The sequence below is a fragment of the Flagellimonas eckloniae genome, from assembly GCF_001413955.1.
GTDB classification, from domain to species: domain Bacteria; phylum Bacteroidota; class Bacteroidia; order Flavobacteriales; family Flavobacteriaceae; genus Flagellimonas; species Flagellimonas eckloniae.
The window spans coordinates 1,152,039-1,209,709 of record NZ_LCTZ01000002.1 but is presented as its reverse complement, the minus strand read 5'-3'; the positions used below and the strand labels follow the sequence as shown (position 1 = coordinate 1,209,709).

Annotated in this window: 50 protein-coding genes (2 of these 50 cut by a window edge); 23 read left to right on the top strand and 27 right to left on the bottom strand. The window is 37.1% G+C overall.

Annotation, left to right across the window (positions count from 1 at the left end):
- From AAY42_RS05265 to AAY42_RS05255, 3 genes are all read right to left on the bottom strand, one after another.
- On the bottom strand, positions 1-2,931 hold the 5' portion of the coding sequence (locus AAY42_RS05265; RefSeq protein ID WP_082433329.1) for a response regulator. 2,055 nt of this gene lie to the left of the window's left edge; 2,931 of the gene's 4,986 nt are visible here — the first part of the coding sequence; its start codon is at positions 2,929-2,931; its stop codon lies beyond the left edge, outside the window.
- A gap of 317 nt (positions 2,932-3,248) precedes the next feature.
- Entirely contained in the window at positions 3,249-4,937 is a 1,689-nt protein-coding gene (locus AAY42_RS05260) for a sodium:solute symporter family protein (protein WP_055393073.1), read from the bottom strand.
- Positions 4,938-4,941: 4 nt separating this feature from the next.
- Positions 4,942-5,190, bottom strand: a complete 249-nt coding sequence (locus AAY42_RS05255; protein ID WP_055393071.1) for a DUF4212 domain-containing protein — start codon at positions 5,188-5,190, stop codon at positions 4,942-4,944.
- Between the two features lie 89 nt (positions 5,191-5,279).
- Here AAY42_RS05255 and AAY42_RS05250 point away from each other — a divergent pair, with 89 nt between their 5' ends.
- Complete coding sequence (locus AAY42_RS05250; RefSeq protein ID WP_055397731.1) at positions 5,280-5,999, top strand: carboxylesterase family protein; 720 nt, start codon at positions 5,280-5,282, stop codon at positions 5,997-5,999.
- Positions 6,000-6,003: 4 nt separating this feature from the next.
- A complete protein-coding gene (locus AAY42_RS05245; RefSeq protein ID WP_055397730.1) occupies positions 6,004-6,714 on the top strand; it encodes a M15 family metallopeptidase in 711 nt (236 codons plus the stop codon).
- Here AAY42_RS05245 and AAY42_RS05240 read toward each other — a convergent pair.
- From AAY42_RS05240 to AAY42_RS05230, 3 genes are all read right to left on the bottom strand, one after another.
- Positions 6,711-7,823: a THUMP-like domain-containing protein gene (locus AAY42_RS05240; RefSeq protein WP_313777873.1), complete on the bottom strand. Its 1,113-nt coding sequence runs from the start codon at positions 7,821-7,823 to the stop codon at positions 6,711-6,713. The genes AAY42_RS05245 and AAY42_RS05240 overlap by 4 nt on opposite strands.
- Positions 7,824-7,896: 73 nt before the next feature.
- A complete protein-coding gene (locus tag AAY42_RS05235; RefSeq protein WP_055393068.1) occupies positions 7,897-8,997 on the bottom strand; it encodes an AI-2E family transporter in 1,101 nt (366 codons plus the stop codon).
- Between the two features lie 3 nt (positions 8,998-9,000).
- On the bottom strand, positions 9,001-9,651 hold the full coding sequence (locus AAY42_RS05230; RefSeq protein ID WP_055393067.1) for a DUF4159 domain-containing protein: 651 nt from the start codon (positions 9,649-9,651) through the stop codon (positions 9,001-9,003).
- Positions 9,652-9,690: 39 nt separating this feature from the next.
- On the opposite strand from AAY42_RS05230, the gene AAY42_RS05225 reads away from it, so the two are divergent.
- Entirely contained in the window at positions 9,691-10,473 is a 783-nt protein-coding gene (locus AAY42_RS05225; RefSeq protein WP_055393066.1) for a DUF1223 domain-containing protein, read from the top strand.
- Here the strand turns inward: AAY42_RS05225 and AAY42_RS05220 are convergent.
- The 3 genes from AAY42_RS05220 to tsaD are packed head-to-tail and all read right to left on the bottom strand — an operon-like array spanning position 10,470 to position 12,566.
- Complete coding sequence (locus AAY42_RS05220; RefSeq protein WP_055393065.1) at positions 10,470-11,174, bottom strand: 16S rRNA (uracil(1498)-N(3))-methyltransferase; 705 nt, start codon at positions 11,172-11,174, stop codon at positions 10,470-10,472. The genes AAY42_RS05225 and AAY42_RS05220 overlap by 4 nt on opposite strands.
- 3 nt (positions 11,175-11,177) lie before the next feature.
- Positions 11,178-11,504: a TfoX/Sxy family protein gene (locus AAY42_RS05215; protein ID WP_055393064.1), complete on the bottom strand. Its 327-nt coding sequence runs from the start codon at positions 11,502-11,504 to the stop codon at positions 11,178-11,180.
- A 33-nt stretch (positions 11,505-11,537) separates the two neighbouring features.
- Entirely contained in the window at positions 11,538-12,566 is a 1,029-nt protein-coding gene (tsaD, locus tag AAY42_RS05210) for a tRNA (adenosine(37)-N6)-threonylcarbamoyltransferase complex transferase subunit TsaD (protein WP_055393063.1), read from the bottom strand.
- A gap of 102 nt (positions 12,567-12,668) precedes the next feature.
- Between tsaD and AAY42_RS05205 the strand changes: the two genes are divergently transcribed.
- From AAY42_RS05205 to AAY42_RS05190, 4 genes are all read left to right on the top strand, one after another.
- Positions 12,669-17,090 (top strand): translocation/assembly module TamB domain-containing protein, encoded by a 4,422-nt coding sequence (locus tag AAY42_RS05205; protein WP_055393062.1) that lies wholly within the window; start codon positions 12,669-12,671, stop codon positions 17,088-17,090.
- Positions 17,091-17,220: 130 nt separating this feature from the next.
- On the top strand, positions 17,221-18,207 hold the full coding sequence (gene pfkA, locus AAY42_RS05200) for a 6-phosphofructokinase (protein ID WP_055393057.1): 987 nt from the start codon (positions 17,221-17,223) through the stop codon (positions 18,205-18,207).
- A 22-nt stretch (positions 18,208-18,229) separates the two neighbouring features.
- Entirely contained in the window at positions 18,230-19,231 is a 1,002-nt protein-coding gene (gene gap, locus AAY42_RS05195; RefSeq protein WP_055393048.1) for a type I glyceraldehyde-3-phosphate dehydrogenase, read from the top strand.
- Positions 19,232-19,307: 76 nt separating this feature from the next.
- Entirely contained in the window at positions 19,308-20,159 is an 852-nt protein-coding gene (locus tag AAY42_RS05190; RefSeq protein WP_055393046.1) for an N-acetylglucosamine kinase, read from the top strand.
- Here AAY42_RS05190 and AAY42_RS05185 read toward each other — a convergent pair.
- On the bottom strand, positions 20,152-20,532 hold the full coding sequence (locus AAY42_RS05185) for a RidA family protein (RefSeq protein ID WP_055393045.1): 381 nt from the start codon (positions 20,530-20,532) through the stop codon (positions 20,152-20,154). The genes AAY42_RS05190 and AAY42_RS05185 overlap by 8 nt on opposite strands.
- A 45-nt stretch (positions 20,533-20,577) precedes the next feature.
- Positions 20,578-23,265, bottom strand: a complete 2,688-nt coding sequence (locus AAY42_RS05180) for a putative LPS assembly protein LptD (protein ID WP_055393044.1) — start codon at positions 23,263-23,265, stop codon at positions 20,578-20,580.
- 130 nt (positions 23,266-23,395) lie between these two features.
- Between AAY42_RS05180 and AAY42_RS05175 the strand changes: the two genes are divergently transcribed.
- The 15 genes from AAY42_RS05175 to AAY42_RS05105 all read left to right on the top strand — a co-directional run bounded on the left by AAY42_RS05175 (position 23,396) and on the right by AAY42_RS05105 (position 39,276).
- The gene (locus AAY42_RS05175; protein ID WP_055397729.1) at positions 23,396-24,601 is read left to right on the top strand and encodes an N-acetylmuramoyl-L-alanine amidase family protein; all 1,206 of its coding nucleotides are present in this window, start codon (positions 23,396-23,398) and stop codon (positions 24,599-24,601) included.
- Between the two features lie 69 nt (positions 24,602-24,670).
- Positions 24,671-25,636: an MlaD family protein gene (locus AAY42_RS05170; RefSeq protein WP_055393043.1), complete on the top strand. Its 966-nt coding sequence runs from the start codon at positions 24,671-24,673 to the stop codon at positions 25,634-25,636.
- A gap of 3 nt (positions 25,637-25,639) precedes the next feature.
- Complete coding sequence (locus AAY42_RS05165) at positions 25,640-26,962, top strand: 4Fe-4S dicluster domain-containing protein (RefSeq protein ID WP_055393042.1); 1,323 nt, start codon at positions 25,640-25,642, stop codon at positions 26,960-26,962.
- 12 nt (positions 26,963-26,974) lie between these two features.
- A complete protein-coding gene (locus AAY42_RS05160) occupies positions 26,975-27,760 on the top strand; it encodes a (Fe-S)-binding protein (protein WP_055393040.1) in 786 nt (261 codons plus the stop codon).
- A 1-nt stretch (position 27,761) separates the two neighbouring features.
- On the top strand, positions 27,762-28,244 hold the full coding sequence (locus AAY42_RS05155; RefSeq protein ID WP_055393038.1) for a hypothetical protein: 483 nt from the start codon (positions 27,762-27,764) through the stop codon (positions 28,242-28,244).
- 187 nt (positions 28,245-28,431) lie between these two features.
- Entirely contained in the window at positions 28,432-28,881 is a 450-nt protein-coding gene (locus AAY42_RS05150) for a DUF4304 domain-containing protein (protein ID WP_055393036.1), read from the top strand.
- 400 nt (positions 28,882-29,281) lie between these two features.
- Positions 29,282-32,194 carry a glycoside hydrolase family 3 N-terminal domain-containing protein gene (locus AAY42_RS05145; RefSeq protein ID WP_055393034.1) on the top strand — a complete coding sequence of 971 codons (2,913 nt, stop codon included), beginning with the start codon at positions 29,282-29,284 and terminating at the stop codon, positions 32,192-32,194.
- Between the two features lie 29 nt (positions 32,195-32,223).
- Positions 32,224-33,366, top strand: a complete 1,143-nt coding sequence (gene bshA / locus AAY42_RS05140; RefSeq protein WP_055393033.1) for an N-acetyl-alpha-D-glucosaminyl L-malate synthase BshA — start codon at positions 32,224-32,226, stop codon at positions 33,364-33,366.
- Between the two features lie 3 nt (positions 33,367-33,369).
- Complete coding sequence (locus AAY42_RS05135) at positions 33,370-33,831, top strand: hypothetical protein (protein WP_139063651.1); 462 nt, start codon at positions 33,370-33,372, stop codon at positions 33,829-33,831.
- 120 nt (positions 33,832-33,951) lie between these two features.
- Positions 33,952-35,130, top strand: a complete 1,179-nt coding sequence (locus AAY42_RS05130) for an OmpA family protein (protein ID WP_055393021.1) — start codon at positions 33,952-33,954, stop codon at positions 35,128-35,130.
- Between the two features lie 46 nt (positions 35,131-35,176).
- Positions 35,177-35,980 carry a 3'(2'),5'-bisphosphate nucleotidase CysQ gene (gene cysQ, locus AAY42_RS05125; protein ID WP_055397728.1) on the top strand — a complete coding sequence of 268 codons (804 nt, stop codon included), beginning with the start codon at positions 35,177-35,179 and terminating at the stop codon, positions 35,978-35,980.
- Positions 35,980-36,492: a DUF2061 domain-containing protein gene (locus AAY42_RS05120; RefSeq protein WP_082433328.1), complete on the top strand. Its 513-nt coding sequence runs from the start codon at positions 35,980-35,982 to the stop codon at positions 36,490-36,492. The genes cysQ and AAY42_RS05120 overlap by 1 nt, the downstream gene beginning before the upstream one ends.
- 3 nt (positions 36,493-36,495) lie before the next feature.
- Complete coding sequence (gene cysC / locus AAY42_RS05115) at positions 36,496-37,086, top strand: adenylyl-sulfate kinase (protein WP_055393019.1); 591 nt, start codon at positions 36,496-36,498, stop codon at positions 37,084-37,086.
- Positions 37,087-37,089: 3 nt separating this feature from the next.
- Positions 37,090-38,001, top strand: a complete 912-nt coding sequence (gene cysD, locus AAY42_RS05110) for a sulfate adenylyltransferase subunit CysD (RefSeq protein ID WP_055393017.1) — start codon at positions 37,090-37,092, stop codon at positions 37,999-38,001.
- An 18-nt stretch (positions 38,002-38,019) separates the two neighbouring features.
- Positions 38,020-39,276: a sulfate adenylyltransferase subunit 1 gene (locus tag AAY42_RS05105; RefSeq protein ID WP_055393015.1), complete on the top strand. Its 1,257-nt coding sequence runs from the start codon at positions 38,020-38,022 to the stop codon at positions 39,274-39,276.
- A 55-nt stretch (positions 39,277-39,331) separates the two neighbouring features.
- Here AAY42_RS05105 and AAY42_RS05100 read toward each other — a convergent pair whose 3' ends face one another.
- From AAY42_RS05100 to AAY42_RS05090, 3 genes are all read right to left on the bottom strand, one after another.
- Positions 39,332-39,988: a NeuD/PglB/VioB family sugar acetyltransferase gene (locus tag AAY42_RS05100; RefSeq protein ID WP_055393013.1), complete on the bottom strand. Its 657-nt coding sequence runs from the start codon at positions 39,986-39,988 to the stop codon at positions 39,332-39,334.
- A 12-nt stretch (positions 39,989-40,000) separates the two neighbouring features.
- Entirely contained in the window at positions 40,001-40,606 is a 606-nt protein-coding gene (locus AAY42_RS05095) for a sugar transferase (protein WP_055393011.1), read from the bottom strand.
- Positions 40,607-40,707: 101 nt separating this feature from the next.
- Positions 40,708-41,904 (bottom strand): glycosyltransferase family 4 protein, encoded by a 1,197-nt coding sequence (locus AAY42_RS05090; protein WP_055393009.1) that lies wholly within the window; start codon positions 41,902-41,904, stop codon positions 40,708-40,710.
- A gap of 229 nt (positions 41,905-42,133) precedes the next feature.
- Here AAY42_RS05090 and AAY42_RS05085 point away from each other — a divergent pair, with 229 nt between their 5' ends.
- The gene (locus tag AAY42_RS05085) at positions 42,134-42,820 is read left to right on the top strand and encodes a sulfotransferase family 2 domain-containing protein (RefSeq protein ID WP_055393007.1); all 687 of its coding nucleotides are present in this window, start codon (positions 42,134-42,136) and stop codon (positions 42,818-42,820) included.
- A gap of 16 nt (positions 42,821-42,836) precedes the next feature.
- Here the strand turns inward: AAY42_RS05085 and AAY42_RS05080 are convergent, their stop codons facing one another.
- The 13 genes from AAY42_RS05080 to AAY42_RS05020 form a co-directional block, all read right to left on the bottom strand.
- On the bottom strand, positions 42,837-43,487 hold the full coding sequence (locus tag AAY42_RS05080) for a sulfotransferase family 2 domain-containing protein (protein WP_175288729.1): 651 nt from the start codon (positions 43,485-43,487) through the stop codon (positions 42,837-42,839).
- A 113-nt stretch (positions 43,488-43,600) separates the two neighbouring features.
- The gene (locus tag AAY42_RS05075; RefSeq protein WP_055393004.1) at positions 43,601-44,488 is read right to left on the bottom strand and encodes a glycosyltransferase family 2 protein; all 888 of its coding nucleotides are present in this window, start codon (positions 44,486-44,488) and stop codon (positions 43,601-43,603) included.
- Between the two features lie 7 nt (positions 44,489-44,495).
- Positions 44,496-45,752 carry an O-antigen ligase family protein gene (locus AAY42_RS05070; RefSeq protein WP_055393002.1) on the bottom strand — a complete coding sequence of 419 codons (1,257 nt, stop codon included), beginning with the start codon at positions 45,750-45,752 and terminating at the stop codon, positions 44,496-44,498.
- Between the two features lie 79 nt (positions 45,753-45,831).
- Positions 45,832-47,106 carry a glycosyltransferase family 4 protein gene (locus tag AAY42_RS05065; protein WP_055393001.1) on the bottom strand — a complete coding sequence of 425 codons (1,275 nt, stop codon included), beginning with the start codon at positions 47,104-47,106 and terminating at the stop codon, positions 45,832-45,834.
- Position 47,107: 1 nt separating this feature from the next.
- Positions 47,108-48,151, bottom strand: coding sequence for a glycosyltransferase (locus AAY42_RS05060; RefSeq protein WP_082433327.1), 1,044 nt, complete (start codon positions 48,149-48,151; stop codon positions 47,108-47,110).
- A gap of 230 nt (positions 48,152-48,381) precedes the next feature.
- Positions 48,382-49,491, bottom strand: coding sequence for a glycosyltransferase (locus tag AAY42_RS05055; RefSeq protein ID WP_055392997.1), 1,110 nt, complete (start codon positions 49,489-49,491; stop codon positions 48,382-48,384).
- Between the two features lie 98 nt (positions 49,492-49,589).
- On the bottom strand, positions 49,590-51,029 hold the full coding sequence (locus AAY42_RS05050; protein WP_055392995.1) for a lipopolysaccharide biosynthesis protein: 1,440 nt from the start codon (positions 51,027-51,029) through the stop codon (positions 49,590-49,592).
- Between the two features lie 53 nt (positions 51,030-51,082).
- Positions 51,083-52,168, bottom strand: a complete 1,086-nt coding sequence (locus AAY42_RS05045) for a GDP-L-fucose synthase family protein (protein WP_055392993.1) — start codon at positions 52,166-52,168, stop codon at positions 51,083-51,085.
- A gap of 4 nt (positions 52,169-52,172) precedes the next feature.
- On the bottom strand, positions 52,173-53,285 hold the full coding sequence (gene gmd, locus AAY42_RS05040; protein ID WP_055392991.1) for a GDP-mannose 4,6-dehydratase: 1,113 nt from the start codon (positions 53,283-53,285) through the stop codon (positions 52,173-52,175).
- Between the two features lie 37 nt (positions 53,286-53,322).
- Positions 53,323-54,222, bottom strand: a complete 900-nt coding sequence (locus tag AAY42_RS05035) for a sulfotransferase domain-containing protein (protein WP_055392989.1) — start codon at positions 54,220-54,222, stop codon at positions 53,323-53,325.
- A 50-nt stretch (positions 54,223-54,272) separates the two neighbouring features.
- Positions 54,273-54,962, bottom strand: coding sequence for a sulfotransferase family protein (locus tag AAY42_RS05030; RefSeq protein WP_055392987.1), 690 nt, complete (start codon positions 54,960-54,962; stop codon positions 54,273-54,275).
- Between the two features lie 353 nt (positions 54,963-55,315).
- On the bottom strand, positions 55,316-57,136 hold the full coding sequence (locus AAY42_RS05025; protein WP_055392985.1) for a hypothetical protein: 1,821 nt from the start codon (positions 57,134-57,136) through the stop codon (positions 55,316-55,318).
- Positions 57,137-57,535: 399 nt separating this feature from the next.
- Positions 57,536-57,671: the 3' portion of a glycosyltransferase gene (locus AAY42_RS05020; protein WP_055392984.1), read on the bottom strand. The gene runs 1,034 nt beyond the window's last position; 136 of the gene's 1,170 nt are visible here — the last part of the coding sequence; the start codon falls outside the window, past its right edge; it ends in the stop codon at positions 57,536-57,538.

Sequence of the window (57,671 nt, the reverse complement as noted above, 5' to 3'; positions counted from 1 at the left end):
CAAAAATTCAGATTTATATCTTCCGCTTTTCTCCAATTCTTCGGTTTTGATGACCAAAGCAGCTTGGGCTTGTTCCAAGGCTGCATTTTTTTCTACAGTGCTTAAATGTTGTTCCTCTAACTGTTGGGCTTTTTCTTCCAACATTACATTTGCCTTTTCAAGCTCTTCCTGTTGTTGCCTCATTTCTTCTTCAGAAGCTTGCAACAAGTTGGTCTGTTTTGAGAGTTCTTCGTTAGATACCCTTAATTCTTCTTCTTGGGCTTCTACAACTTCTTTTTGTTTTTGAACTTCAAGTTGAATATTCTTTTGCTCGGTAATATCAACGGCTATCTTTAAAACCTTGTACGGTTGGCCTTCAGTATCAAGTAATGGATTGTAAGATCCTTGTATCCAAACACTTTTATTGTTTTTTCCTCTGCGTTCAAATTCACCTTGTTTAAATTCTCCTAGTTTTAGCTCTTTCCAAAACTCTTTGTATTCTGAAGACTTGGCATAGGTGTTTCCAACAAATATTTTGTGATGTTTTCCTTTTATTTCATCAAGGGTGTACCCCATTAAATCTAGAAAAAGGTCATTTGCCGTGAGTACATTTCCATCAAGGTCAAACTCAATGGCAGCGTTGGACTTATTTATTGCCGAAATCTGGTTATTGACCTCCAAAGAAAGCTCCTCTGTTTTTAATTGTTGTTCTTTTTGTTTGGTGATATCCACAGCTACCTTAAGAACTTTGTATGGTTGCCCTTCAACGTTAAGTATGGGATTATAGGAACCTTGTATCCATACGGACTTGTTGTCTTTTCGTCTTCGTTCAAACTCCCCTTGTTTAAATGCACCATGTTTTAGTTCTTTCCAAAATCCTTTGTACTCTGCTGAATTGGAATATGTTGTTTCCACAAATATTTTATGGTGCTTTCCTTTTATTTCGTCCAAACTGTAACCCATAAGATCTAAGAAAAGGTCGTTGGCAAAGAGAATATTTCCATTTAAATCAAATTCTATGGCCGCATTAGATCGGTTAATGGCAGAAATCTGGTTGTTGACCTCTATGGACAATTCTTCAGTTTTGGCTCGTTCCACCACTCCTTTTAGTATTATTCCAATAGATGCACATATTTCTTCAATAAATTCGTGCTGGGCTTCATTAAAAGGATGAATGGTGCCAAATTCCATTACCCCAATGTTTTCTTCATTATGTTTAATAGGTACGATGGTTATTTCCGTTGGTTGGGTCTTCCCCATACCCGAGCTTATTTCCAAATAGTTTTCAGGAGTATCAGTAATAATTATTGTATTTCCTTCAAGGGCACATTGGCCAACCAACCCTTCTCCAAACTTGAAACTATCAGGGAGTCCATTTGTGTTTTTAAAGGCATAACTTCCATACAGTTCCAATTCTTGGGAGTCTGGAGTAAATAATCCTTGGTTCAAATAAAAAGTACTGACTGAAGCTCCAAGTTGTTTGCTAATTATCTTGGTTAATGTTTGCGTTAATGTGTTGATGTCCTGCATACCTTTAGTAGCATCGTACACCTTAGAAATTGAAGTTTTGATCCAGTTTTGTTTTTCAATGTCATTGGTCCTTTTTTCAATTTCTTCCTGTTGTCGCATTTCGTCGGAAAGATCACGTACGATTCCAGTGAGGATTCTTTCGCCATTGACTACAACTTCGGCAATGGATAAATGAATATAAAACTCAGTTCCATCTTTTTTCCTTGCCCATTTTTTTTGTTTTTTTCCAAATTTTTTGGAACTATCGGTCTTCGAATCGATGGAATACTCACCAGGATTCTGAATATGCTCATTTGCCAATAATATGTCTATCCTTTTTCCAAGTACTTCTTCTGCTTCATATTGAAACAAGATTTCTGCAGCTCGATTGAAAGATTGTATTTCCCTATTACTGTCCATTGTAATGACACCATTTACTGAAGAATTTATGATTGCCTTGTACCTAGCCTCATTTTGTTCCAGCAATTCTGCATTTTTACGAAAGTTTATTGACATTTGTTGTAGAGCCAACTCTAGTTCATCCTGTTGATCGACCGAATCATTTTCTAGAATAAGGCTTCCATCTGCAATTTTTTGGATTTTGTTTTTAATCGTAACTAGCCTCTTTTGCATTCCAGCGTCATTGTAGAGGTTTGATTCTCTAGTAGAGATGATGGAAGAAGACTTTTCAGGTATTGGCACATTTTCACTAGTGCTATCAGGTTTTATTTCAATAGGACTTGGCGCGGCGATACTTTGAGATGCTGTTATGGGGTCTTTTGAATGTGCATAACTTTCTGATAATGAATTTCTATGATTTTTAAAAGCAAGAAAACTCCAAATAAGCGTTAATATCAAAAGACCTACAATGGCAATCCAATTTAAATTCTTCGAAACTCTGACCTTGCCTTCTGTTTGTGCCAATTGCGAAGTATTGATCAGGGTAATCCTATCCCGAATCTTGGCAATGATAGGTGAAATCTCATTCTCTAATATCGCTCTTGCTATCTCAGATTGTTCGAGGGTGTTGTTTTCTAAAATAGTAGAAGCTTGTAGTTGAACAACTTCCAACATATGGACCAACCTACTGGTTTCCGATAGTAATTTACTATCACTACCACTCCATTCACGTCCATTTTTTTTAAGCTTTTCAAGATTTGGTATAATATCGTTTTCCCAAATTACTTTTATATTAGACTGACTTTCATTTTCCAAATTGGCAACTATACCGAGCAAACTAAGTTCAGATTTGTAAATACTTCTTAATAATTGTTCCGAATATTGTACCGTTGATGTACTGCTTTCAGAAACTTTTAAAGCATTTTTGCCAAGCCATAAAATAAGAAGTAGAGATGCAATCGACAACAATGCTAGAGTTATTGTTCTTCTACGGAAATGGTTTAACTTATCATTAAATGCCACACTTTTATGTGATAAATTCATGTTTATTTTTGTTTTTCACTCTTGGTTGAGGTCTTGTTGGTTAAATTAGGTTTTGGTATAAAGCTGGTTTAGTAATTCAATATTACATTTAATGTAATCTTTTACTTACAACGAAGAATTGGTGCTATTTGTATACAGGACCGTAAAATATTTCAGAAGAAATTTGACTGTTTTGTATGAGTGCACTGTTTTTTTGAAGGAGTACAAATAGAGTATTTGAGCTAAAATTTAACCCAAAATATTCCAATTAAGTAGTTTAGAATATTTTTACCTATATTACTCTTATTGTCTTAAAACGAATATGAAAGGCATGGTTTTTAATGAGAATGTGCTTCACCAGCACCGCTAGGCACGCGAATGTTCTCAACAATTTCTTGAACTTCTTTAGGTGGCTTTGGAGTAACCAACGAGACTGTTATGGACACGATAAAATTAACTACCATTGCCAATGTTCCAAATCCTTCAGGGGAAATACCAAACCACCAGTCTTCTTTGGCCCCTCCTCCAAACCAATCAAATTTAAATTTCATCATATAGAACAGCATTAATAAAATACCGACTACCATTCCGGCAATTGCACCTTCTTTATTGATTCGTTTACTGAAAATTCCCAAAATAATTGCTGGAAAGAAAGATGCAGCAGCCAATCCAAAAGCCAAAGCCACGGTAGCAGCAACAAAATCTGGGGGATTAATACCAAAATACCCAGCAATACAGACAGCAAAAACTGCTGATAATCTTGCTACAACAAGCTCTCCTTTCTCAGAGATGTCCGGCTTAAACATTTTCTTTATCAAATCATGTGACACAGAGGCAGAAATAACAAGTAACAAACCAGCTGCGGTTGATAATGCTGCAGCCAGTGCTCCTGCTGCAACCAGTGCAATCACCCAATTTGGTAATTTGGCAATCTCAGGATTAGCCAATACCATAATGTCTTGATCAATGGTCAATTCGTTTTTGGACTTATCCGCCAGGTATTGCACCTTACCATCCTTGTTCTTGTCGTCAAATGTTATTAATCCCGTTGTTTCCCAATTACTGAACCATTCCGGAAGGTTTTCGTAATCTTCATTACTTACGGTTTCTATCATATTCGTTCTTGCAAAGACTGCTATTGCTGGAGCAGTTGTGTACAAAATGGCGATGAACAATAATGCCCATCCGGCTGACTTACGTGCATCGCTTACCTTTTTCACAGTAAAGAATCTAACAATAACATGGGGTAATCCCGCCGTACCTACCATAAGAGCTGCGGTTATGAAAAAAACGTCCATTTTTGATTTGCTTCCTGAGGTGTACTCATGAAAACCAAGCTCTCGATGCAGCCCATCCAATTTGTCCAATAAATAAGTGCCATCAGCTATTTTATCACCAAATCCCAGTTGCGGAATGGGGTTGCCCGTCATTTGGATGGAAATAAAAATGGCAGGAACCATAAATGCAAAAATGAGCACGCAATATTGCGCCACTTGGGTATAGGTAATTCCTTTCATTCCTCCCAGAACCGCATAGAAGAGAACAATGAACATTCCTATGATAACACCTGTATTGATATCAACCTCTAAAAACCTTGAAAACACCAATCCCACACCTCTCATTTGACCGGCGACGTAGGTAAATGAAATTAGTAGCGCACAGACAACCGCTATTCCCCTGGCCAGATTGGAATAATATCTATCTCCGATAAAATCGGGTACGGTGAATTTCCCGAATTTTCTAAGATAGGGCGCCAATAACAAGGCTAACAATACATAACCTCCGGTCCAACCCATTAGATAAACTGAACCGTCATAACCATTGAATGAAATTAAACCGGCCATTGAGATAAACGAAGCTGCAGACATCCAATCGGCAGCTGTAGCCAAACCATTGGCCAGGGGGGATACACCACCTCCAGCAACATAAAAGTCTTTAGTTGACCCTGCTCTTGACCAAATTGCTATTCCTATATAAAGTGTAAATGTGATTCCTACTAAAATCCAGGTCCATAGTTGAATGTCCATATTCTTATGTATCTAGGTTATATTTTTTATCCAACTTGTTCATCAACCTTATATACACAAAAATGAGTAGCACGAAAACGTAGATAGACCCTTGTTGTGCAAACCAAAAACCAAGTTTAAACCCACCAAGGCGAATGGTATTTAACTCTTCTACAAGCAGAATACCAAAAACAAAAGACACTAGAAACCATATGGTTAATAATATCCCCAGATACTTTAAATTTTCCTTCCAATATTTTTTTTGGTCTTCCATAATTGTTTAATGTTAGTAAAGATTAGTTTGGTTTTTACTAAGTCCTTAAAGATATTCTTTTTACTGGTTTTGTAACTTAGAGCATGAAAATGCAACATTTTTTTTTCAAAGTACTTTTTTTAGTTGGACTATTCCTAATGGAAAGTTGTTCGGCACAATCCCAACTTATTGAGGATGAGCTGCAAACGGTAACCACTGAAAATCTTAAGTATTATTTGTATTACCCTCAAGACTACGAGTCGGGAGACCAAAAAGAATTTGGGTTACTACTTTTTCTTCATGGAGGTGGGGAATCTGGTGGAGATTTGGAAGAAATAAAAAAAAATGGCCCTCCAAAACTTTTGGTTGAAGGAAAACAATTTCCATTTCTGGTGCTGGCTCCACAAAACCCATATAGAAGAAAGTGGTGGAACACAGAGGCAATTATAAAACTGTTGGATTCAGTGGTAGAGACCAATAATGTTGATAAAAATAGAATCTATTTAACTGGCCTAAGCAGAGGGGGTAGTGCAGCTTGGGAATTAGCAACACAATACCCAAAAAAGTTTGCTGCGATGGCTGTTGTTTGCGGAATGGCACCTTTACCTTATGCACATTGGATCAATAAAAAAATGCCTATTTGGGTGTTTCATGGAGATAAGGACAAAGTGATTTCTGTAGATGAGTCTGATAAAATGGTGGCCAAACTTAAGGAAATGAATTATGATGTAAGGTACACAAGATATGAAGATGTTGGGCATAACTCATGGAGTAGAGCCTATACCACGGAGGAGCTATATGAATGGTTTGTCAAACAAAAACAAAAATAGTTTAATGAAATATCACCTGGTTTTTATGGTTACCCTAGTTGCTTTGGGTTGCTGTCAAGAAGTTGCCAAAAAACAAAACAAATCAAACAGTTCTGATACAATAGAAACAATTGTTAAGGTTGATTCGGTGCAAAAGAAGGAACTAAAGTCTTTTGAAGGTTTAGCGGATACTACTTTTGTTCGGTTGGCTGATTTTAGTGAAGATTTTGCATACGATATGCGTTATGCAACAGAAAACAATTTCTTAAAAGCAAAGGTGTACGATTGTGCAGAATGCTATACACGAGTTAAAACGGCCAAAGCTCTTATAAATGCCAATAAGGATTTCTTGGAAAAAGGAGCAAAGATAAAATTCTTTGACTGTTACCGACCCAATTCAGTACAGTATAAAATGTGGGAGATTGTACCCAATCCCCAATACGTGGCAAATCCAGTAAAGGGCTCTATTCACAATAAAGGTGGGGCCGTTGATATTACCTTGGTTGATATGGATGGAAATGAATTGGACATGGGAACTGATTTTGATTTCTTTGGAAAAAGGGCTTACCATGACAATTTGGATTTGTCCAAGGAAATATTATCCAATCGAAAACTTTTAAAGGAAACCATGGAAGCCCATGGTTTTTGGTCTATACGAACTGAGTGGTGGCACTATAATCTTTCAGCCGGGTCCAATGATAAAATCGCTAATTTTAAGTGGGAATGTAAGCATTAGGCTTTTTCACAGTAGAGGACAATTAGCTTATTATTTACATCAGTTGTGAAAAACAAATAAACATCTCCACCATCTTTTATTTTGTGCCTTTTGCGTAATTCTGCAACTGTCGATGGAAAATTACGAGTAGTGACATTCGCTTTTTTCAGGCCTAGTTGGGTTACCCTATTTTTTGAATATGGAATGGTTTCTAGTATTCTGAACCTTCTCCCAGGAAAATCCACTAAAGCGTCTGAAGTGTACAAATGTGAATGTTGATGTAGCTTTTTAATTTTATAGGTTTTGGCGACGGTTTTGAATCCACCGGATTTTAAAATAGCTGCATTAGGTTCGTATAAATATTTTTTAGGAGTATCATGTTCCAATACTATTTTAGCTTCTACCATCATGATGAAGCTAAAATGCACTTCTTGATTTTTGGTAAGGTTTATGGTGTTTATTAAAATCTCATCTTTAAAACCATGTTCCAAAATATAAAGCAATTCTTTTACTTCATTGTTGATTGCCACAATATGAATTTCCTTTACAAAATCAAGCTCTTTTATACTCTGGGAAATATCTAATAGGGGAGAGGTTTTGATTAAAATATTCTTGGTTTTCTTAAAAAGAAAAGAAAGGTTTTCTGGAAGATTAGGCAAACAATCCTTTAACAGAAAAACTTTTCCTTTAACATCATCTCTTCGAGATGGATCAATATAAATCCAATCAAATTTTTTGGTGGTATTTTTTAAAAATTGAAATCCATCTTCCGCAACACAAATGATATTGTTTTGGTCAAGTATTTTAAAATTATGATTTGTAATTTCACTTAATTCTTGATCGATTTCGCAATGAAAAACAGTATCCAATTGCTTTGAAAAATAGTAAGCATCAACACCAAAGCCTCCGGTTAAATCAAGCAGTGATTTTCCATCCAAAAGCTTCGCTTTATAAGCGGCTGTTTGTTCTGAGCTCGTTTGCTCAATGTTCACTTTATTGGGATAATAAATATTGGTTGTATTGAACCAAGATGGGAGTTTATATTCGCATTTTTTTTTAGCCTCCAACTGTTGGAAAAGCTCTTTTTGTGAAATTCCTTCAAATAGTTGTTTTTTTAATAGTACTGACACGATGTCAGTATTTATATTATTTTTTATAAAATCCTGTACGCCAGTATTTAAAAGTAGTTTATTCAAACTAATACTATAAATTTTTGGTTAACTTTTTTACAACGGAATTTTCAGCTAAAAACTCTTTTAAAATTACTTTTATTGCGGTATAACCAGGTACGGCAACTACCATTCCAACTACTCCAAATACGAGTCCTGCAATGATGATTACCAAAAAGATTTCCAAGGGATGGGATTTCACACTTGTTGAAAAAATAAAGGGTTGAGAAAAGAAATTATCGATGAGTTGACCAATGATCAAACCGATAAAAACGTAGAGGGCTTTTGGTAAAATTACCGTACTAAAATCAGCACCTAAAAAACTGGTCATTGTTAATGTGATCATGATTGCCCCACCAATGATTGGACCTATGTATGGAATGATGTTGAAGAGTGCACAAAGGAACGCGATCACAATTGCATTTTCTACCCCAGCAATTAAAAGTGCTATTGTATAAATCACGAATAAAATAAAAAGTTGAAGCAAGATTCCGGCGAAGTATCGGGATAACAATCCATTGATTTTATCAACAGATTTGACAAGATTACTTTCCTTGTTGTCTGGAACAAAAGTCAACATTCCATTTTGAAAAAGGTTGCTATCCTTCAAAAAGAAAAATGAAATAAAAAGCACTGAAAAAAGCCCAATGCTAAAACTGCTTAGGGTATTTACAAATGAATTAAGAAAGTCTGGAATAAAACCTAAATCCAATCCTTCCAATACATTTTTCTCCAAATCGGAATCTTCAATTAAATGGGTGACATTATCTGTTGTGGCTCCAAAATATTCCAAGATTTGAAGATAGAGGGTATTTACATCCGCTTTTAAGGCATCAATATCCAATAAGGACAGGTTTTTACTTTGCTCAGAAATCAGGGGAATAAACAAAGCCAGAATCCCTAGAAAAATTGCCAGCATTATGACCATGGTCACAATTACCGCCAAGGTGTTTGGAAATTTTAATTTACGTCTTAAAAAGAGGACTACCGGTCTTCCCAGAAGAGCAATTACTGCAGCAATGGCCAAATAGGCCAAAACGGATTGAATCTTAAATAAAAAATAGCCCAAAAGAACAACACCAACAATAATGGCAACTGCTCTTAAAATTCCTTTGGATATCATTTTTGAAGTCATACGTTAACTTTTAAAGGCGTATTCAATGATATTAGCGCCCATCTGTAGTGCTTTTAATCTAATTTCTTCTGGGTCGTTATGCACGGACGGGTCTTCCCAACCATCTCCCAAATCACTTTCAAAGGTGAACAACAACAACAGTCTTCCTTCTTCAAAAATACCCAAAGCCTGGGGTCTTTTTCCATCATGCTCATGTATTTTGGGTAAACCAGCAGGGAAATTATACTTCTGGTTAAAAATTGGATGGTCGGCACCTAGTTCTTCCAATTGCTTGGTTGGGAATACCTTTTCCAATTCCCTTTTTAGGTAGGGTTGCATACCATAATTGTCATCTATATGTAAAAATCCACCGGACAATAAATAGGTTCTTAGATTTTCAGCTTCCTCGTCAGAAAAAAAGACATTTCCGTGCCCTGTCATGTGAAGATAGGGGTATTGAAATATGGAAACACTTCCAATTTCAACTGTTTCGGGTTTTGGATTTATTTTAGTGCCTATGTTGCTGTTACAGAACTTAATTAGATTGGGTAGGGCAGTAGGGTTAGAGTACCAATCACCACCACCACCATATTTTAAGATGGCTATATCCTGTGTATAAGATTGGCTCGTCACAAAAAAAGTTAAAAAAGCAAACAGCTTGGTAAGTTGTTTCATTTCACTACGAATAACTAAGAAATCAAAAATACAGCATTCATGTTTAAAAAAATCATAATTCCCACCATGGTCTTAGTTGGAATGTCTCTTACGGCCTTTTATTCGGGTAGGAAAGAAAATTTAACAAATCTTGGGAATGAAACAAAGACGGAGACATATGCACCTGCAATAGTTTTGGAGCTATTTACCTCTCAGGGATGTTCAAGTTGTCCTCCTGCTGATTTGCTTTTGGAAAAGGTAAAAAAACAATACCCAGAAAATATATATGCGATGTCCTATCATGTGGATTATTGGAATTATATTGGTTGGGAGGACCCTTTTAGTAAATCTGTTTACACAAAAAAACAACGGGATTATAACAGAAAGTTTCAGTACAGAAGCAATTATACACCTCAATTGGTCATAAAAGGTGAAGAACACTTTGTAGGTTCCAATCAATCAAAGATGTATTCTAAAATAAATGAATATAGGGCGAAAAAAGCGGAAAATACTTTGAGCCTTTCTATTAAAAAGGTTGATACCGAAGCAATTGTATTTGGTTATGTTGCATCGGGTGATTTAGCGGACAAGCAGCTTAGGGTTGTTTTGGTTTTGGATGAGCGTACCACATCCGTTAAAAGAGGGGAAAACAGAAACAAAACTTTAAAGAACAGTAATATTGTGGTTACGGAAGAGTACATCTCTATGATTGCCAAAAATGGAACGCATTCAATTGAGATTCCAACGCTTGTTTCTAAAAATGACAATCTAACCTTGATGCTACTTTTAGAGTCTGATAACTTGGATATTACTGGAGCTGCTAAGGCTCCAATTACTAGTTAACTATTGATTATGGAAACTGTTGTGCAAGCTACGATTGCAGCCGTTTCAGTTCGTAAACGGTTGTTTCCAAGAGATACTGGAACAAAATTTTTGGACTCAGCTAAACTTATTTCCGACTTTGAAAAATCGCCTTCGGGTCCTATGAGGATTATAATGTCTTTATCTGCAGCAACCCTTCTTTTTAGTTCCATTTTTTCACTTTCATCACAATGCGCGATAAATTTTAACCCTCCCATTTCTTGGTCCATAAACTCTTTATAAGAAATTGCAGGATTTAATTTGGGCAAATTGGTTTGTAAGGATTGTTTCATTGCGGATTGCAATACGCGCTCCATTCGTTCTTGTTTGATTACCTTACGTTCTGAGTGCTCACAAATTATGGGGGTTATTTCATCTACACCAATTTCTGTAGCTTTTTCCAGAAACCATTCGTAGCGATCGTTCATTTTGGTGGGGGCAACAACTAGATGAAGCTTGTACCGTTTTGGAATACTTTTTTCTGTGGAAATAATCTGTGCTTTGCATTTCCTGGCATCAGCAACAAGAATTTCAGCCTTAAAAAGATATCCTTTTCCATTGGTAATGTGTAAAACATCTCCTTCTTGCTTTCGTAATACTTTTAAGATATGTTTACTTTCTTCAGCAGAGAAAAAGAACTGTTTAAAACTATTGTCTAAGGAAGGATTGTAAAAGAGTTGCATATATTACAGTTTACTTTTTGCATGCTCCAAACCTAGTTCTATCCAGTTTTGAAGTTGTTCTTCAGTTTTAAAACCTTCAGGAGACACAAAAATAAACTCCTTCATAGCTTTACCTGTAAAATCCATTGGTCTAACATGTTCTTGCCTTAAAACAACATCCATTTTAGTACCTACCACGCGAACCATCAAATCATTCTTAACTGGACCCACAGTCATTTTTCCCTTGTACAAAAAAGCGACTCCTCCAAACATTTTCTTTTCAGTGAATTCTTCTGGAAATAGTGCTACTGCATGTCGAATTCTAATTGCTATTTCCTCGTTATATGGCATTTTATGTTAAAATAAAATTAGTTTCACCAAAAATCAACTTCCAATTGCATATCTGGCTTTGGCCCCAACACGTTGATCCGTGAATTGTTTTTCCTGAAATTTCAAATAGCCAACTATACCAATCATTGCGGCATTGTCCGTACAATATTGAAATTTTGGAATGTATGTTTTCCACCCCAATGTTTCTTCAGCGTCTTTGAGTCTTGCCCGTATACCGGAGTTGGCGGCAACGCCACCTCCTATGGCTACCTGTTCGATACCCGTTTGCTTAACGGCCAGTTTGAGCTTATCCATTAATATTTCCAATATGGTAAACTGTACTGAAGCACAGATATCGGTAATGTTTTCAGCTACAAAATCAGGGTTCTTTTTTGTTTCTCTTTGAACAAAATATAAAATGCTTGTTTTTAATCCACTAAAACTAAAATTAAGTCCTTCTACTTTGGGTTTTGGAAAATCAAACGCCCTTGGGTTCCCAAGTTGTGCATTTTTGTCTACTAATGGACCACCCGGATAGGGCAATCCTATTAATTTTGCACTTTTATCAAAGGCTTCGCCAACAGCATCATCTAAGGTTTCACCCAATACTTTCATGTCAAAATAATTGTTCACCCTAACAATTTGTGTATGTCCACCACTTATTGTCATACCCAAAAAAGGAAAGGTAGGAGCGGTCATACCTTCATCATCAATGAAATGCGCCAAAATATGAGCTTCCATATGGTTTACTTCAATCAATGGAATACTGAGTCCCAATGATAATGATTTGGCGAAAGAGGCTCCAACCAATAAAGAACCCATAAGTCCTGGCCCTCTTGTAAAAGCTATGGCAGATAGTTGTTTTTTATCGATATTTGCTTCGGCCAAGGCTTGATGTACCACCGGAACTATATTTTGTTGATGGGCTCTAGATGCTAACTCTGGGACCACACCGCCATATTTCTTGTGTATTTCTTGTGTTGCCACCACATTGCTTAGCACTTTTGTATTGCATAAAACAGCTGCAGAAGTATCATCACAAGAAGATTCAATTGCAAGAATGTAAATTTTTTTAATTGCCACAGGTTTTGGAACAAAAATTGGTTGAGCAAAGGTAAAACATAAAGCCCTATCAGAAAATTAAGGAAAATACTGTTACGATTTTTATTAGCTATTCTGCTAATAATGGTATTGGGCTCTTTAATACTTTCAATTCCGGCAGTACAGACCAGGATGGCCAAATATGCCACAAAAACCATTAATGAGGAATTTGGCACGAATATTTTCATAGATCGCCTTAGCCTGTCCCTGTTCAATTTAAATACCGGAATAAAGGGTATTTATGTAGAAGATTATAAAAAGGATACGCTGGCCTACATCCAAAAACTGTCCACCTCTATCTTAAACTTAAGGAATATGGCCAATGGTGAAATGAAGTTTGGCGATATTGAGATTGATGGACTTTTTTTTAATTTGAAAACCTACGAGGGCGAAAGGGACACCAATCTGGATATTTTTGTAGATAAATTGGATGATGGAAAACCGAGGGCGCCCGGAACCCTTCCTTTTTTTATGTCTTCGGATGAAATTCAGATTTCAGAAGGAAGATTCAAACTTTCCGATGAGAACGATGAAGCAGAGGAAATACTGAACTTTACGGATTTGAGTATACTGGCAACCGATTTTCAAATTTTGGGGCCTGAGGTTACCCTTGGGGTTGAAAATTTATCATTCTTGAGTGAAAGAGGTATCCGATTAGAAAATCTTTCAACAGACTTTAAGTATACCAAACAACAAATGCGTTTTGATTCCTTACGAATCAAAACCAAAGAATCGGCACTCAAAGGTGGTTTGGTTTTTAATTATAATAGGGAAGATTTTTCGGATTTTTTGAACAAAGTAAAAGTTGACGCTGCATTTACTGAATCCACAGTTGCTCTAAATGATATCAATAGATTCTACAATGAATTTGGTGGGAGCAAGGAAGTTTTGTTTTCTGGAAAAATGAGTGGGGTGCTTAATGGACTAAGTGTTGATGAGTTATTTGTTCAGACTGAAAATACAGGTATACGGGGGGATTTTGAGTTTGATAATATGTTCAGCGACCAAGCTCCTTTTATTATGCGTGGCGAAATCAACAATATTACCTCTAGCTATTATCAGCTAAGATCATTGTTGCCCAATCTTCTTGGGAAGAATATTCCGTCTTCTGTTCAAAAGCTGGGTCAGTTTACAATTCGCGGAGATGCCGAGGTTACAGAGACTTCATTGGATGTCCAAATAAATTTGAATACTGCAATTGGCAATAGTTATACTGATTTGCAGATGACCAATATTCAAACCATCGATGATGCATCGTACAGAGGGTTTATATCTCTTATTGATTTTGATTTGGGAAGTTTTATCGAGAATAAACAATTGGGAAAGGCTAGTTTGGATGTAAATGTTGAAGGAAAAGGTTTTATAGCGGAATACCTGAATACAGAGGTAATAGGAGAGGTTTATAAGCTAGAATTTAACGATTATGAATACAACAATCTCAAAGTTTCGGGAATTCTAAAAGAAAAACTGTTTGATGGGAATCTGGTAAGCAGGGATGAAAATATTCAGTTTGATTTTAAGGGATTGGCAGATTTTGGAGAGAATTCCAATAATTTCAATTTTATTGCTTCCGTTGCCCATGCGGATTTAAAAAAGCTGAATTTCATTAATGACAGTATTTCCATTTTTAAAGGCGATTTAAATATGGATATTACGGGAAATACCTTGGACAATATCGAAGGACAAATACGATTTTCAAGCACTACCTATCAAAACATAAATCAAACCTACTATTTTGATGATTTCGCGGTTTCCTCATCATTTGACCAAGATACTGTAAGAACAATAGATATAAATTCCCCAGATATTATCACTGGCTATGTAAAAGGAAAGTTTAAGATTGGAGAAATTGGTAAGTTGGTGCAAAACTCCGTAGGAAGCATTTATACCAATTACAAGCCCTTTGAAATTTCAGATGGTCAAGAACTTAGTTTTAATTTCAAGATTTACAATAAAATTGTAGATGTATTTTTTCCAGAGGTAACTTTTGATGCAAATACCTTTATACGGGGAAATATTGTTTCGGACGAGGGCGATTTCAAACTTACGTTTAAATCTCCAAGTATTAAAGCCTATGGAAATGACTTTGATAATATTGAACTTAAAATCGATAACAAAAATCCTCTATTCAATACATTCGTATCAGTAGAAGATATGTCCACGGTGTATTATGATGTTAAAGATTTCAGTCTTATCAATACCACATTGAAGGACACACTTTTCTTTAGAACCGAGTTTACCGGAGGAAGTGGGTTTGATGATAGTTATAACCTAAATTTCTATCATACATTCAACAAAGAAAACAAATCGGTCATTGGATTAAAAAAGTCCGATGTGAATTTCAAAGGAAACACCTGGATCTTGAATAAAGATGGAAATGACAAGAACAAAGTCATTGTTAACAGAACTCTAGATAGCATTCGGATAGAGGAAGTTGTTATGGACAACAATAATGAAGAACAAATAAGACTGCGGGGAGAATTGGCAGATTCTACATATAAAGACCTCGCGCTTCAGTTCAAAATTGTTTCCTTAAATAAAATAACTCCTGTAATAGATAGTCTTAAACTGGAGGGTTCTGTGAATGGTTTCCTCAATATTCTACAAAAAGATGGAAAATATCTCCCCACTTCTAGTCTAAATGTTGAAGACTTTAGTGTGAACAACATGCGGTTGGGAGATCTTGAAATAGGTATTTTTGGAAATAACGACCTTACCCAGTTTGGTGTGAGCACATGGTTAAATGACAATGGTCAAGAGAAATTGAGCATAAATGGAAATGTATCCAATGTAAATAACAACAGACAACTTGATTTATCCGCAAACTTTACAGGCCTTGCATTAGAACCATTCAGTCCCTTGGGAGATGGTGTCATTTCAAACATAAGGGGAAGTGTTGATGGATATGCCAAAATAACTGGAAAGGTTTCCAACCCTTCAATAAATGGGGCACTAAGTTTAAGCGATGCAGGAATTGGCATTCCCTATCTTAACGTGGATTATGATTTTGCCCCATATTCACGTGTTCGTCTTTTTGATCAAACATTCTATTTTGAGAATATTGGTTTGTCCGATGTAACCGAAGGCACCACAGCAACCCTAGATGGAACAATTAACCATACAGCTTTTGATGATTGGTCCCTTGATCTGGATTTGGATACCAACAATGACCGTTTTATGATTTTGAATACGGAGTTTGATGAAGAATCCTTGTACTATGGCACTGGTTTTATAAATGGAACAGGGAGTATTTATGGCCCGATAGATGCACTTACCATTGCCGTGGACGCAAGTACGGCCAGAGGTACATCATTAAAGATTCCTCTAAGTGATGTGACCAGCGTTGGAGACTATTCCTTTATAAATTTTATTGAAAAAGGCACTTCGGAATCATTTAGGGAAGAACGCGTGCTTCAAGATTATCAAGGCTTGGAAATGGCCTTTGATTTGGCAGTGACCCCACAGGCCGAAGTTGAAATAGTGGTTGACCAGAGCACCGGAAGTTCATTAAAAGGTACTGGTGAAGGTATTCTTTTAATAGAAATCAATACAAACGGTAAGTTTAACATGTATGGGGAATTTGTCGCAGTTACTGGAGAATACAATTTTAAATATGGGGGTGTAATCGATAAAAAATTTCAGGTTCGCCCAGGGGGAACCATTCTTTGGGAACGGGACCCATTGGCAGCACAACTTAATTTGGAAGCAGTATATGCTTTAAACGCTAACCCTGCACCCCTTTTGGATAGCCAAGAGTATAGTGCAAGAATACCAACAGAGGTTGTTGTACGTTTAGATGGTGAACTGGAAAGCCCTAATATTAATTTTGACATTGATTTTCCAGGAACCAATTCGGTTGTGCAATCAGAGTTGGAGTATAGACTACAAGATCCAACTGTAAAAGAACGGAATGCCTTCTTCCTTTTGGCACAAGGAACTTTTGTAAATGAACAGTCCGGAATAAACCAACAGGCAGTAACGGGAAACCTTATTCAAACAGCTTCCGGATTACTCAACCAAATTTTAGATAGTGGCAGTGATAAGTTCAATCTTGGGCTTTCCTATGAACAAGGATATTTGGATACCAGTGCTGATATTCGTACCGAGGACAGAATTGGTGTAACGGTATCAACCCAGATATCTGATAGAATCCTGGTAAATGGAAGGGTAGGAGTGCCAGTTGGTGGAGTATCTGAAAGTGTGGTTGCCGGAGATGTTGAGGTACAGGTATTGTTGAATGAAGAAGGAACCTTAAGTGCAAAAATCTTTAATAGGGAAAATCAAATTCAACAGTTTTTGGCAGAACGACAAGGGTACACACAAGGGGTGGGTCTTTCCTATAAGGTTGATTTTAATAGTTTTAAGGAACTGATGCAAAAAATATTTCAAAAACAGCAAAAACAGTCTACTCCACTTGAACAAAAACAGTCCAAGGAAATTATGGGAAAAGATAGCCTCATTAGATTTACTCCAAAGGAAAACACTACAAAAGGAATCCTCAACTAAGGTTATATTTTTACTTTTTTTTGATTAAAAATTTACGAAAACGTTTGCGAAAACGTCTGAAAATAAATTAGTTAATATGTCATTCATTAATTAAATAAAGTTTCCTAGCTTTGATCTTTTAAAATTTTGAATGGCTTCAGAAATTAAGAAAATAGGGGTGTTTACATCTGGGGGAGACTCTCCCGGAATGAACTCTGCCATTCGTTCCGTAGTTCGCACTTGTGCATATCTTAAAATAGAATGTGTTGGTATTTACAGAGGATATGAAGGAATGATAGATGGTGATTTTAAACCCATGGACGCCCGTAGCGTAAATAACATTATTAATAAAGGCGGCACTATACTGAAATCTGCCAGGTGCGAAGAATTTAGAACTCCAGAAGGCCGGAAAAAGGCACATGAACAACTTAAAAAAGCTAAGATTGATGCTTTTGTTGTAATTGGCGGTAATGGAAGTTTTGCAGGAGCTTTGGCCTTTAATGAAGAATTCAATTTTCCTATAATGGGAATTCCGGGAACCATAGATAATGATATTTTAGGTTCCAGTTATACCATTGGTTTTGATACTGCCATAAACACTGTTGTAGATGTTATAGATAAGATTAGGGATACGGCAAGTTCACATAACAGATTGTTTTTTGTTGAAGTTATGGGAAGGGATGTAGGACATATCGCATTGAACGCTGGTGTTGGAGCAGGGGCGGAAGAGATTTTGATTCCAGAGCAGAATCTAGGTTTGGAACGTTTGTTGGATTCCTTGAAAAGAAGCAAGAAATCAGGTAAATCTTCCAGTATAGTTATTGTTGCAGAAGGTGATAAGATTGGGAAAAATGTTTTTGAACTGAAGGAATATGTTGAAGAACATTTACCCATATATGATGTTAGGGTATCTGTATTGGGACATATGCAGCGAGGAGGAAATCCAACCTGTTTTGATAGGGTATTGGCAAGTAGAATGGGAGTGAAAGCAGTTGAAAGTCTTTTAGAGGGAAAATCAAACTATATGGTAGGTATAAGGGACACCAAACTTATTCTTACGCCAATTAGTGAAGCAATTAAAGCACATACAGAAGTTGATAAGGAACTTATACGGGTTTCCGATATCATGACAACATAAATTTAAATCAAACAGAGTAAAAATGTCAAATTTAAAAATTGGAATTAACGGATTCGGTAGAATAGGAAGATTAGTCTTTAGGGCTACTGTAAAGAGAGACAACGTAGATGTTGTGGCGATAAACGATTTGTTGGATGTTGAGCATCTCGCATACCTGCTTGAATACGATTCTGTTCACGGAAGATTTGACGGAACAGTTGAAGTTAAGGATGGAAACCTTATTGTAAACGGAAAAACAATTAGAATCACAGCTGAACGTGACCCCAAAAATTTGAAATGGGATGAAGTGGGTGCAGATATTGTTGCAGAATGTACCGGTATTTTTACAACTTTGGAAATGGCACAATATCATATTGATGGTGGAGCCAAAAAAGTAGTTATCTCAGCACCGTCAAAAGATGCGCCAATGTTTGTGATGGGAGTGAACCATCAAGAGGTAAAGGCTTCAGACACAATAGTGTCCAATGCATCTTGTACGACCAACTGTCTTGCTCCGCTTGCGAAAGTCTTAAATGATAAGTTCGGTATTGAAGAGGGGTTGATGACCACGGTACATGCTACCACAGCGACCCAATTAACAGTTGATGGGCCTTCAAGAAAAGATTATAGGGGAGGTAGAAGCGCAATGCTAAATATTATTCCCGCCTCTACCGGAGCAGCAAAAGCTGTAACCAAGGTTATTCCAGAGCTTTTAGGAAAACTTACAGGGATGGCATTTCGTGTGCCTACCGCCGACGTATCGGTTGTGGATTTAACCGTAAGGTTAGAAAAAGAAACATCGTATGAAGAAATAAAGAAGGCATTCAAAGAAGCTTCTGAAGGAGATATGGCCGGTATTTTAGGATATACTGAGGAACCCGTTGTTTCACAAGACTTTATTGGCGATGCAAGAACAAGCATTTTTGATGCAGGAGCTGGTATGGAATTAAACTCGAAGTTCTTTAAAGTTGTTTCTTGGTATGACAACGAAGCGGGTTATTCCAATAAATTGGTTGACTTGGCTCAGCACGTGGCAAACCTTTAATCTTTTAGTATACTTACATCAAAATCTGGGTCAAGGTGAATTCACCTTGACCCAGATTCAAAATAAAACCTGATATATGATATTGATTGTTGATAGCGGGGCAACCAAATCCGATTGGATTGCGTTAAATGATAAAGGAGAACAATTATTTCTTACACAGACTCTTGGGCTTAGTCCAGAAGTATTGACTCGCGAAGTTATTGAAGACCGTTTGGCCAATAACTTTGAGATTTCCAAGAATAAAGACGCGGTAAAACAATTGTATTTTTACAGTGCGGGATGCGGTACAGATAGAATGAAGGGTTTTATGAAGGAAATTTTCAGGGATTTCTTTCCAAATGCAAAAACGGAAGTCCGGGAAGATACATATGCAGCTATTTACGCTACAACCAACATGGGGCAGCAAAGTATAGTCTGTATTTTAGGAACAGGATCTAATTGTAGCTATTATGATGGTCATCAATTATTTCAAAAGGTAACTTCCCTAGGATATATTTTAATGGACGATGCAAGTGGTAATTTCTTCGGAAGAAAACTCTTGCGAGACTATTATTTTCACAAAATGCCCCAGGATTTGGGGATTCAATTTGCCAAACAATTTGATTTGGATGCTGATGTCATAAAAGAACATTTGTACAAACAGCCTAATCCAAATACCTATTTAGCCACATTTGCCCGCTTTATTATTGAAAATAAAGAGCATCCATATTGCAAAGGAGTCATTGAAAAAGGTTTACAACAATTCGTGAACAACTATATTATGCAGTTTGAACTGGCCACGAAGGTTCCCATTAGTTTTGTTGGAAGTATAGCACACTTTTTAAAGGACGAACTTACAACAATACTGGAGCGCAACGATTTGATTTTGGGAGTGATTAGAAGACGTCCCATAGATGGGTTGGTCGATTTTCATCGACAAACTATTTAACCGCTATCATAGAGATTTCAACATTAACAAATTTAGGAAGATTGGCAACTTCAACAGTCTCTCTTGCAGGTGCGGTTTCAGCATCAAAATAGGCCCCATAAGCCTCATTTATTTCAGAAAACTGATTCATGTCCTTAATGAAAATTGAAGTTTTCACTACATGATCAAAGGTCATTCCTGCTTCATCCAATATTGCCTTTAAATTTTCCATTGACTGTGTTGTTTCCTTTTTGATATCACCTTCAACCAAATTTCCAGTTGCTGGATCAATTGGAATCTGTCCAGAAATATAAAGTGTACCGTTCATGAGTGTCGCTTGATTATAAGGTCCAATTGGAGCAGGTGCATTTGGAGTATTGATTATTTTTTTCATATTGGATTTTAATATAAAGTTACTGGCATTTTTACAATCCAGCAATTATCGCTGACTTCTATTTTCCCACTTAAGGTCACTAAGAATGGAACTTTTTATTCCAATAAAGAAATACCATCGTTCAAACCTTCCAAAAGGTGTCCAATCAAAACTTAAACGGAAACTGTCCAAATCTCTTTTAAAATTTAGTCGGGTATCCGCAAAACCTTTATTTTTTATATCATATCCCGAATTAAAACCTACTTCCCACTTGGGTGAAAGTTGTACGTTTCCGGAAAACATCAGGGAATGATTAGTTATCTCATTTTGCCTATTGCTATTGCTATATGTGGCAACATAGGTAAGCCGCATATCCCATGGAATTTTTGAGGCATAGATTGGATTTTCAGTATCTCCGGAATCCTCCTCATCCTTTTTAAAATGCGGCTCTCCATCACGTGCACCTTGAAGTTCAAACGGGTTTGCGCCATAATCAGGTTCCTCTTTTTCAGGTTTCTCCCTTTTTTTATCACCACCTTTTTTAAACATTTCACTGTCTATGGAAAAGCCTGTATTTACCCGTGCGGAGGTTAACCTTAAAAGCCCACCCCCATTATTGATATTAAAGGTATTGATACGTGTTCCGTTATTATCGATAGCGTAGGGATCTAATGTGGCTGAAAAATTAATTGGAACATTCTTAATGATTTCAGTACCACCGCTAAGGCTTATAGGGCTCAATTTTAGAGAATCTGCCTCAAAATTATAACTCGTGGATAAGTTAAGATTGCTAAGAATACTTACTTTCCTTGGTTCAGTAGCTGTTGAATCTTTGTCTTTTACTTTTGCCTCGAGTGTATTTTGTAATGAAAAACCTATAGAATTGCCCTTGCTTAAGGAAGGACGTCCATAAATGCTGTTTTCAAAAGGTGTATATTGGACTTCATCACCGTCCTCATCGGTGTAGGTATTATAAAACTGTTCAAATGATGGGGCATAGCTATAACTAATTGATGGCCTCATGACATGGCGAATGGCCTGTATTTTTTTGTCTTCTCCAAAGTTAAACGTACCATATACCGTTGTACCAATACTTGTACTGAAACTATATCGGTTGAATCGGTCAAATCCGGCAATAGTATCTGTAACCACTTCTTCTAAATCGTCATCATACCTGCGGCTTATGGTCTCCAATGACCAAACGTCCTCATAGTTTCCTGATAGGCCCACGCTGAGATATTTAGCCACTTTGAAGTTGGTGGAAACTGGTATTCTGTGTCTAGCACCAACACGTGCACCATCAAACATTTCACTTGTGAAGAAATCCTCTTCGGTTGTGGTTATACTATTCTGTGCATTTACATCATATTGAAAATTCACATTTTGGATAATTCCCTTTTTCAGACCATCACGTTTGGCAAATGGAAAAATACGTTCCATGCTAGCCTGGAAAGTGGGTAGGGACATATTGATGACACTCTCTTCCGTTCTTGTATTTTGTGTGTGCGTTAAGGTGAGACTCGTATTTACAGATGGGTATTCTGGAAAAGTCTTTGAATAGCTTATAGACGAAGCAAATGTGTTGGTCTGCGTATTAGCTCTGTTTATTTGATTCAAAGAATTGGTGAAAAATTGACTGCTACCAAGGTTTACAGATGCAGAAAAACGTGAATTTGGGCTGGCCTTAGTATCTTGGGAATGACTTATCCTAATATTGTAGCTACTACTACGACTAAAATCATCAAACCCTTTTTGACTGGTGATGATATTTTCATAACTAAAATTGACATTTCCTCTGTATTTATAGCGTTTTGCATAGATGGACTGCGTTCTAAAACCATAACTGCCGTTGGTGTAGAAATCCCCAGTAACACTCAAGTCCACATAATCACTGATGGGTAAATAATACCCTCCATTTTGCAGGAAATAACCTCTGTTGGGATCATTACCAAATGTTGGAAAAATCAATCCTGCAGTTCTTCCCACGGTCAATGGAAAGTAGGCAAAAGGAAGAGCAATTGGGGTTGGAACATCCACAATATATAAATTACTATAGCCGGCTATAATCTTCTTTTTTGGAACAAATTTGGCTTTCCGTATTCTTATATAGTAGTCAGGATCAATAGTATCCTTGGATGTGGTCAATTTCCCCTCACTCAGAAAATAAACAGAATCATTCTCTTTTTTGGTGACTTCTGCATACACTTTCATGGCATCGCTGCCCAATTGCCCCAGGCCAGCTTGCTGTTCTGTTCTTGAGTTCCAGATTAATGCTTTTTGCGTATCAAAATTAAATCGAATGGAATCTGGCCTTACCTCATTGCTTCCCTGTTTAAAAAATGGAAGTTGTGAATAGGTTCCAGTAGAATCCCTTAATCTACCGGCATACACCTCATTTTTAATATAATCCATGACAATTACACCAGCTTTAAGCTCTGTGTCCTGATAATATATTTCGGCTTCGTTATAAAGGTATATTTTGTTGTCACTTTGACTAAGCTTCACATAGTCTTTAGCTTTGTATTTTATCTGATCTAATAAGAGCGGTTTTTTTCCTCCAACGGAATCAATCTCTAAAGAATCAAGAGGAATGGAATCATTTAAAATATTGATGGGTAAAAGCGGTGCGGTTATGCTATCCTGATGGGCTTTTATTGGTAAGGGCTTAATAAAATCGCCCTCCTGAGCCTTAAGATTTATTGTCCAGCCAATGAGAATAAATAGGAAAACTAAAATATGTTTGTTTGATTGCAACGTGATAAATCCTATTTTTGTTCTAGTTTGGCCTAGTTTTTGGGCTCAAACTTACATATATTTTTTGTTCCTTTCATTGGGGTTTACAATATTTTTAACCATTGGGGAACACTATAATTATTTAGTTCTTATGATTAAAAGTAAGCTAGCTTTTTTTGTTTTTTTACTCTCTGTCCTTTCTTTTACTTCATTCAACAAGAATGATACCGAAGTAACCCCAAAAGATAAGTTTGTTGTTGTATTGGATGCAGGTCATGGTGGTCATGATCCTGGTAATTTGGGAAACGGGTACCTTGAAAAGAACATTGCTTTGGGTATTGTATTGAAAGCTGGTGAAGAATTAGAGAAGAATCCTGATATCGAAGTCATCTATACACGGAAGGATGATACCTTTATAGATCTTTTTGTAAGAGGGGAAATCGCTAATCAAGCCAACGCAGATCTATTTGTGTCGGTACATTGCGATTCACATACTTCAGATGCCCATGGCGCAGGCACATTTGTTTTGGGACTACATGTGAATAGACAAAACTTTGAGGTGGCCAAAAAAGAGAACTCCGTAATTTATCTGGAGGACGATTATGAACAACGCTATGCGGAATACGATATTAATTCCCCAGAATCTGTAATTGGGCTTACCATAATGCAAGAAGAGTTTTTGGATCAGAGTATTTTATTGGGAAAAAAACTTCAAGATAATTTCACTAAAAAATTGAATCGAAAAGATAGAAAGGTGAAGCAGGCAGGTTTTATAGTACTTCACCAAACGTTTATGCCGAGTGTCTTGGTAGAAACAGGTTTTTTGACCAATAAAGGTGAAGGAAGCTATTTAAACTCTAAAAAAGGACAAGATGAAATGGGCAAGGCTATTGCCGATGCTGTTTTAGCCTATAAAGAGGATGTTACCAGTGGTATCTCCATTGATACACCAATTGTTAAGGAAGATACACCAGAGTCTACACAAGTACCTGTAAAGGAAGAACTGGTAGAATCAAGTAAGGAAGTAACATCAAATACAAATTCTCAACCCAAAGCTGTAACGGTAACAGAAAAAATTGAAAAAACAACACCTCCAGCTAAAACGGGAGTGATTTTTAAAGTACAGCTTATGGCCAGTGCCAATACAATTCCGCTTAGGAGCGAGAATTTTAATGGATTGGATATACTATCAAAAGAACCAGTTAAGAACCTTTTTCGTTATATGTACGGGAATGCAGATTCTTATGAAAAAGCAGAGCAACTAAAAAGAGAAGCTGTTACTAAGGGATATACTACTTGCTATATTGTGGCATATAAAAATGGCACAAGGGTAACTTTGACCGAAGCTTTAAAATAGGTTAACAGGTACAAAAATTGCCTTGTCAAAAATATTCCTAATTTTGTTTAGAACAGAAAACCGAGCCCTTTGAAGCTAACCAGAGAAATCAAAACCGGGATTATAGTAATTACAGGAATTTTAGCGGTAATCTTTGGATTAAGCTATTTGAAGTCTTCCCCATTTTTTGAAAACGATAAAATATTTTACGCAGTATACGACCATGTCGGTGGATTACAGACTGGTACACAGGTATCCATAAACGGACAGGTTGTGGGTAAAGTGGTAAGCATAAAATTTAAGGACAACAAATTTAGATCTGTTGTTGAGTTTACCGTTAATAAAGATCAGGATTTTTCCAAAAATAGTAGTGCAGAAATTTATGATACTGGAATTATAGGAGGAAAGGGTATACAAATTCTTCCAGTTTTTGATGACGCATCTTTCGCAAAATCGGGAGATACTTTAAACTCAAGTATTAAACCGGGAATTACCGCCTTGGTACAAGAGAAGCTGACTCCACTTCAAACTAAGGTAGAAGGAGCAGTATCCCATGCAGACACATTATTAATGAATTTTAACGATGTACTAGACAATCAGACAAGGTACGAATTGAGACAGAGCATAGCGGGCATAAACGCTTTGGTAAGTTCATTCAAGGGAAGTGCGGACAAACTAAATGGATTGTTGGAAAGCAACAAAGAACAACTGGATAATTCCCTTAAGAATGTGGATCATATCACGACCAACTTTTCTAAGCTTTCAGATTCATTGGCCAATGCCGGACTGGCAGAGACTGTTGCAAGTTTTAAAACCACCGTAGAACGCTTAAATGCCACCCTAGGAAAGATTGAAAAGGGTGAGGGGTCTCTTGGGAAACTGGCCAATGATGAAAAACTATATAATAACCTTGAAGCTGCTTCTAGAGAATTGGATTTATTGCTACAGGATTTCAGGCTCAATCCCAAACGCTATGTAAATGTTTCTGTATTTGGAAAGAAACAAAAAGAATATGAGCTTCCGGAGAATGATCCCGCCTCTCAAAATCAGAATTAATATATGGAGTACTTGCCCAATATACTTTTTACTATCGCCCTAATAGTGGGCATTGGTTTTTTTGCACGAAATGTGAGAAAACTGTCACGAAACATCAAATTGGGAAAAAATGTGGATGTCAGCAATGATAGACCACAACGTTGGAAGAATATGGCCAAAATAGCATTGGGCCAGACCAAAATGGTAGTTCGCCCCATAGCGGGACTTATGCATATTATTGTCTATGTAGGCTTTGTGATCATTAATTTGGAAGTGCTCGAAATTATATTGGATGGGATTTTGGGTACCCATAGGGTATTTGCTCCTTTGGGAGCCTTATATGATTTTCTGATAGGGTCTTTTGAGGTATTGGCATTCATGGTCATCATAGCCGTTGTTATTTTTTGGGTCAGAAGAAATATCATCAAACTCAAAAGATTCATAAAGCCTGAAATGGAAGGATGGCCCAAAAAGGATGGCAATATGATCCTATATATTGAGTTGGTACTAATGTTCTTGTTTTTGACCATGAATGCGACTGACTTTCAATTGCAACAAATGGATGTGGCACATTATACAAAAGCGGGAGCCTTTCCAATAAGCCAATTTATTGCACCCCTATTTGAAAACATGTCGGCATCAAACTTAATATTGGTTGAACGTACCGCATGGTGGTTGCACATTCTTGGAATATTGGCCTTTCTAAATTATCTGTATTATTCCAAGCATTTACATATTCTATTGGCGTTTCCGAATACCTATTATGGTAAATTGAAGCCTCAGGGTCAATTCAATAATGTGGAAGCGGTTACCAATGAGGTAAAGCTGATGATGGATCCCTCAGCTGATCCATTTGCTGCACCTGTTGAAGATGCACCGGACCCAGAAAAATTTGGTGCTTCGGATGTCATGGATTTAAATTGGGTGCAATTACTCAATGCGTATACATGCACCGAGTGCGGTAGATGTACATCAGAATGCCCAGCTAACCAAACTGGAAAAAAACTATCCCCTAGAAAGATAATGATGGACACTAGGGATAGGTTGGAAGATGTAGGGAAAAATATAGATGCCAATAAAGGAACATTTGTACCAGATGGGAAACAATTGTTGGGCGATTACATTAGCCATGAAGAATTATGGGCATGTACTACCTGTAATGCATGTGTAGAAGCTTGCCCTGTAAGCATAGACCCATTGTCCATTATTATGGAAATGCGCAGATTTTTGGTGATGGAGCAATCCGCTGCACCAACGGAATTGAACAATATGATGTCCAATATCGAAAATAATGGAGCTCCGTGGCCCTATAATCAAATGGACCGGTTAAATTGGGTAAACGAATAACTTTCTAGGACTATGAGTGAAGAAATCAAGGTGAAAACCATGGAAGAATTTATGGCTCAAGGTACGCAGCCAGAAATATTGTTTTGGGTCGGTTCCGCAGGTAGTTATGACGATAGAGCCAAAAAGATTTCCCGAGCTTTTGTGAAAATATTGAATAGGGCTGGGGTAGAATTTGCCGTTTTGGGACCAGAGGAAAGTTGTACCGGAGATGTGGCCAAGCGTGCGGGCAATGAATTTTTGTTTCAAATGCAGGCTATGATGAACATTGAGGTTTTAAACGGTTACGAGATTAAACGTATTGTAACCTGTGACCCACATTCATTCAATACTTTAAAAAATGAATATCCAGGTTTAGGTGGACATTATGATGTTGTTCACCATACGCAGTACATCAAAGAATTGATCGATAATGGACGTTTATCGATTGAAGGGAAAGTATATAAAGAAAAACGCATTACATTTCACGACCCTTGTTATCTTGGGAGAGCCAACTCCGTTTTTGACGCACCAAGGGATGTTCTTAAGAAAACCAATGCCGACATTGTAGAAATGAAACGTCATAAAAAAACGGCGTTGTGCTGTGGAGCCGGAGGAGCCCAAATGTTCAAAGAACCTGAAAAAGGGGATATGGATATTAATGTGCTGCGTACAAAAGATGCGCTGGAAACCAATCCAAACATTATTGCAACCGGATGCCCGTATTGCAATACCATGATGACGGACGGAATCAAAGCCCACGAAAAAGAAGATAGTGTTACCGTTTTGGATGTAGCCGAACTTATTGCAAATTCTATTTAAAATGCTAGTAGATTTTAAAACATTGCCGGAAACCTCGCGAATTTGGATATACCAATCCAACCGAAGCTTTAAGGAATCGGAATTACAGGAAATAGAACAAAATCTAATCAATTTTATTCAAGAGTGGACCGCACATGGAAGTGAATTGGAGGCGGGGTTTGAAATAAAATACAACAGATTCATCATTATTGCCTTAGATCAGACCAATGCAAGTGCCTCTGGATGCTCCATAGATGCCTCGGTACATTTTATACAAGCACTGGAGGAAAAGTACAATGTAAGCCTTTTGGACCGTATGAACGTTTCTTTTAAGCAAGGTGAATATGTAACGTACAAATCTTTACAGGACTTCAAAAAAATGGCAAAAGAGAAGGCCATATCCAAAAATACCATCGTATTCAACAATTTGGTGGCCAGCAAGCAGGAGTATTTGGAACACTGGGAAGTTCCTGCCTCTGAAAGTTGGCACTCACGGTTTGTGTAGCAATACTTTACAATAACTAGGTTTTAGAAGCTCATAGAAGAACATATTACCAAATTCGTTGATTTTACTCGGGCCATCCGTTAATTTACCCTTGAATCTTAACTTAAATTTCCCGAACTTCACTTATCGGTCGATATAGCTCATTAAAACAAGCGATATCTTAATCGTTGTAGGCAATGTCCAAAAAATGACAAATCAAGAATTTAAAGCGGAACTTGACCAACTTTTGAAACCTCATGGATTCAAAAAGAAAGGAAATAAATGGACTTCGGAAACAGAGGAACTGGAAAAAATTATTGAGCTACAAAAATCAAACTTTAGTAACAGCTACTACTTAAATTATGGATTCAATTTTAAGGACTTGGACTATACAGAGGTGACCATGCACATTTGGAATAGATTCGGTCCTTCTAAACGGAAGGAAAACAAGATATTTATCAAAACATTAGATTTAGAAAGTCCGCTAAACCCAACGGAACGAATTCAGAATTTGAAGCTTTTCATCAGTTCATTGCTGTTGCCAGAAATCAACGGAATTAATGCGAAAGAAGACGTTGTAAAGAAACTCAAATCACGGAAACACCTTAATGACGTATTCCTGCGTGTAAAACGTCACTTGAATTTAATCACGCAATAAAAAAACACTGCCTACAACAAAGGCTAAAATTCATTGCTTGCGGATTTCCTAAACGGAAATCACACGCAAAAAGCTATCTTTAGGTTCGGCTGGATTGTCCTCTCACCTTCGCTGAAAAAGCTTCGGCGAGCGTAGACGGACGAATCACAGCAACGAACCTTAGCCCAACCTATAAGTGCAATACCCATAACTTCTATCAAAAATTCTTTTTTTAAGAGAAAAGTCGTTTCAAAAGCAAAAAACGAATTTGCGACTTCGCTTACCCACAGAAAAACTTAGATTGAGAGTTTTAACGGTTAGCTATATATAGGACTTGTTTAAATTCTCTTAATTAATGTGTTTTCTTCGATGAAATACAATATTTTTATGCGTTATAAGTTCATGTCCTAGACAAGATTTTATGCGGATAAACCTTTACGTTCCCATTTTCTTATTAGTTTTTTTAAGCGCTAGCGGCCAAAATAACCCGTTAATAGCAAAAGATTCTATTGCACAATTTAATTGGGTGGAATCTACGTATGATGCTATGTCGGTTGATGAACGTGTAGGGCAATTGTTTATGGTTAGTGTTGCATCCAACCAAGATAAGGCTACAACAGATAAAATAACACAACTTGTACAGGAACACCATATTGGTGGGGTCATATTTTCAAATGGTGGACCCGTTCGTCAGGCAAAGCTTACCAATGAATATCAATCACACTCCAAAATACCATTGCTGGTTGCCATGGATGCGGAGTGGGGGCTTTCAATGCGATTGGATTCTACCTATGCCTTTCCTTGGAATATGACGTTGGGCGCCATAAAGGACAGCTCTGTAGTTGAAAAAGTGGGCCATCAAATAGGAAAACATGCAAAAAGGCTTGGGGTCCATATCAATTTTGCACCAGACATAGATGTGAACAATAATCCAAAAAATCCAATCATAGGAAATCGTTCTTTTGGAGAAGACCCTATAAGTGTTGCTCAAAAAGGAACAGCATTTATGCGGGGCATGGAACAAGCCGGTGTTTTGTCCTGCGGGAAACATTTTCCCGGTCATGGTGATACGGCAACAGACTCCCATAAAGCCTTACCAATTATAAACTCAACCAAAGAAAGGTTGGATTCCGTTGAGCTTTATCCGTTTAGAACGTTGATAAAAAATGGATTGAGCTCTGTAATGGTGGCACATTTAGATGTTCCAAACATAGAGATTAGGGAAGGACTTCCTTCAACCCTTTCAGAACAGATTGTCTCTGTGTTGTTAAAGAAAGAACTAGGATTTAAAGGTCTTGTCTTCACCGATGCGCTAAATATGAAAGCGGTTTCTCAATTTGCCAACGAAGGTGAGGTGGAACTTGAAGCCTTTCGTGCTGGGAACGACGTCTTATTAATGCCCGAAAATGTACTAAAAGCCAAAGAAAAGTTGATTGAAGCTTACAACAAGGGCATAATTACCGAAGCACATCTTTCATCATCCGTGAAAAAAATATTGATGGCCAAGTACAAGGCCGGTTTGCATAACTATCAACCTATTGAACTGGAACATCTTTATGAGGATTTAAATGGTGTTGAAAATGATGTAATTTATGAGGAGGCTATGGAGAATGCCATTACAGTGGCAAAAAATAACTTTTCCCTGCTTCCGATTAAAAAATTGGAAAACAAGAAAATTGCCTATGTGAAATTTGGTGACGATTCGGGTAAAACCTTTTTGGAAACGTTATCGATGTATGCAAAAGTTACCCAAATAGAGGCTAAAGATGCCGCTGGATATAGAAATAACCTGAAAGATTTCAATTTGGTGATTATAGGTTTTCACAAAAACAATGAAAGCCCGTGGAAGGGATATAAATTTTCAGAGAACGAACTTTTTTGGCTACAGGAAATTTCCAGATTAAGAACCAGCAACACCATACTCACTGTATTTGCAAAACCGTATTCGCTGTTAGATGTGGCGCATTTTAACACTATTGATGGGGTAGTGGTGGCATATCAAAACAGTGCCATCGCACAGAAAAAAGCTGCTGAGGTCATTTTTGGTGCCATTGGGGCAAATGGAAAGCTACCCGTTTCTTCGCATTTGGAACTTCCTGTACATAGTGGGGTTGAATTAAAACCGTTACACAGATTGGGGTACAGTATTCCAGAAAGAGTAGGGTTAAGTTCAAGTAAATTGGCTTCTGTTGATAGTTTGGTACATGTTGGATTGGATTCTTTGATGTATCCCGGAGCACAAGTCTTGATTGCAAAAAGAGGGAAGGTGGTATATAATAAGAGTTTTGGAAAGCCAACCTATACCTCTGAGGAAAGAATCAATGGAGAACACATTTACGACTTAGCATCTTTGACCAAAATCCTTTCAACATTACCGCTGATAATGAAAATGGAGGAAGAGGGCAAGATTGCTTTGAACAATACATTCAAAGAATTGGTTCCTGAATATGAATCTTCGGAATTAAAAGATGTAACGGTGCTAAAGGCGCTATCCCATTATGGGCGTTTGCCTTCTTGGATCGCATTTTATATTGATACTTTGACGAAAAACAGAAAACCATCTTCTGATTTTTATAGAAATCAACCCACAGAAGGATTTTCATATAAGGTTTCGGATCACCTCTATTTAACAGACGCTTACAAGGATTCAATTTACAATAGAATTGGTAGGCAATCCTTAAAATCCAATAGATATCGCTATAGCGACGTTGCCTATTATGTCTTTAAAAAATATATTGAGGATACGTACGGAAAATCTTTGGATGAACTGATTAATGAGTTTTTGTACACTCCAATGGGCTTGGAGCATACTTCCTTCAATCCATTGAACAGATTTCCAAAAGATGAAATAGTCCCTTCCGAAGAAGATAAATATTATAGGTACCAAACTGTACAGGGGTATGTACACGATATGGGTGCTGCAATGCAAGGTGGAGTAGGGGGTCATGCAGGATTGTTCAGTAACGCCAATGATGTGGCAAAAATTATGCAAATGTACCTACAAGGCGGGCTTTACGGAGGCAAGCGTTTTCTAGATGAACGGACCATAAAAAAATTCAACACCTGTTATTTTTGTCATAAAGATGTTAGACGGGGAGTGGGTTTTGATAAACCCCAGTTAAAAGAAAAAGGACCAACCTGTGGGTGTGTTTCAAGAAAAAGTTTTGGGCATAGCGGTTTTACAGGAACTTATACCTGGGCGGACCCAGAAGAGGAGTTGGTTTATGTGTTTTTATCCAATAGAACATACCCAACGGCAAGCAATACGCTTTTGGTGAAGTCGGGACTTAGGACAAGGATTCAGCAAGTTATTTATGATTCCATTATAAACTAGACTGTTAATATTGCATTAATTTTGCTCTTATGAAGATAGCAATTGTTTGTTACCCCACTTTTGGAGGTAGTGGCGTTGTAGCCACAGAACTAGGAATAGCCTTGGCGGGAAGAGGGCATGAAGTTCATTTTGTCACCTATAAACAGCCGGTTAGATTAGGACTTTTGGGTAACAACATCCACTTTCATGAAGTTCATGTTCCCGAATACCCACTTTTTCATTATCAACCCTATGAGTTGGCCTTATCAAGTAAATTGGTAGATACGGTAAAGCATTATGGAATAGAAGTTTTGCATGTACACTATGCTATTCCCCATGCATATGCGGGGTATATGGCCAAAAAAATGCTTCAGGAAGAAGGAATTTTTATTCCTATGATTACTACACTGCATGGTACTGATATTACTCTGGTAGGTAAACATCCATTTTACAAACCGGCTGTTACTTTCAGTATCAACAAATCAGATATTGTTACTTCGGTTTCAGAAGATTTAAAACAAAGCACGTTAAACATCTTTACTATTGAGAAAGAGATTGAAGTCATTCCAAATTTTATAGATACTTCAAAATATAGTGTTGATTATACAGATTGTCAGCGCTCTTTAATGGCTGATGAAGATGAACGCATTATAACACACATTAGTAATTTTAGGACGGTAAAGCGTATTCCAGATGTTATCAATGTATTTCACAAAATTCAAAAAGAAATCCCTGCTAAACTTATAATGGTGGGAGAGGGACCTGAAAAAGAAGGTGCTGAACAGCTTTGTGATGATCTGGGAATTAAGGAAAAAGTAGTGTTTTTGGGCAATAGCAATGAGATTGATCGCATACTTTGTTTTTCAGATTTATTCTTACTGCCATCAAAATCGGAAAGTTTTGGTTTGGCGGCTTTGGAAGCAATGATTAATAGGGTAGCGGTTATTTCAAGCAACACAGGCGGTATTCCAGAAGTAAATAAGAACGGTATCTCTGGATTTCTTGCCGATGTGGGTGATGTTAATGAAATGGCAGCAAAGGCACTTTATATTTTAAAAGATGAAGCTGTTTTGGAACAATTCAAGGAAAGCGCATTCAAAGTGGCCTCAAAATTCGATATTTTACATATTTTACCTCTTTATGAAGAAGTTTATGAAAAGGCCTATAAATCACGTTTTAAAAACACATACTGATCAGTGAAATATTTACTGTTGATATTATTGGTCTGTTTTACTTCCTGTAAGGCACAAAAAGAGACACAATTGACGTCAGAGCAAAAGGATAGCGGAATGATTTTGATTGCACATGACGAATACAGTGGTATTTCCGAGTATGAGACCATGGTTATTAGAGACGCAAAATCTTTGAATAAGTTCTATGCTAAAATCAACCGGACCCGAAAACCTGGACTGCCTGTACCTACTTTAGATTTCTCCAAAGAAATAGTACTGGTTGTGTGCTTGGGAGAACAGAAAGGGAAAAAACTGCTTACACTATCTTCAAATGAGGAAACTGAAAATGAGGTTTCAGTTTCAATTGAGATGGTCGATTCTGATGAGGTTGAAAAAGATAAAGTGCAATACGTTTCATATCCATTTTATATTTATAAAATACCTCATACTTCCAAAACCATAAACTTTGAAAAAATAGGGTGGTAGATTAACCAAGACTCTTCATTTTTTACTTCTTATCGAAAATTGAAGCACTTGGAAGTATAAAACAAGTGATTTTGCTTAGTTGACCTAATTTTGCCCCAGTTAACCCTCGAATCCTACATTATGAAAACTACAAAGACAACTTGCATAGCGCTCACCTTTGTGTGTACTTGGCTAAGTACCGCCCAAGATATTCAACTAACACAAAAAGATAGTATTGTCCAAAGTTTCTGGATGGTTTCTTTGGGAACAAATTTTGTTGATGACTCAGGGGACGAATTTGGGGAACTGTTTGATTTTAAAGAAGGATGGAACGCAGTTCCTTACCCTTCACGAATAAGTATTGGTCGTTATTTCAAAAACGGTCTAGGACTTGAGGCTATAGGAACATACAATAAATATAAAGAGGGGAAAACCGTTGATAATTCAATAAACCCTGAAGATGTGGATTATCTAGGTTTGGATTTTAGAATAAGTTATGACCTTAATATGATTTTAGGCGAAACAGGTTTTTTTGACCCATATGTAGGCATTGGTGCTGGATATACTGATGCTAATAATCAAGGCAGGGGAACATATAATGCTGTTATAGGTTTTCGGACTTGGTTTTCAGACAGATTTGGATTAGATTTTAATTCTACCGGAAAGTGGACAATGAACACGGAGAATTCGACAAATCATGTACAACATGCTTTAGGAGTTGCCTACCGATTTAATGTTGAAAAGGGGTTATCTAGAAAAGGTGAAGAGAAATTGGCACTTTTAGAGGAACTGGAAAAAGAACAAAAAAGAGTTCAAGATTCAATAGCAATAAAGCAGAGAGAAGATGAAGAGGCAATATTGTTGGCCGAAAGATTGGAACGTGAAAGAGAACCTGTCGAACTGGCCGAGGCCGAACAGGCAAAACTGGACGCCGAGCAAGCAAAACGGACTGCCTTAGAAAAGGAACTGGAAGGTCTCCAGAACATTTACTTCCAACTTAATTCATCGTATCTTTCCGCAAATGACAAAGTGCTACTAGATAAAATGGCCCAGTTGATGAAGAACCACCCCAATCTAGCGATCAAAGTTTCGTCACACACTGATTCTAGGGGAACAGACAAATACAATCAATGGTTGTCTGAAAGAAGGGTGAAGCGCACGACCGATTACCTAATATTAAAAGGGATAAGACCAGAGAGACTGAAGATGGAAGCAGCGGGCGAAACCCAATTGAAAAATGAATGCGACAATAAAACCATATGTTCGGAGGAAAAACACGCAGAAAACAGAAGGTCCGAATTTACGATAATATGGGACTAACTATTTTGGACAACAACCTAGATAAAAGTTAAAAAAATTCATGAATATGAATAGTAAAGAATTACTGGAGATTGCAATTAAGGCTTCAATTGAAGCTGGTGTAGAAATTCTTAAAGTTTATGATAGGGATGATCACGGTGTTGAATCGAAAAAAGACGATTCACCTCTTACTCTTGCGGATATAGCCTCAAATAATGTGATCAACTCCTATTTACAAAAAACAAATGTTCCAATTATCAGCGAAGAGAACAAGGAAACGGTTTATGCAGAAAGGAAAGCGTGGAAAGATTGTTGGATTGTTGACCCACTTGATGGCACAAAGGAGTTCATAAAAAAGAATGGGGAGTTCACTGTGAACATTGCCCTTGTTTCTGAAGGAGAACCAATATTGGGTGTAATATATGTCCCCGTCTCCAGAGAGTTGTACTATGCTGATGCAGGTTTAAAAGCCTCTTTCAAGACTGTCCTTACCCAAGATCATGAAGTTGTGAGTGAATTATTTAAGGAAGATGATAAAATTAACCCTTCCATACAATTAAAAGATACAATTAGAGTTGTAGGAAGTAGATCTCATATGAATGAGGATACTGAGAGTTTTGTTGCCGGTTTAAAGTCAAAATATAAAAATGTGGAGATAGTCTCTAAAGGAAGTTCGCTAAAGTTCTGCTTGGTGGCAGAGGGAATTGCCGACGTATACCCCAGATTTGCACCTACCATGGAGTGGGATACCGCTGCTGGACAAGCGATATGCAATGCTGTTGGTTTAAAAGTGACGGCCCAAGATTCCCAAAAACCATTGTTGTACAACAAGGAAAACCTTCTAAATCCTTACTTCCTGATTAGCAACTGATGGCTAAAATATCATACAAAAGACACCTTGCCAAAACAGTTACCTGGCGAATTTTAGGAACACTGGATACAGTGACCATTTCTTGGATTATTACTGGAAACCCGCTTACCGGGTTAAAAATTGGTTTCGCCGAGGTTTTCACTAAAATGCTATTGTATTATTTTCATGAACGTATCTGGATTAGGATTCCAATTCCAGAAAGTCAAAAAAGGCACTTGGCTAAAACATTTTCTTGGCGTCTTATTGGTACCACAGATACCATTTTGTTGTCCTGGATTATATCTGGAGACCCCTTGATGGGATTAAAAATAGGAGGTGTTGAAGTAATTTCTAAAATGATTCTTTACTATGTACATGAGAGAATTTGGTATAGACTGAATTTTGGACTTATTAAAAGGCGATTGAAAAAAATAAAAAATAAAACCACTTCCACGTTCAAAAGAAAAAAAATAAAACACGATAATGGAAGAGATGAGGTCAAAACCTCTAATTTTGAACATAAAATTAATTAGGTGATGAGTTCAAATATTGTGCCTCACGATTATAAAATCTCTAGAAGTAAAAGACAATCCAAGAATGGACATAGTTCTTTTTTAATTTTCTTTACGGGTCTTTCTGGGTCTGGTAAATCTACCATTGCCAATGCCATGGAACAATTCCTCTATGAGAATGATGTACATACATATACCTTGGATGGGGACAATATTAGAAGTGGAATAAATAAAAATCTTTCTTTTAGTCCAGAAGATAGGTCAGAGAACATTAGACGTATTTCCGAGATATCCAAGCTTTTCGTTGATGCAGGGTTGATTGTCTTGGCTGCTTTTGTGGCACCTTATGAGGCAGATAGGAATAAGATAAAGGAAACTGTGGGTGAAGAGAATTATATTGAAATTTTCGTCAATACTAGTCTAGAAGTTTGCGAGCAAAGAGACGTTAAGGGATTATATGCCAAGGCTAGAAGAGGCGAGATTTCAAATATGACGGGAGTCTCCGCGCCATACGAGCATCCCAATAAACCACACGTTGTTTTAACCGAGAAAAACTCTATTGAGGAATCAGTGGAAATCATATATAATGTAATTAAAAATAAACTTAAGTTATAAAGGATGAACGAGTACAATTACTCATTGAACTACATCGATGAACTGGAGTCGGAAGCAATTTACGTTTTACGTGAAGTGTGGGCTCAATTTCAAAACCCTGTGATTCTTTTTTCTGGTGGAAAAGATTCAATAGTTGTAACCCATTTGGCCAAGAAGGCATTTTACCCCAGTAAAATTCCATTTGCTCTCATGCATGTGGATACTGGCCATAATTTTCCCGAAACGATTAAATTTAGGGATGATCTAATCAATGAACTTGGTGTCCGCTTAATCGTTGGTTCCGTTCAGGAATCAATAGACCAAGGTAGGGTAGCAGAAGAAAAAGGTAAAAATGCAACCCGTAATGCGTTGCAGATCACTACATTATTGGATGCTATAGAGTCTAACAAAGTGGACTGTGCCATTGGAGGGGGAAGAAGAGATGAAGAAAAGGCCAGGGCCAAAGAACGTTTTTTCTCCCATAGAGATGACTTTGGACAATGGGACCCTAAAAACCAACGACCTGAACTTTGGAATTTGTTCAACGGGAAACATTTTGAAGGAGAACATTTTAGAGTCTTCCCAATAAGTAACTGGACAGAGATGGATGTTTGGAACTATATTCTTAGAGAAAACATTGCAGTTCCTTCTCTATATCTTGCCCATGAACGCGACGTGGTCTGGAGAAACGATTCATGGATTCCCAACTCAGAATTTCTGGTAATGGAGGAAAACGAAAAAATCGAAACAAAAAAGATAAGATTTAGGACTTTAGGTGACATTACTATTACCGGAGGTATCGAATCGGATGCAGATACTTTGGACAAGGTCGTAGAGGAAGTGTCCGCAATGAGACAGACTGAGAGAGGAAACAGAACTGATGACAAAAGGTCTGAAACAGCAATGGAGGATCGTAAAAAACAAGGCTATTTTTAAAAAATTGAATTGAACAACATGGGTATAAGTGATAACCAACTTTTAAGATTTACAACAGCAGGAAGTGTGGACGACGGAAAAAGCACACTGATTGGCCGTCTTCTGTATGATTCAAAATCGATATTTGAAGACCAGCTGGAAGCTGTTGAGAGTACAAGTAAGCAAAAAGGACACGAGGGAGTGGATTTGGCACTTTTTACAGATGGCCTTAGAGATGAAAGAGAACAGGGTATTACCATAGACGTAGCGTATAGATACTTTACTACACCTAAACGCAAATTTATCATTGCCGATACTCCAGGACACATCCAATATACCAGAAATATGGTGACCGGAGCTTCAACCGCCAACGCAGCAATCATTTTGGTGGACGCAAGGCATGGGGTGATAGAACAGACCAAAAGACACTCTTTTATAGCCTCACTATTACAGATTCCACATCTTATTGTGTGCATCAATAAAATGGATTTGGTTGATTTTGATGAGGAGGCGTATAACAAGGTTTTAAAACAGTTTGAGGATTTCTCGACCAAGCTTTTTGTAAAAGATGTTCGGTTTATACCAATTAGTGCTCTTTTGGGAGATAATGTCGTAAATCGTTCGGAGAACATGCCTTGGTACAAGGGAGCCCCTTTACTGCATACACTTGAAACCCTTCACATAAGCAGTGATATTAATAAAGTGGACTCAAGATTTCCGGTTCAAACCGTCTTGCGCCCTCAACGAGATGGGTTTATAGACTATAGAGGTTATGCTGGAAGAATATCAAGCGGAATCTTTAGAACAGGAGAAGAGGTAACAGTATTACCATCTGGTTTCACTTCAAAAATTAAAAATTTGGAAGGCCCAACTGGTCAAATCGATGAGGCGTTTGCTCCGATGTCAGTTTCAATGACTCTTGATGATGATATTGATATTGCACGGGGCGATATGATCGTTAGATCCAATAATATGCCCGAACCATCTCAAGAAATGGAGGTTATGTTATGCTGGCTGAACAGTTCCAAAGCGAAACCACGCGCCAAATATGCTGTTAGGCATACAACCAATGAACAAACGGCCATGATCAAAGAGGTTATCTATAAAATAGATATAAATTCCTTGGGGCGTGAGTTCGATGATAAGGATATAAATATGAATGACATATGTAAGGTAAGGCTTAGAACAGTTAAACCTTTAATGATTGATTCTTATAAAAACAATAGAATTACAGGAAGTGTTATTTTAGTAGATGAATCTACCAATGAAACAGTGGCGGCTGGAATGATTATTTAGTACGTTTTTACTGTAGAATAAAAAGGGGCTTTTGAAAAAAAAAGCCCCTTTTTGTTTAAACATCATCAGATTTTACTCTAATGGTTTTTGCCGGAACCCCGGCAACAATATGATTTTTTTCTACATCCCGTATGACAACTGCACCAGCTCCAACCAAAGCATCCTCTCCAATACTTTTTACCCCGGTCATTACAGAGGCGCCAACTCCAACAAACGACCTATCTTCCATAGTAATATTGGCTCCTATGGCAACACCCATTGAAAGAAAACATCCTTTTTTTAGCTTGGTATGATGGGCAACCTTGCTCCCAATACTAATTATTACATAGTCCTCTATGATAGAATGTGGCATTACTATGACACCAGGCATAAGGGATATTCCCCTACCTATTTTCACCGAATCATTGAGAATTACCGATTCATGAATTAAGTTTGGAATTTTGGCTCCCGCATTGTGGAGCTTTTCAAGATATTTGACCCTTGTTTCATTGTGGCCAATGGAACAAAAGATATGTAAGGAGGGGTCTGTTTGTACCACTTTCATTAAATCTTCAAAAGTTCCAAGAATTTGCACTCCATGAATTGTTTTTCCAATTTTTGAAGTGTCATCATCGTAGAAACCTATGGTTTCATACCCTTGTTCCGAAAGATATGTTAGAAATACCTCTCCATAGTAACCAGAACCAAGAATAACTGCTTTTTTTAAAATCATAAAATAGTTGGATTAATTGCTACCGGTGAAAAAAGGCATTGTTTTTCCCTCATCGCTGTTTATACCATCCTTGACAAGGATCTTTTTAATGGTCAAGAAAAAAATCTTCACATCGAAACCAAAACTCAATCTATCCACATATTCAATATCATATTCAAATTTTTTGGTCCAACTTATTGCATTTCTGCCATTGACTTGTGCCCACCCAGAAATACCAGGTCTAACATGATGTCTGCGTTTTTGCGCTGGAGAATATAAATCCAAATACTCAACCCTTAATGGCCTAGGGCCAATAAGGCTCATATCTCCTATAAGGACGTTTATGAGTTGGGGTATTTCATCAATGGAAAACTTTCTTGCAAAACCACCAAAAAAGGTAATCCTATCATTGGCAGGTAGCAGATTGCCATCCGCATCCTTTGCATCGTTCATCGTTTTAAACTTGATGATGTTGAATATTTTTTCATCCTTACCAGGTCTTGGCTGAATGAAAAAAGCACTTCCTTTATTGGCAATCCAAAAACAAAATGTAAAAAATAGTATAACAGGACTTAGTATGACAAGGCCTATGAAAGAGGCTAAAAAGTCTAGTGTCCTTTTTAAGAATGGATTATACATGTTTTTATGATGTTATGCTATGCGAACGTTTTTTTTGATTAAATATTACGGGAAATTTGAAAAGATACTACCAATCAAAAAAGAGTAAATCAGATTCCCCTTTATTGGGCATCACTAATGTTTTCAACTACACTAAGAAATTGGGAGCATAGTAGTGATTTGTCATATTTGGATTGGGCTAAAATTCTACTGTTTTTGCCAAGTTCTTGGCACCATTCGGGACTTTCTTTCAGCTTTAGTATTTGTTTGGTCATTTGTGCTGGTTCATTGATATCTGCATAAAGCCCGCATTTGGAACTTTCTACCAAATCTTTGGTCCATCCGGGGGAGTTGACTATTATTGGCTTACCTGCAGAAAGAGAATCAAAAAGTTTATTTGGAGAGTTGGTATATAGGATGGGTAGGTTTTTAAACGTGACCAATGAAACATCGCAAATATTTACAATGGCAGAGAGTCTATCCATGGGCACTCTTCCATAAAAATGCATATTCCCAATAGCTTCATTTTCACACCTTTCTTTCAGGGATTCCTCTGTGGACCCGCCACCAAGAAAGACAAACTCCACATTGTCCTCTTTTTTTAAAAATTTGGCTGCGTCCAAAATATAATCCATTCCATTGGCAACTCCCATTGCCCCAAAATAGACAACCTTAAAAGAATCTTCTCTAAGACCGAGTTCCTTAATTAAACCAGGGTCTTTTTCTCTTGGCCAAAACCTATCTATTTTGGACATATTGGGTATTGTGGTTACCCTTTTTTCGGATATGCCCGCGTTAATTACTCCAGCGGCCATTCCTGGTGAGAGTGCAACAATTTCCGATGCGTTATGATAAATCTTTTTTTCGAACCAATATGCCAGTTTTGTAAGGAATTTATTTTTCAAACCACCCATTTGAACTGGTACATCTGGCCATAAGTCCCTTACCTCAAAAAGATAGGGCGTGTTTCTTAGTTTTTTTGCTAGCAATGCAGGTAATCCCACAGTCAAGGGAGTGGAAGTGGCAATAATCATATCCCATTTTTGACCGAACAATACTTTCCAAGAAGACACCAACATAAACTTAATGAAAGCCGTTGCTCTTTTAACAACACCCATATTGTTGCTGTAGGGCACTTTCAAATAAACAACCTCGATCCCATCAATTGTCCTTTTTGTTGATTTTTTTCCATCCCTGCTGGAGGTAAGCATGGTTATTTCATGACCGGCTTCAATCAATTTTTGGGAAATCCAATAAGACCTGGTACCCCCGGTGTCGTTGGGCGTATTAAAGTATTGATGGATGTATAATATTTTCATGGAATTTGTTTTAAACTTATCAGCGGGATTTTAAAAATGAATTGAAATTCAAAAGAACTGGGATAAAGTGGATATTTTGGTATTTTGATTTCATCCTGACAAACTTATAAATAAATATTGTGCCCTAACATAAATTACCTAACTATGCTGTCTGGAGTGCCCAAATTTAAAAATTGGCACAACATTTTTTCAGGTCTATAGTTATATTCTATAATTTGTACTATTCGTTATGCTGATATCACATAAAAAGAAATTTGTTTTTGTCCATATTTATAAGACCGCTGGTACCTCTGTCATGAATGTTTTTCTACCCTATGGTAGGTTTATCGATAGGTTAGTTTTTGATTTTTGGTTTTCAAAAAAAATAATTTCCCAGATAATTAAGTTGATGAAATGGAATGATGACGGGCAACGGCAGTTTACAGGTGTCCATAAACATGCTCCTGCCATTGCTATAAAAAATTATATGGGACCCAGTTATGATGACTATTTCTCATTTGTCTTTGTAAGAAATCCTTATGACCTAATGGTCAGCCTCTATTTTTATATTTCCCAAGCCAAGTTGCACGTTGACCATGAACGTGTTTCCAAAATGACCTTTACAGAGTTTGCAACATGGCATATCTCAACAAATCCCAAAACACAATGGGATTTTGTAGCTGACCCTACCACCGGCAATCTTATGGTGGATTATGTGGGAAAGTTTGAAACGTTAAATTCGGATTTAGAGCATATTATGTCGAAACTGGACTTAGCGGATAATAGAGGACTCACTCATAAAAATCCTTCAAGAAAAAGAAAGTCCAAGGATTATAGGGACTATTATGATACAAGTACTAAAAAAATGGTATCAGATTACTTCAAAAAAGACCTTGAGGGTTTTGGTTATAGTTTTGATGGTATAACTGCAACTTAAGGCTTAAAGCACATGGTTATGTGTGCTTTAAGATTGGTTTGGAGTAACCAAATAGCTTTATGTCTTCTTGGAAAGCCTCGTTTACCAAATCAATTGTCTCTTGGGTATAATAATTTAAAAAGCTATCGGTTTTTGCTCTGCTGGCATTAAGCCTTGGCAAAGCGGACTCGACACCAATCTTTTTGCAAATTTCAGCAAAGTCATTATCAAGATTCTCCATTTTTCCGATAAAGTCGATCAAACATTCATCACCTACATAGAAAAACTTTTTCTGAAGCTGCAGGTCCTCGTTTACCCTCCAATTGATATATTCATCGAACGATTTCATGCCTTTAATAAGTTCATGTTGCCTATGTCCCTCTCTTTTCAACATAAACTTGTATAGAGACACCTGCCAGTCCCACGGGTTGCGTACAAAACCAAACTTAAAATAGGAATCGAAAATCTCTGGTGAAATATTCTTTTTGAGTTCAGGAGCATTAATGTGGTGGGCAAAAGCCTTTGAATACACCTTGGGATAGTCACCGTTGAGAAATTTGATTTTGTCTCCAAAGTTTGAGGCCCAAAAAGACTTATTATTATATGGTCTAAGGGCATTTCGGACGCTTGTTCCTGCAACTTTATAGTTATGGACAAATATGAATTTTTTGCTGTGGGAAAGAATCATTGTGGATGGTTGTTTATTACTAACTAATTTTAATGTGAAAATAATCATTTACAGCATAGAGAACGTTTTTACAACAACAATATTTTGGATGCCTTTTGCCCTCTACATGAGCTCTATTTTCGATATCTGTTTTTTCTAGAAAGAAAATTGACGTAGAATTTAGGAAAATACAATTTTATCCAACCGACAATCACCAAAAACGGATATCGCATTGGAAAAAATTTCTTCATGTACTTTAGATAAGATTCATAAGCTAGTCCAGTTGGCTTGTACAATTTCTCCCTTCTTTCTTTTAACGTTAAGGTGCTAAAATCCTCATAGATATCTGCGTGGTCATTTTCACAATGGCCGCAGTATTCTGGCGCTATCACCACGGGGATTTTATTTTTGTTTGCCATAAGTGAATAGTCGTAGTCTGCAATTCCATGGGAATAACCCGAGGAAAGTATTCCAATTTTCTCAACAACTTCTTTTGGTACATACATGATATTGGCGTTAGCCAGGTCACATTTCTGGTACCCTCCATTTGGTGCTAGTCTTTTTTGGGTATACAGGAATTTGTTCAGAATAATAGACCCACTGTAGGTTACAAGTTGGGTTTTTCTGTCCTCTGTGGCTCCAATGCAAATTCCAGGTCTACCTAAATTTTCTATGCAATGGCCATGACATTTTAGAAGCTGTGAAAATACGTTTTCATAGAGTTCCACATCATCATTGAGCAATAGGTATACATCATAGTTCCCCTTTAAGGCCTCATTCCACGAGTTTCTCATTCCTTCCGCCCAAAAGAGATTTCCACTCCCTGATAGTAAGATCACATCGGGAAATTGTTCTCGTACCGCCTCTGAGGTACCATCGGTCGATCCATCGTCTGTTAGAAAGACGTCGAGCTCAATAGCTGTTTCGCCCTCATATTTGGCATGGGACTGGTATAGCGTACTTAGGGAATTAAGTGTTTTTTGTTTTCTGTTGAAACAAGTATAAATACCGGCTATTCTCATAATTGACTTATATTGATTGGGTTTCTGCCCGCCTATGGTCAGGCAGGGCTTCTTTTTTACCCAAATGCTGTTTTTTTCTTTGAACTATCATAATATATTCTTTAATGAAACCCTGAAAAAAGCAATAGACAAGGAAAAAAGAGAAAATTCCCTCTGTTACTGGTTCCACAAAGAACATTAGATTGGATGCCAGGATTAAAGAAAAGAAAATGGTGGTTACACTCAGATGCCCATTACTTAAAAGAATGGCTTTTTTTGTGTTCAGAATAGACCTTATAGAGTATACTACCAATAAAATAAAGGGAATAACCCCATGGATCCTGGCCACATCCAGCCATAAATTATGGCTATATCCGAATTCTTCCTTATCCCAACCCAAAGGGCTTTTAAAAATATTTTCTATGGACATGCTCCATAATTTGGTCCTACCACCGGCACTACCGGTATTATCGCTATTCTGTAAACGTCTTCCCAAAGTAGACATGTATTCGGAATCCAGATCGAAAGGAACATACAGAAATACTAGAACTGCAACAAAGACCAATGAAAAAAAGAGTTTAAAATTTTGGTTCAACGATTGTTTTGGGATAATGAAAATCAAAGTCAATACAGTTGATATTAGAAAAATGGCCAATTGCGTTCTACTGCCCAGACGAAATACGCATAACAGCGATTGCACAAAAATGATGGCCGCTATGGCCTTAAACTGAATATTAAACTTTTTGAGTTTTACCAGCAATAAGGCGGGAATGCACATGTTGAAGGTCAAAAACGCAGCCATTAATGTTGCTTTAATGGGTTTGCTACCATTCCAGATCATGGGAATAGAGCGATCAAAATTTGCAAATCCACCACCCTTTAAATTTACCGTTACAGATATTAAAGCTGACAATGAATAAAGTAAACCAACTGTAAAAAAAATGTAGAAAATACTTTCAAGATTAGGTGTCTTACTCATAAAATACCTGCCCAGCATAAAAAACACGGGAGGAAATACACCATAGAAAATTACCGTTTGTGTAAATATATCTGGATCAATAATTGAAAAAAGCCCATATACGATAGCAAAAGCTTGGATAAGAAGAAAATCAAAATCAAGACGCTTTAACAAAAAATCCTTTTTTAGATAAACAAATCCGGTCAGGGCATATCCTGCCAAAAAATTCTTCTGAAAAGGATCTATGAGAAAAAAACAAAAGAGACCTACGATATGGATACCCAACCGCCTAAAATAAAATAAAATTTCCGCTATAAGTTTATGCATCCCTGTAGTAAAGGTTATATTGCTTGTTTGCAAATAGCTACACTATCCAAGTAACGTTTTTTTTGCTGTTAAAGTGCAGTTACTCAACATCATTTTTTTTACCCAATGTATTATAGATTTCAACAAGCCTCGACGCGTTTTTGTCTCGATCATGTCTATCTGAGGCAGCCTCCATACCATTTTTTGATAACGTTTTTGCCAGTTGATTGTCTTTAAATATATCCATAATGCGCTGTGCCAACATCACAACCTCTTCAAACCTATAAAGTAATCCGGTTTCTTTATCGGTTACCATATCTGCAACCCCTCCAACGTATGATGAAATACAGGGTACTCCCAATAACTGGGCTTCTCCAAGGGAATTTGGGCTGTTCTCAATACTTGATGGACAGATAAAAATATGGGCATTTAAATATTCTTCGACCATTTGGTCTGCATTCAATGGTCCGGTAAAGGTAACCTGATCTTGCAAACCATTTTTTTTGATCAAAGAATTAATATAGCTTCCATATCCTTTGATACTCATTTTATCTTTTAGGGTATTCTTTTTTGTAATATTACTTCCCGCAATCCTAATTGCAAGCTTTGGAAAAAACTTTTTGACAATTACGGAAGCTTCAATCACTTTATGGAGTCCCTTTAAAGGATAACCTGCTTGACTTAGAAATATAGTATGCTCTGTTTTTGACAAGATATCCCATTTTTTGGAAGTGTAGAATGGGTCTCGAAGGGATTCATTGCAAAAGTGATAGTTTGAACCGGGATTGACCGTTTTTACCTGATCAAAATCCCATTGTGTCCTTCCTATAAAATCTTGTATTCTTCTAAGATAGGTCAGTTCAATATCTATCCCTTTCTTTTTGAATTTTTTATATGCTTGAAAAACAGAATCTTGTTTAAATATATCCCTAAAGGTGATATGGCGATAGAAGTCTTTTGATGGTATTCCCCCAAAATAATATTTTGTGTAAGAGTAAATAAGACCTTGGATGGAGGTAACATAAACCAATTCTGGACAAGCGTTTATTAGGGCCAGGCCATGGGCGTACTCTGTTCCATGAATATGCACGAGATGTGGCTTTATCTGGGCAGTAATATTTTGCCATTCGGTCTCCAATGAACGATCGTATTTTTCCCGGGAGACCGATCCACTTAGTAGATAATACGTAATTCCCCCTATTTCTTTTTGAAATTTGGGCACGCTGGGCCTTGCCGTTACCACGGTGAGTTTTATACCCATTCCACATAAATCCTTTGCCAAACCATACATCCAACCACCAGCGGTAGGTGTTTTTTGATTTAGTGCGGTCGCTAAATCCGGAAATATGGTGTTGACCACCCAAAGCACATTCATATCAGCTTACTATTTTTTTCAATACTTCTAATTGAAATATTGGATTATACTTAGTATCAACGACTTCATAGGCGTCATTTCGTACTTGATTTCTTTTCTCTTTTGACAAGTTCGTCCATTCCAGGATTTTTCCAACCAAACTTTCCAAGTTATTTTCTTTAAAAAAACCTCCGGTCATCCCTTTTGTTATGACTTCATGCTCTGGCATTTGGAGTTCAAAATTGTCATTTGTTACAATAGGTAATCCGAAAGTCATTGCATGCACAGCAGTAAGGCCTATTGGTCCTGGCGACACACACAAATCCGCATTGAACATCATTGTTCCAATTTTATGTTCATCATAACATGGTCCGTAGAACCATACTTTATCCTCCAAACCGTGCTGAGCAACCAATTTTGGTAGGTTTACATCTTCCACATCCTTACCAATAATAATAAGATTGCAATGGTTTCCTTTTGCGTTTAGAATACTCAATGCCTCAATTAGCATGTCAAGTCGTTTGGACCATTGTATTCTTCCTATATAAAAAAGTGTAGGGAAGTTATTTCTAAAATGGTCCGAATAAATGGAAGAGGGACCTATTCGATCTCGAATTTTCTTTTGTACCAAGTAATCCAAGGAATTATAAATGGGAATTAACTTATTTTCTTTAAACCCTTCGCGAAGCATTACGTTTTTGGATAGATTGCCATATAACAACACCTTGTGACTTAACTTGTAGAACAATATATCCAGAAATTTAGCGACTCCAACTTTATTTCCCTTCATGCCATGGGTCCAAACGATTACTTTTTTGTTGAGAATTTTGGCGAAAATCAATATAAACCAATGGGAAAGGTATTTTGACCCACCCGATAGGATATAATATCTATAGGGTTTAAAAATTAATTTTGCAGAACCTTTGAGCCAGTAATACTTCCATCTTGATACCGTTTTATTTATCAATATTTTTTTAAAGCCCTTTAAACTGTCCAAATCCATTTGCTTAATGGGTGTGTTTGCAGAATCTCCAAAATAGAAATCGCAGGCAAGTTCAGAGTCCATCAATTTATAGATTGGAGCTCTGTAATGCGGAGCAAAATTAAAAATGCAACAAATTTTGGGTTTCAAGGAAGCAACAAATTTTATAACATTGAATTATGTGGAACAAACAGCACAATCTTCGGTTTTAACGTAAACTTTCCTGCAAAGATGTTTAATTAGAGTTCAAAAAAAATAAAACGGGCATAAAGTACCAATATATGCGTTAAAAGTAGTCAACCCTTCCATTAAAATCAATAAAGTTTCTCAGTCATTTTCGCGATGCTCTTCCAATCATAATAATCAAAAATCCTTGACCATACCTTTTCATCAGGATGTTTCTCTTTGTTTTTTGTTGCCTTGAGAATAGTATTTTTTAAGGTTTCCACTTTTAAGTCATCCAAAACGTACCCGATACTTCCAAAACGAAAGGGCTCTGTTAAACCACCTTTGTCGGAGACTATGACCCTTTTTTTCTCATTGAGCGCGGTCAATAGAAACCCACTTTGCGAAATCTTAAGATAGGGCAGGAGTACGTAGTCGGAGATTTCCAAAAATGCATAAAACTCTTCATTTGAAACAGCTTTGTTGATAATTGTGGTATTGTCAGCGCCTTGCAGTGTATTAAGCACAGGCGACTCTCCTTCACCGGCTATGATAAGATGCATTTTGTTTCTTTCTTCTGTTGAAATTGACATCCAGGCATCTACGATCAGTTCTATACCCTTGTAGGGATTAATTCTTCCAAGGGCACCAAAAACGGTTTTGTTTTGTAATCCCTCATTCTTTAAGAGCTGTTCTTTAATTATATTTATTTCGGACCTATTTAAACCTTCCGTTTTAAAAGTTCCATGTGGAATCACCTCAATCTTATCTTTTTTAACATTGAAGGTTTCCGATAGCTCTTCTTTTGTTCTGTCCGTGTGTGCAATCAACGTATTTACTTTAGAGTATATCTTTTTGTAAATAAAGTGGTATTTGTTGCCAGAACCATGCGGAAGCACATTATGCACCGTTAAGATGGTTTTTATTTTTTTACTATTTAGGATCAACAGGAGAAAAAAATCCAGATATGGTATTTTAAGCCATTGAAAGTGTATTGACCTGGGTTTGTACTTACCTACCATTTTTAAAAGCAAAGACTGACTTTTAAGATAACTCCATATTTTACCTAATCCCCTTTTGGAAGAGTAGTCATATATCCTTTTTATGTCTCCATCAAAATCGCTAAATTGGGTCTGCGTGTTGCAGAGGTACAATGTTTTGTGCTTTTCTATGTTGGATAAAATATTATAGTCGTATTTCCCAAGTGTACCATAGCCCATGGGATTGACAAAAAAGGTTATATTTTTTTTTGTTCGCATTTATCGTAGATCCTTTGTAGGACAAAAGTATGATGCCAAATGTACTTGAATACAATTTGTGGCTAAAATATTTAATTCGATAGTTATTAAAAATGACTTCATTTATTTTTAAAAAATCCTTTTGTTTTTTTGACCATTATAGATGACTCCTCAATTTTAAATGCCTTAATAAACATAGCATATATTGGGAGTGCCACGATGGGGGCAACAACCAATTTAATTAAGTTGGAATCAATGAAGAATAAAATAGAAAAAGTGAGCCCGCCCATTATGAGGCCAGACAAAGCTATAGGTGCAATATCCTTAAATTGCGAAAAGGGACCATAAGACATGATCTTGCCAGGGTAGTACGTATTCACATAAAAGTGGATTATAGTTGAGACAAGTTCTGCGAGCGCAATGTAAATTATACCATATTTTAAAGCAAAAATAAAGAACACGATTCGTATTGCCAGTTTTACTATTAACTGTCTTAGCGATAGGTCTGTTCTACCAATTACAAATAGCAGGTTTACATTAACACCAGATATGAGGGTAATCATACGGGCAAAACAAAAAATTTGCATAATTGGGACAGCCTTGAGCCATTTTTCTGTTAAAAGGGTAAGAATGAGAGGTTCTGCAACAATGGCCAACAATAAAAAAACAGGAACTACAATTACTGATGTTGCCCTAATAATTTTCCGATAATAAGCTATCAATACTTCCCTTTGGTCCTGTACTTGGGATAAACCTGGCAACAAGACCCTTCCCAACATTGATTTGATTATTTTTTGAATGAATGATGTAAACTGGGTTCCACGAGTATAATAACCCAAATCTTGAGTGGTGGTATATTTACCAATTAAAAGAGAGTAAATATTGTTCACTACAGCATTTAACAACGATGATATCAATATGTTGGATCCAAATGAGAACAATTTTTTAAATGATGATTTGGAAAAGACCAAGCTAGGTCTCCATTTAAGGAAAAACCAAATTAAAATTGATTTGGTTCCCGACCTGATGATTGTTTGCCATACCAAAGCCCACACACCGTATCCGGAATAAGCCATGTATATGGCAACTGCACCAGAGATTAGCACAGAGGTTAGGTTAAACTTTGTCAACGATTTAAAGTCCAACTTTATGGTAAAAAGTGTTGATGGTACCGCAAAACATGCATTTAACAACAATGTTACCGCCAGAACCCTAAGCAGTTGTGTAAGTTGGTCAATCTCATAAAAATTGGCTACCAGCGGGGAAACAAACCAGAGAATACAATAGAAGAAAATACTGATTAGGATATTGAATAAAAATACCGTGGAAATATCCTCAGGGGTACGATCCTGTTTTTGTATCAGGGCTTGCGAGAAACCACTTTCTATGAAAACTTCCGATATAACTATAAAAACGGTAAGTATACCAATGATTCCATATTCCGTTGGAGTGAGAATACGAGCAAGGATTATTCCTATTGCAAACTGAACGGTTTGTATGGAGATACGCTCAATTGCACTCCATGCCATTCCACTAAAGATTTTATCCCCTAGACTCATACAATAGGTAAGATATTATAGTTTTTATTTTCCTTTAGGTAGATACCAAATTCTTAGGATTTTTGGTACCAGTCATAAATTTGTTCTATCCCGTTTGGAAGGTCCATGGTATGTTTCCAGCCAAGGGCGTTGAGCTTGCTTACATCTGTCAATTTTTTTAAGGTCCCGTCAGGTTTTTGATCATTGTAGAACAAATTTCCAGTAAATCCTATTTTATCTTTAATTAGATTTGCCAGGTCAAAAATTGAAATATCCTCACCGGTGCCAATGTTAATATGTGTATTTCTTATTTCCGGGGTATCACTTGGGTATGTATCCTTGAAATTCAAACGTTCCATTATAAAAATACAGGCATCGGCCATATCTTCGGACCATAGGAACTCCCTCATGGGTTTACCACTTCCCCAAATTTCAACCTGTACTTTTCCACCTTTCTTGGATATACCGAATTTGGACAGCTTTTCAAGAATCTCCACTTCCTCCGAATTTTGGTCAATTCCCTCTATGGGCAAGGCGCCAATGTCTTTTTTTATCAACTCCCAGTTATCATTTTCCAAGGCTTTCCCCAAGTGCATCTTTCGGATTAGAGCGGGTAGTACATGCGATTTTTCAAGGTCAAAATTATCATTTGGGCCATACAGATTGGTGGGCATTACTGATATGAAGTTGGTTCCATATTGCAGGTTGTAACTTTCACAAGTCTTTATTCCGGCTATTTTGGCAATTGCATAGGGCTCGTTCGTATACTCAAGGGTATCCGTAAGGAGGTATTCCTCTTTCATGGGTTGGGGACAATTTTTTGGATAAATACACGTGCTTCCCAAAAACAAAAGTTTTTTTACCTTGTTTAAGTAAGAATAGTGAATGACATTGTTCTGTATCATTAAATTTTCATGAATAAAATCTGCGCGATAGGTATTGTTGGCCACTATGCCTCCAACCTTGGCGGCCGCCAAAAACACGTAATCAGGTTTTTGTTCTTCAAAAAACTGGCGTACCATTTCACTATCGGATAAATCCAGTTCAGAACGTGTTTTTAGCAGTAAATTTTTGTAGCCCCTTTTCTTGAGCCCCTTGAGGATGGCACTCCCAACAAGACCCCGATGTCCGGCAACATATATTTTAGAACCAGGTTCCATAGACTTATTCGTAGTAATTTAATATTCGGTACCCTCCTTTTTTCAAATACTGCTCTTTTTGCATGAGTTTGAGGTCACTTTGAACCATATCCTCAACGAGGTCATTTAAGTCGTACTCTGTTTTCCATCCCAATTTTTTATGGGCCTTGGAAGAATCACCAATCAGTAGTTCCACCTCAGTGGGTCTGTAGTATTTTGCATCCACCGCAAGGATCTCTTTCCCAATTTCAATCTGGTACTCCGAATTGTTGCATGCTTTCACACGGGCCGTTTCATTTACACCTTCGCCTTTAAACTCAAGTTCAATGCCCGCATGTGCAAAGCTCATTTTCACAAAATCTCTTACTGTCGTTGTCTTTCCGGTTGCTATTACCCAATCTTCGGCCTCCTCTGCCTGTAAGATCATCCACATCATCCTAACATAGTCCTTTGCATGCCCCCAATCTCTCTTGGCATCCAAATTTCCCAAATAGAATTTATCCTGGAGTCCTAATGCTATTCTAGCCGTGGCCCTGGTAATTTTTCTTGTGACAAAGGTTTCCCCACGAATTGGGGACTCATGGTTGAAAAGGATTCCATTGCATGCGAACATGTTATAGGCCTCCCTATAATTGACTGTTATCCAGTAGGCGTACATTTTGGCAACGGCATAGGGGCTTCTTGGATAAAATGGGGTGGTTTCGCTCTGGGGAACTTCCTGCACTTTGCCGTATAGTTCGGATGTTGATGCTTGATAAATTCTAGTTTTCTTTTCCAATCCCAATAAGCGAACGGCATCTAAAATCCGCAAGGTACCCAAACCATCGGCGTTACCGGTATACTCGGGTATCTCAAACGAAACATGAACATGACTCATTGCCGCCAAGTTGTATATCTCATCTGGTTGTATTTCTTGTATAAGACGTATGAGATTGGTACTATCGGTCATGTCCCCATAATGCAAAATGAAGTTTCTGTTTTCTACATGTGGGTCCTGATATAGGTGATCAATCCGATCGGTATTGAAAAGGGAGGACCTTCTCTTCAATCCATGGACTTCATATCCTTTTTTTAGTAAAAACTCACTCAAATATGCTCCATCTTGTCCGGTTACCCCAGTGATTAGTGCCTTTTTCATTTGTTTGTTGATGTTAATTGATTTAAGAATGTTGCCGTTAGCTTTTCCATGCGGACAGATCCTTATTAATAATTTGCTCTAAAAGTTCAATATCCTGTAAATACCAACGAATCAGTCTTTCACGTATTTCATTGGTAAATTTTGGTTTCTTTTTTTGTTTCAATATTTTGATAAATACGAGGTCATTGAAAAACTCTATTGATTTTATACATAGCCTATCCCCAAAAGTCTTCTTTTTTTGGTAAATACGTGTTTTATCCTTATTGTAATCAAAACGAAATCTATTCCTTAGCGTTAAAAACCGTGCACTCTGCAGAGAATAGTTGACCTTCATGGGCCTTTTGTCCAAAATTTGGTGGGGAATATACGAATCATCAACGCCTAAAAAGTGGTAGCACTTTTTTATCACAGCTAAATTGTCATGTTTTAATTCGTCAAAGGTAAGCGTTAACAAGTTTTCACCGAACATGCTTGTATATTTTTCCAGATGTTTTGAATATAATCCAAAATCTAGTACTTCGGATGTACGTGGGTACTGTTCCTTTAAGTCTCCATTCAATAGCCTTAAAGCCCCTGTGTTAAGAGGTAAGACTGGTCCTACGCCATAACTCATTTGATGAAAGTAGGCAGATTTAAAGCGATCAAGTGGATTACGCAGGATGGCGATAAGTTTCATTTTTGGATTTAGTTGATGGATTCTATCTGCCACCTCCGGTTTTCCTAGATAGTTGGGTCTTTTTATTCCCAAAATTTTACTTTGGTCAAGATTATCCAGCTTTTTTTTAAGCCTTGCCAATCCATTATTTGCATAGTCGGGGTCTTCAAAATGTGGACTTTCTTTCTCAACCATATTTATTTCTGGGTGGTTGTCTATAACATTTTGAATGTATGTGGACCCACATTTCTGCCCTCCGATAATTACAAAATCTAGTTTCATGTTCAGCTGTAGATTGACCCTTTGGATGGTTAGACTATTTTCTGTAGCGATTATTTTTTTGTGGATATCTGATAACCAAGGGTTTCAAAAATCTCAGGTTCAATTTTCTGATTGATCTCATCCAATTCGCCCTGTGTATAGTCTTCAAGATATTCTTTGTTTAAGTAATAGTCCAACCGATTGGATGTAAAGGCCGATGAATGGGAAACTTTTTTCAATGAACTCTGTATACCCTTAATTTTGGAGATCCAATTTTTTTTAAGTTCTAATTCATTTTCAATTTTCACCAACTGCTCCGCAGGGGCGGTGAGTAGGTCCAGATACTTTACAAATAGTATTCTGCTATCTTCCTTTGAAAATTCAATCCATTTTTTATAAAACAGATTGTATTCCTCTGCATAGTGGTGATCAACTTTGGGCCAATTGCATTTTGCACCCCATTTTTTATAACTGGTCAACCAGCTATACGGATCTTTGGAAACGACTATTACCCCATCTATATGGGGAACAGAACCCAAGGAATCTATATATTCCTGGAAATTTTTATATGTTAGATTGTTATTGTACTGGGGATCTGGCATTAAGTGCTTTTCATCATAAAGTCTAAAATGCTTCTGAATTGGATGTGACCTATCTAAATTACTGTTGAGAAAATTTATTCTAAAATTCTTCAGCAACAGGGTTTCCATGAAATTAGTACCACTTCGTTGCAATCCATAATGCAATAGGTTTTTTTTCATAATTTTAATTCTGCACTTTTTTGAAAATTAGAGATACCCAACTTTTTGGAACGATTCATAGAACAGGGGCAAATAAAACCAAATTTTAGCGAGTTTTACAAAAAAGCAGGTATTAAATAAAATTTATCGTTTATCGGCTTAAAACAGTTTATACTTGGTGCTCAAACCATTAAAATTCTTTCAAAAAGAACGAACTATAAAAAAGGAAATTGTTCTTAGCTGTTATTATTTGTTGTATAATTAGGAATGGTCGCTTTTGGAAATTAAAAATCATTGAAATAAAAAACCATCCCAAATTAGATAAATGGGATGGTGTATTGTTCGCACAATGCTTAACTTGAAGCAAGGAAATGTTAATTTTCTGGATAAACCCCTCTACCGTCATTCAAAAGTTTTCGGTTCATGGCGGCAATACCCATGGCCTGTGACTCTTGATAATTTACTTTTGAAGTGTTATAATGACTATGTATTCTGGCTTGAAGAGACTCATCAAACCTTCCAACAGCAATCATACCGTGAGAACCAGCGTCACCATTATTGGCGGTACCTGAACCATCAACATTTACAGTAAATTTTATTGGACTATCTGATTCCCAAACCAATTCATTGGTAGTTGCCACCAAAGACCTCATATCTTCGGCGTTCCAGTACATTCCATTTTCATATGCAGTAACCCAAAAGCTTACAACATCCGAACCATGGTTTACATCTTGTATATTATCTGATTCCCATGTTTCATACCAAGCATAGGCACTACCAATGTTAAAAATTCTGTCTCTTAGGCTGGAACCGGAGTACCTAGACATTCCTTTATAAGATACATTCTCAAAAACCTCTAAATATTCTGATTCTCCAGTAATGATATACAGCTCCATACCAATTCTGGCCCAGTGACTAGCAGTGTGGGATCTACTTCTATAAATTCCAGATAGGTTATCATTGAACCTGTACCATTTTTCCCAAATATGCTCTTCTGTAAAAGCAAGTATGTTATTATACCTTGATTGATACGAGCCTTGGGACATTAAGTTTGGCGATTGTTTCATAATACGGAGCAGCGTTGCCACGAATCGGTACATAAAGGACTCCCATAGATTAGTTCCTTCCTGGTTGCGCTTATCCCCATATCTTTCCAAATTTGAGGGCCATCCAAGATAACCGGAATTTTCGCCACTGACCGGAATGGCATCATCCATTGTATTTTCAATAAGGTCAAGGGCGTCATCCAAATATTTGTTGTCACCGGTGGCCTGCCATATTTGAATAAGCCCATCAAGGGAGTAGGACATATAATAGTATTCCTGCATGGCATTTCCACTTTCAGATTGGGCAACTGCCTTTGGGTACTGCTCTGCCCAAGCCTTGTCAAACAAATCTTTCCAATGTTGAACATCTGCACCAACTTCGTGGTTTATGTCTACTTCCTCATCGGTATTGGTGTCTTCATTAGTCTGGTCGGTATTTTCGCCATCACCCTCGCCTTCACTATCATTATCACTACTTTCTTCATTATTGACATTATCCTCTACCACAATATCCTCCGAACCCTCAGGTGCTCTATAAGTAACCTTTAATTTAGGCCCTTTGTTAGAAGTATGCTCCTTGGAGGCAATGGCAAGGTCATTTCCACTATTGTGCTGCACCACAACGGTTATTTTTTCATTGGATAGAGTACTGACATCTAAGGTCACCTCTTTGGTAACACCAATTTCGTAAGAATCATTAATGGAGTTTAATTGATTTCCCATGTCCGGTAGGGCAGATGGTTCATCTACATTTTCTTGCCAATTCGAAGATAACCCTTTTAGAAAGCTGATATTTCCATTTCCTTTGTCACCATAAGTGGTAAACTGTAGAACCACCTTTTGGATTTCTCCATTGACTTTCTCAATTGGTGATAAATCGAACATTAAATATCCTGTCCTATTACCCTCTTCAAGTCGCACAATTGACTGATTGTACACCGTTGATTTTTGTAAGAACACATCATTAATTGTAGAGAATGTGAACGTTTTGGTCTCGAATCCATCATCTATGTTTTCTTCTAGAACAATTTCTGGTTCCTCCAGAACAGCTTCATAGAACAAATCTTCATCTTTGCCGCAGGAAAACAGCAACAATACTAAAGAAAATACGGATAACAAATTTTTACGTTTTATGGGTGGGGTTTTCATAAGTAGGTAACGTAATTTAAGCGGTTACGAATTAAATCCGTAAGCAATATTATTTAAAAATGTTACCATATCGGCAAAAACACCGATTTTTTCGATGAAATGCACCAATAGTTAAAAACTGAGTAGGAATACTACCGAAATATCCTGTTAAGAAATCTATAATTTATTCTGCTGGAACTAAGCCCAAAGGCAATATTTTGACTTAATGTTTCTATGTTTCAAGATTTTGCGTAGCCGGTTTATCTCTTAAAATAATGGCAATTTTGATAACGCCAATGCAAAGCTATTTTTGGTTGGGGCAGAATACGTCTACAATAATCTGAGATTCATATATCTATAGTAGTGAGATTCGGAAAACTGGGTTTAAAATTGAAATGGTTATCCTAATATATGTGCAAATTATGTGAAACTTAGGATTCGATTCACTACGCTTGACCATGAGTTTTTAAGCGCAAGTGTTCTTATATTGTCAAGAATGATTGTCTTTTCTTTTTGGTCCAAAGATTCAAAAGTCCCAAGTACTTTGGCAACACTC

What these genes read in the sequence shown, in the direction of transcription:
- AAY42_RS05250 (WP_055397731.1), top strand. Translation starts at nt 5,280, where the DNA reads ATGCAACATTTTTTTTTCAAAGTACTTTTTTTAGTTGGACTATTCCTA.
- AAY42_RS05260 (WP_055393073.1), bottom strand. Translation starts at nt 4,937, where the DNA reads ATGGACATTCAACTATGGACCTGGATTTTAGTAGGAATCACATTTACA.
- AAY42_RS05055 (WP_055392997.1), bottom strand. Translation starts at nt 49,491, where the DNA reads ATGCGAACAAAAAAAAATATAACCTTTTTTGTCAATCCCATGGGCTAT.
- AAY42_RS05060 (WP_082433327.1), bottom strand. Translation starts at nt 48,151, where the DNA reads ATGGACTCTGAACTTGCCTGCGATTTCTATTTTGGAGATTCTGCAAAC.
- AAY42_RS05050 (WP_055392995.1), bottom strand. Translation starts at nt 51,029, where the DNA reads ATGAGTCTAGGGGATAAAATCTTTAGTGGAATGGCATGGAGTGCAATT.
- pfkA (WP_055393057.1), top strand. Translation starts at nt 17,221, where the DNA reads ATGGCTTCAGAAATTAAGAAAATAGGGGTGTTTACATCTGGGGGAGAC.
- AAY42_RS05105 (WP_055393015.1), top strand. Translation starts at nt 38,020, where the DNA reads ATGGGTATAAGTGATAACCAACTTTTAAGATTTACAACAGCAGGAAGT.
- AAY42_RS05255 (WP_055393071.1), bottom strand. Translation starts at nt 5,190, where the DNA reads ATGGAAGACCAAAAAAAATATTGGAAGGAAAATTTAAAGTATCTGGGG.
- AAY42_RS05075 (WP_055393004.1), bottom strand. Translation starts at nt 44,488, where the DNA reads ATGAGAATAGCCGGTATTTATACTTGTTTCAACAGAAAACAAAAAACA.
- AAY42_RS05150 (WP_055393036.1), top strand. Translation starts at nt 28,432, where the DNA reads ATGACAAATCAAGAATTTAAAGCGGAACTTGACCAACTTTTGAAACCT.
- AAY42_RS05215 (WP_055393064.1), bottom strand. Translation starts at nt 11,504, where the DNA reads ATGCCATATAACGAGGAAATAGCAATTAGAATTCGACATGCAGTAGCA.
- AAY42_RS05045 (WP_055392993.1), bottom strand. Translation starts at nt 52,168, where the DNA reads ATGGAACCTGGTTCTAAAATATATGTTGCCGGACATCGGGGTCTTGTT.
- gap (WP_055393048.1), top strand. Translation starts at nt 18,230, where the DNA reads ATGTCAAATTTAAAAATTGGAATTAACGGATTCGGTAGAATAGGAAGA.
- AAY42_RS05190 (WP_055393046.1), top strand. Translation starts at nt 19,308, where the DNA reads ATGATATTGATTGTTGATAGCGGGGCAACCAAATCCGATTGGATTGCG.
- AAY42_RS05065 (WP_055393001.1), bottom strand. Translation starts at nt 47,106, where the DNA reads ATGAATGTGCTTTGGGTGGTCAACACCATATTTCCGGATTTAGCGACC.
- AAY42_RS05160 (WP_055393040.1), top strand. Translation starts at nt 26,975, where the DNA reads ATGAGTGAAGAAATCAAGGTGAAAACCATGGAAGAATTTATGGCTCAA.
- gmd (WP_055392991.1), bottom strand. Translation starts at nt 53,285, where the DNA reads ATGAAAAAGGCACTAATCACTGGGGTAACCGGACAAGATGGAGCATAT.
- AAY42_RS05120 (WP_082433328.1), top strand. Translation starts at nt 35,980, where the DNA reads ATGGCTAAAATATCATACAAAAGACACCTTGCCAAAACAGTTACCTGG.
- AAY42_RS05235 (WP_055393068.1), bottom strand. Translation starts at nt 8,997, where the DNA reads ATGACTTCAAAAATGATATCCAAAGGAATTTTAAGAGCAGTTGCCATT.
- AAY42_RS05025 (WP_055392985.1), bottom strand. Translation starts at nt 57,136, where the DNA reads ATGAAAACCCCACCCATAAAACGTAAAAATTTGTTATCCGTATTTTCT.
- AAY42_RS05130 (WP_055393021.1), top strand. Translation starts at nt 33,952, where the DNA reads ATGAAAACTACAAAGACAACTTGCATAGCGCTCACCTTTGTGTGTACT.
- AAY42_RS05230 (WP_055393067.1), bottom strand. Translation starts at nt 9,651, where the DNA reads ATGAAACAACTTACCAAGCTGTTTGCTTTTTTAACTTTTTTTGTGACG.
- AAY42_RS05095 (WP_055393011.1), bottom strand. Translation starts at nt 40,606, where the DNA reads ATGTATAATCCATTCTTAAAAAGGACACTAGACTTTTTAGCCTCTTTC.
- AAY42_RS05090 (WP_055393009.1), bottom strand. Translation starts at nt 41,904, where the DNA reads ATGAAAATATTATACATCCATCAATACTTTAATACGCCCAACGACACC.
- cysC (WP_055393019.1), top strand. Translation starts at nt 36,496, where the DNA reads ATGAGTTCAAATATTGTGCCTCACGATTATAAAATCTCTAGAAGTAAA.
- AAY42_RS05165 (WP_055393042.1), top strand. Translation starts at nt 25,640, where the DNA reads ATGGAGTACTTGCCCAATATACTTTTTACTATCGCCCTAATAGTGGGC.
- AAY42_RS05225 (WP_055393066.1), top strand. Translation starts at nt 9,691, where the DNA reads ATGTTTAAAAAAATCATAATTCCCACCATGGTCTTAGTTGGAATGTCT.
- AAY42_RS05245 (WP_055397730.1), top strand. Translation starts at nt 6,004, where the DNA reads ATGAAATATCACCTGGTTTTTATGGTTACCCTAGTTGCTTTGGGTTGC.
- AAY42_RS05220 (WP_055393065.1), bottom strand. Translation starts at nt 11,174, where the DNA reads ATGCAACTCTTTTACAATCCTTCCTTAGACAATAGTTTTAAACAGTTC.
- AAY42_RS05085 (WP_055393007.1), top strand. Translation starts at nt 42,134, where the DNA reads ATGCTGATATCACATAAAAAGAAATTTGTTTTTGTCCATATTTATAAG.
- AAY42_RS05205 (WP_055393062.1), top strand. Translation starts at nt 12,669, where the DNA reads ATGGTATTGGGCTCTTTAATACTTTCAATTCCGGCAGTACAGACCAGG.
- AAY42_RS05030 (WP_055392987.1), bottom strand. Translation starts at nt 54,962, where the DNA reads ATGAAAAAAAACCTATTGCATTATGGATTGCAACGAAGTGGTACTAAT.
- AAY42_RS05155 (WP_055393038.1), top strand. Translation starts at nt 27,762, where the DNA reads ATGCTAGTAGATTTTAAAACATTGCCGGAAACCTCGCGAATTTGGATA.
- cysD (WP_055393017.1), top strand. Translation starts at nt 37,090, where the DNA reads ATGAACGAGTACAATTACTCATTGAACTACATCGATGAACTGGAGTCG.
- bshA (WP_055393033.1), top strand. Translation starts at nt 32,224, where the DNA reads ATGAAGATAGCAATTGTTTGTTACCCCACTTTTGGAGGTAGTGGCGTT.
- AAY42_RS05100 (WP_055393013.1), bottom strand. Translation starts at nt 39,988, where the DNA reads ATGATTTTAAAAAAAGCAGTTATTCTTGGTTCTGGTTACTATGGAGAG.
- AAY42_RS05175 (WP_055397729.1), top strand. Translation starts at nt 23,396, where the DNA reads ATGATTAAAAGTAAGCTAGCTTTTTTTGTTTTTTTACTCTCTGTCCTT.
- AAY42_RS05080 (WP_175288729.1), bottom strand. Translation starts at nt 43,487, where the DNA reads ATGATTCTTTCCCACAGCAAAAAATTCATATTTGTCCATAACTATAAA.
- AAY42_RS05145 (WP_055393034.1), top strand. Translation starts at nt 29,282, where the DNA reads ATGCGGATAAACCTTTACGTTCCCATTTTCTTATTAGTTTTTTTAAGC.
- AAY42_RS05070 (WP_055393002.1), bottom strand. Translation starts at nt 45,752, where the DNA reads ATGCATAAACTTATAGCGGAAATTTTATTTTATTTTAGGCGGTTGGGT.
- cysQ (WP_055397728.1), top strand. Translation starts at nt 35,177, where the DNA reads ATGAATAGTAAAGAATTACTGGAGATTGCAATTAAGGCTTCAATTGAA.
- AAY42_RS05185 (WP_055393045.1), bottom strand. Translation starts at nt 20,532, where the DNA reads ATGAAAAAAATAATCAATACTCCAAATGCACCTGCTCCAATTGGACCT.
- AAY42_RS05035 (WP_055392989.1), bottom strand. Translation starts at nt 54,222, where the DNA reads ATGAAACTAGATTTTGTAATTATCGGAGGGCAGAAATGTGGGTCCACA.